The organism is Caulobacter sp. Root1472 (genome assembly GCF_001426985.1).
Lineage (GTDB): Bacteria > Pseudomonadota > Alphaproteobacteria > Caulobacterales > Caulobacteraceae > Caulobacter > Caulobacter rhizosphaerae.
Genome location: NZ_LMFX01000015.1, coordinates 108,117 through 156,742, shown reverse-complemented (window position 1 = coordinate 156,742; position 48,626 = coordinate 108,117). Strand labels below are relative to the sequence as shown.

The following is a 48,626-nucleotide window of genomic DNA, read 5'->3' as shown; positions in this document are numbered from 1 at the left end:
TAACTTCTTCCACGGACGCCTCCTTTGCAGTGGTGTTCTCAACACCTCCACTTTGGCACATCGATGCCGTCGGGGGGCGTCCACCCCATCGCTCAGGGTGGTGGGCGGACATTCGTATCCTACGGCCCGCAGTTCCGGTCCTTCGCCGCCCAGCGCTTGCGTTCCTCCTCCAGCGCCCTCTGCCAGCGCGCCCGCAGCACGCCCGGCCGCTGGCCGTGGCGTTCGTCGAGGAACTCGGCGCCCTCAATGCGATCGGTGCGGAAGTTGCGGAAGTCGTTGCGCAGCTCGCACCAGGCGATCAGCAGGCGCACGGTCTCTAGATAGCCCACGGTCACCGGCCAGACGACGCGCTGGCTGACCGCGCCCTTCTCGTCGCGATAATCCAGGCGGATCTTGCGGCCAGCGTGGATCCAGGCCCGGGTCTGGGCGATATCGATGCCGTCGGGCAGGGCCTTCCAGTTCATGCCGGTCCCCGTGGCGGGGGTCAGCACATAGGGGCGCAGTTGTTCGGGGACGGCGGCGGCGATCTTGGCGATCAGGTCGTTGGCGGCGGTGGCGAGCACCGGGTCGCCGCGGCCGGCGACCCACTGGGCCCCCAGCACGGCGGCCTCGATCTCGTCGGGTGTCAGCATCAGGGGCGGCATGTCGTATCCGGCCTCCAGCACATAGCCGACGCCCGCCTCGCCGCGGATGGGCGCCCTCTGGCCGATCAAGGCGGCGATATCGCGATAAACGCTGCGTTTGGAGGTCTCCAGTTCGGCCGCCATGGCGTCGGCCGTCACCGGCTGGCGGCTGCGGCGGAGGATCTGGATGATCTGGAAAAGGCGTTCGGCGCGTCTCATGAGGCCACTCTGCTCGACCGATGCTGACAGCATGCTGGCAGCAGGATGGCGGTAGCGTCCGATTGTCGCAACACGAAGTCTGGACGGACGTCGAAGGCGGCTCAGCAGGGAGAGACCACCATGATCACGCTTTACGCCGCCGGACCCGCCTTCGGCCTCCCCGAAGGCAGCCCCTATGTGACCAAGACCGAGATCCACCTGAAGATGGCGGGCCTCTGGTACCAGAAGGTTCCGGCCCACCCGGAGACCTCGCCCAAGGGCCAGCTGCCGTGGATCGACGACGACGGCGTCAAGGTGGCCGACTCCACCTTCATCCGCGCCTATATTGAGCGCAGCTACGGCGTCGACCTGGACGCCGGCCTCAGCAAGGCCCAGCGCGGCCAGGCGTGGGCGATCGAGCGGATGGTCGAGAACCACCTGGGCTGGGCCAGCTGCCATTTCCGGTTCTTCGACGACGACAACTTCGCCAAGGGCCCGGCCCGCTGGTTCGACGGCATGCCGGGCGAGGCGAAGGCCAAGGCGATCGACGGCCTGCTGGACACCGTCCAGGCCAGCCTCAAGTCGATCGGCATCGGCCGCCACTCGCCCGACGAGATCCTGGAGTTGGGGGCGTGGTCGCTGACGGCGCTGTCGGAGATGCTGGGCGACAAGTCGTTCATGATGGGCCACCGGCCCACCAGCGTCGACGCCATCACCTTCGCCATGCTGGCCCAGATCCTGACGCCGTTCTTCGAGTCGCCCCTGCGTCGCCGCGCCGAAGGCCTGCCCAACCTGGTCGGCTACGCCGAGCGGATGATGGCGGGATACTATCCGGAGTTCGCGCCGGAAGTGCGCGCGGCGGCCTAGCCTGGCTGCTGCCGGGGACACGCGCTCCAGGCAAGGCCAACGATCATCCGGTCGAAGTCTTCGTGCGCGCGTGTCCCCGGCGGTGCGCCTATGCTCAGTGTTTCTTCTTCTGGGCGTCGTTGGCCTCGAAGTCGTCCTTGCGGTCGGCGTCGTGAGCGTGGTGGACGTCCGTTTCGCCGCCGCCGCCGGAGACCTTGCTGTGGCGGCTGTAGCGATCGGGATCGTCCGGATCCTTGACGGTCGGGTCGGGGCGCGGCTGCTTGGCGTTTTCGTGACTCGAGCCGGGACCACCCCAGCGGTCGGCGGCGGGATTCTTGTCAGGCATGGTCAGCGGTCCTGTTGATAGCCGGGATGGGTGGTGTTCTGGCGGATGTTTCCCTGACGGCCCTGCTCGGCGAGATTGACGTCGCCGTCGCCGGGTTCGTTGGACTGCAATCCGGTCTTTTCATCCCGGCGGCCGTTGGTGGCGCCTTCGATGGCCGGCTTCTGGCCCTTGAAGGCGCGTTGCTCGGACGGAATGGGCGGGGCTTTGGACATTGGCTTCCTCCATTGTCTGCCCTTTTCAAACCGCTCGGAAGAGCGGGTGTTCCCAGCGCCCAGCTTGCCGGGCGGCTCGAACATTTCGGCCTGGATCATCCACCGGCATCTTCGGAATCAGTGTTCCGGTGCTATCTAGGAGCGTGTTCGGGATAGGATACCCTCTTGTCAGATACAGAAGCGCCTCAAGCCTCCGCCGCCTCGGACCGCGCCAGCCAGACCCTGCATCGGGCCCTGGACATCCTGGAGGCCGTCGCCGAGGGGGCCCATAGCCTCAAGGCGTTCGAGGCGCGTGTCGGCCTGACCCGCAGCACCACCCACCGCCTGGCCTCGGCCCTGGTCGATCGCGGCCTGCTGTCGTCGGTGGGGCGCGACTACCGCCTGGGCGGGCGGCTGGTGCAACTGGGACACCAGGCCCGCGAGCGGCTGGGGTTGGCGGACGTCGCCAGGCCCGTGCTGGCCGCGCTTTCGGCCGAGACCCAGGACGCCACCAACCTGGGCACGATCACCGGCGACGACGTCCTCTATGTGGGCCAGGCGCCGGGCCGGCGCCGGCTGGAGGTCCGCCACCGCGTCGGCGACCGCAACCGCATCCGCGACACGGCCCTGGGCCGGGCCTTGCTGATCGACGCGCCGCCCGAGCGCTGGTCGCAGCTCTTCGCCGACGATCCGCAGTCGCCAGCGGCGGTGAGCTTCTTCCGTGAAATGGAGACGGCGCGCCAGGTCGGCCATGCGCTGCACCTGGACGACGGCCTCGACAGCATCCGCTGCATCGCCGCCCCGATCCGCGACGCCAGCGGCGCGATCGTCGCCGCCGTCAGCCTGTCCAGCGTACCGCAATACATGGACGAGGCGCGGATGGTCGAGCTGACGCCGCGGGTCAAGGCCGCCGCCCTGGAGATCGGCGCCGCCCTGGGCTTCAACCCCGCGCGCCTGAACCTCGGGCGTTAGTACCGCATCTCCAGCCCCACCCGGATCTCGCGGCCGGTATGGTGCTGGTAGTTGGCCAGGCCGCTGGTGTCGGAGAACTGGCGCTGGGCCGCGTTCAGCAGGTTTCCGCCGGCCGCCGTCAGCCACCAGCCCGGCGCCACCTGGTAGCGGGCTGACACGTCCAGGCTGGTATAGCCATTGACCCCATCGACATTGGCGCCCGTGGAGGCCGGTATGGCGGTCAGGTAGCGGCCGCGGTGGGACAGGGTCGCGCGCAGGTCCAGGCCGCCGCGGCGATAGGCGGTGGTGATCGTCCCCACCAAGCGGGGCGAGCCCAGGCTGTCATGGGCGACGAACGGCGCGCCGGCGAGATCCTGGAAGCGCATCCGCGAGCGGGTGTAGGTCAGGCCCGCGCGAACGCTCCAGCCGCGCAGGGCCGGAGCGGCCCGATCGAGCGGGGCCTGCAGCGCCAGCTCCACGCCGTCCAGGTGGCCGCCGCCGCGATCGGTCCGGGTCAGGAACTGCCAGATCGGCAGCTCCGGCGCGCAGCCGGGCAGCCGTCCGCAGGCCGTCGCCGCCACGCTGTCGGGCAGGCCGAACGGATTGTCGGCGAACACCGTGGGCGTGGTGGTGACGGTGAGAGCGTTGGACCGGATGGTCTTGTGGAAGACGGCGACCGATAGGATCGAGCTGGGCGCGAAATACCATTCGACGGCGGTGTCCAGGGTGTCGGCCCGGGTCGGGCGCAGGAATGGATCGCCGGCTGAGGCCGAGCGCAGGCCGCCTGTCGAGACCGTAACGCCGGGGCGCAGGCTGCGCAGGTCAGGCCGCGCCATCGCCCGCGCGGCGGCGAACCGCAGCAGCAGGTCGTCGCGTGGCTCGAGCGTCAGGTTGAATGACGGCAGCAGGTCGTCATAGGCCCGCCTGGCCGAGACAGGCGTCACCGAGCCGGGCGCGTCCATGTCGAGGGTGAACCCCTGGGACACCTGGCCGGTACGGGCGTAGCGCAGGCCCAGGTCGCCGCGCGGCGACCAGGGCCCGTGAACGGCGAAGGCGGCCTGCAGATAGGCGGAGCTGTCTTGCTCCTCCACGCCGTAGTTGAGACCCAGCAGCGGTTCGGGCCCTAGCGCCAGCGACCCGCAGGCGCTGGACGCGCAGGCGGCCTGGAAGCGGGCGAAGGCGCTGGCGACATCCGGCGCCAGCCAAGCGTCCGGCGTACCGGTCGCGGTCGCGAAGCGGTTCGACCAGACTTGCCGCAGGTAGGTCGACGGCGGGATCGCCGCGAGGGCGGCCGGGATGTCGGCGTTGAGGTTGGCGATCGTGCCGTTCGACCGCGACAGCGCCGTCGCTTCGGTGTTGTAGGCCTTGTGCTGCAGTCCGCCCCGCAGGGTCAGGCCGTCGTGAAGGGCCCATTCCAGATCGACGCCGACGGTCTTGAAGCTGTTGTCGACCCAGTTGGGCTCGGATCGCAGCTCGGCCAGGCTCCAATTCGCCGGCGTCGTCAGGTCGGCCGAGCCGAAGTCGATCAGCGGCCGTCGGTGGTCGCCAAAATCGTAGGCGAAACCTTGAACGTCGTACTGGTCCAGCTGGACGGTGGCCTGCAGCGGATTGCCGAAATCGGAGCGGCTGTAGCCCGCGAGGGCGTTCAGGATCAGCCGGTCCGACAGGCGGTGGCTGACCGACAGGGTGGTCTGGCGAAAGATGGTCTTCAGCCGGTCGAGCCGCGACTCGGCGCGAACGTCGACATTGTCGAACGCGCCGGCGATCAGCACCGGCAGGCCCGGGCGCGGGGTTATGATCGTGGCGTCCCGGACCTTGACGGCGGCGATCCCGCAGTCGGCATTCAGCGGCGTGCGGCAGGACCCCGCCGTGCGCAGCGTGAAGGTTTCCAGCAGGTCCTCCCGCCGTTCCGACGACAGCTCGGCATAAAGCACGTCCAGGTCGACCTGAGTGCGGCCGGACGGTCGCCACTGCAGGCTGCCGGTCAGGCCCAGCCGCTCCTGTTCGATCCGGAAGATTTCCAGCCGGGGGATGCGCGGGTGCAGGGCGGCGTTCAGCGCGGCCAGGTCCGGCGCGCCGGCCGCCGTGCTTCCAAAGCCCGGATAGACGGTGTCGCCGGCCTGCCACTGTCCGGCGTTGGCGCCGACGTCCTCGACCGCGCGCTTGCTATAGGCGGCCGAGACCAGGATTCCGAACCGGTCATCTCGACTGCGGCGGGAGACGATGGCTGAAAGGCGCGGAGCCGCCTTGTCGGCGCCGAAGTTGTAGGCGCCCTCGACGGTGAGCTGGACCCTGGAGCGTGGACCGTCGAGGGGCGAGCGGGTCTGCAGGTCGACGGTCGCGCCCAGCGAACCTTCGTCGACATCCGCCGACGGCGTCTTGCGCACCCGGATCTGGTTGAAGAGGTCGGCGGCGAAGACGTTGAAATCGAAGGCCCGGCCGCGATTGGTGCCGCCGCCGGCGTTCGTTCCGCCGAACGTGGCCAAGGTCTCCATGCCGTTGATGCGCACGCGAGTGAACTCGCTGCTCAGCCCGCGCACGCTGACCTGGCGACCCTCGCCGCCGTCGTTGGTGACCGCCACGCCGGGCAGCGACTGCATGGCGCCGCCCAGGTTTGGATCGGCCAGGCCGCGCAGATCGTCGCCCAGCAGGATGTCGCTGGTCTGGGCCGACAGGCGCTTTATGCGCAGGGCCTCGCTTCCCAGATCGCGCGCGACGACCAGAACCGTGCTCAGGGCGGCGGGTTCGCTGTCCTCCGGCGGCAGGAGGCGGCGGCGGGAAGGGGCGATCGCGGGCGGCGGAGGGGCGGGTCTGATGCTGATGACCCCGTCGGCGCTGACCGACAGGTCCAGGCCCGAGCCGCGCAGGAGGCGTCGCACCGCCTCGGCCGGCTCCAGGCGACCCCGTACGGCCGGCGCGGCGCGGCCCCGCACCAGGGCGGCCGGTGCGATGATGATCGTCCCGGTTTGTCGTGACAGCGCCAGCAGGGCTGTCGACAGCGGCTGGGCGGGAAGGTCGACGGACCGTGTCGCGGCCGCCCGGGCGGCGGTCGGCGCGACAGCCAGGGCCAGCATCGCGGCGACGCACGTCAGCCGGCGACCGCGCCCGGCGGCGCGGACCTCACGGGGCACGGGGCTCCGGCGCCCGTTTCGGATCGGCGGCGACCAGGATCCGGCCGCCGCGGCCGTCCGAGGTCAGGCGAACGGGCAGAACGCGCGGCAGTTCGGCGACGAAGCGCTCGACCTGGGCGACGTCGAAGGCGGCGGTGACCTTGAGCCGGCCCGTGGCGGGCGATCCGATCGCCAACGGCCGCTGGCTGTAGCGATTGAGGTCGGCCACCACCTCGGCCAGGGGCGCATCGTCATAGGCCAGGCGGCCTTGCCGCCAGCCGCCCGCCAAGTTCGCTTGGTCCAGCGCGCCCACGGCCAAAGTGGGACCATCGGCGACCACCGTCTGGCCGGCGCGCAGCGTGACCGCCCGGTCCTGGGCGTCCGGACGGTCCGAAACCTGGACCACGCCCTGCTCGACCTCGACCCGCACCGTGCGGCCGGCGCCGCGATGAACGTTGAAGCGCGTGCCGACCACGCGGACCAAGGCGTCGCCGGCCTGGACCGTGAACGGCTGTCCGCCCTGATGGGCGACGACGAAGAAGGCCTCGCCGCGGTCCAGGGACAAGGCCCGAGGTCGCCAGCGCGAGGCGGCGCGCAGGCGAGAGCCCGGGGCGAGGGTGACCTGGCTGCCATCGCCCAGCGCGACCTGACGGCTCTGGCCCGACGGCGTCTCGTAGGCCGGGCCGGGCAGGGCGACGACCAGGGCCAGGCAGGCGGCCAGCAGGCCGCCGGCGGCGACCAGGGCCGGGGCGCGCCACCGCGCCGCCGGGCGCCGGGCGGGTTCGATCGCGGTTGAGGTCGGCAGATGGCCCAGCATCATGACGACCGCCTCGGCCTGCTCATAGGCGCGGCGATGCTGCGGGTCGGCGTCCAGCCAGGCGCCGAACTGCCGCGAGCGCTCAGGCGGGAAGTCCTCGCCCACCACCGCCAGGGCCCAGGCGCGGGCGGTCTGGCCGATCGGCGAGTCAGGATCGACGGCTTCGTTCACGCGACAGTCCTCGATAATCGGCGGTTCCATGGATCAGGGCGCGCTGGCAGACGGCCAGCGCCTCCTCGACGGTCTTACGCACCAGAGATTGCGAGACGCCGAAGCGCTCGGCGATCGCCACGAAGCTCTGGCCCTCCAGCCGGTTGGCCAGCAGGTACTGGCGATGCCGGTCGGGCAGGCCCTGAACGACCTTCTCCAGCAGACCCATCTGTTGCTTGGCGATCAGGCTGCGCTCCAGGTCGGGCGTCTCCTCGCTGTCGATCGCCAGCAGCGGCGCCGAAGCGTCCAGGGTGCGGCTGACGCGCGCCTGGCTGCGGCGCTCGTCCAGCATCAGGTTGATCGCCACGCGGAACACGAAGGCCCGGGGGCTTTCGATCCGCTCGGCGCCTTGCAGTTCGCCCAGCTTGAAGAAGGCCTGCTGGGCGACGTCCTCGGGGTCGGGCGGTCCGGGTCCGAACCGCGCACGCAGGAAGGCGCACACGTCACGCCATTCGCGGGCGTAGGTCGCTGAATAGGACGGGCGGTCACGCCACCGATCCCTTCCGTCGCGATCCGCGCCGACGCTTGGCCTGACGATTCGAAGCTTGGGCGTCTTCGCCTCGAACACCGGTGCTCCCCAGTCACGTCGGTCTTTTTCTTGAGGGCGCGACGATGGGAGGGAACGAGCCGGCGATCAACCGAAAGCGAAAAAAATGGGGGCGAGCGAACTTTCTTGTGCGGATCGATCGGTCGAAAACGTCGTTTCCGGTTACGCAAATTGGCGGAGAAATATTCTCATATTTTCCCATGATACCGCTATCTTTTCCTCTTTTCTCGACGTTCTTGCCATGTCTATCCTTATGACACCGGTGACAAAAGGCCGGAAGGAGAAAGGCGGTCGCGAACCGCCCGGGACTGACTGGGGAGGAAAAGTCCATGACCACGTCCACGCATCCGCGCAACTGCGTCCTGCTGCGCAATTCGTCGCGCCTGGCGCTGACGGCCGCGCTCACAGCCACGTTTTCGATGGGTCTGGCGGTGGGGGCCGCCCACGCCCAGGACGCCGCCGTGGCGACGGTCAGTGGACCTGACGTCGTCGAGGAAGTCGTCGTCACCGGCTATCGCGCCTCGCTGCGCAGCGCCATGGAGACCAAGAAGACCTCGGACGTCATGCTCGACGCCATCAACGCCGAGGACATCGCCGACTTCCCGGATTCGAACCTCGCCGAATCCCTGCAACGCCTGCCCGGCATCTCGATCGACCGCGACAACGGCGAGGGCCGCACGATCAGCGTCCGCGGCCTGAGCGGCGACTTCAGCCGGGTGCGGATCAACAACATGGAGGCGCTGTCCACAGGCGCCAACAACGACGCCGGCGCCAGCCCCAACCGCTCGCGGGCCTTCGACTTCAACGCGTTCGCCTCGGAGCTGTTCAGCTCGGTGCGGGTGCGCAAGTCGTCCTCGGCCGACGCCGACGAGGGCTCGCTGGGCGCCACGGTGGACCTGATCACCGGCAAGCCGTTCGACTACAAGAAGACGGCCTTCGCCGCCTCGGCCGAGGATTCCTATTACGAGAACGGCAAGACCCACAGCCCGCGCCTGACCGTCCTGGCGTCGGACCGCTGGTTCGACGGCAAGGTCGGCCTGCTGCTGTCGGGCGCCTACGCCAAGCGCAAGTCGGTGGACGACAACTATGGCCGGGGCGCCGGCTCGTCCGACTACACCTATCGCGGCTCGACCTGGACCGGCGACGAGCTGCCCGGTCGCGCCGGCTTCGCCGCGCCGACCGGCACGGTGTTCCGCGCCCTGATCCCCACCACGCTGACGGGCGCGGCGCTCGACGCCTACAAGGCCAATCCGGCCAACTACTACAACCCGATGGCCAATCCGGCCGCCTATGCCGAGATGACGGGCTCCGACCCGGCCGCCTACGCCAAGCTCTATCCGAACTGCGCCGCCACGGCCGCCCAGCCGGTGGCGTCCCTGACCCCGACCACCCCGGGCTGCAACGACTCGCTGATCCGCTTCCCGGCCCTGCCGACGCTGAACCAGAAGGACGTCGACACCGAGCGCCTGGGCCTGACCGGCGCGTTCCAGGTCCAGATCAGCGACCGCACGCGCCTGACCGTCGACGCGCTCTATTCGCGCTTCAAGAGCGTGACCACCAACTACGGCCTGTCGCCGGTCGGCCTGAACCGCAACAACACCAACGCCAGCTACGCCTACGGCGGCAACGTGCCCACGGCGACCGCCCGCAACGGCTCGACCCTGACCGAGGCCCAGCGTCGCGGGCTCTATCCCGGCAGCTGCACCTTCGCCGAGGAAACCGAGCTGAACCCCGGCCAGGATTGCGGGCAGTCGCTCAACGGGACCGCCCCGGTCAGCGGCTACACGTTCAGCTACAATCCAAACAACCTGGACCCGTACGAGTACTACACCAACCCGGCCTCGCCCGGTTACGCCGGGCCGGGCGCGAGCCTGCCGTTCCGCGGCGACCTGATCGGCCGTCCGTCGGTCAAGCTGCTCGACGCCGAGGTGGTGGGCCAGAACGCCGAATATCTGAAGCTGGGCAATGTCGACTGGCGTTCGGCCGCCGACCGCGGCGCCTACACCACCGACTTCCGCCAGGTGTCACTGGACCTGACCCACGAGTTCAGCGACCGCTTCAGAGGCCAGTTCAGCGCCGGCCTATCGGAGTCCACGAACAAGAACACGGGCACCCTGGTCGAGTTCAACTACATGGACGCCTCCGAGCCGTTCATCTTCGACGAGCGCGGCGCAACGGGCATGCCCAGGTTCGACGCCGGCTTCAACGCCGCCGATCCCAACAAGTGGGGGATCATCAAGGGCTTCTCGGCCATGCGCAACTACGAGCGCGAGACGGTCAACACCTACAAGGGCCTGAAGGCGGACTTCACCTACGAGGTGGACGACCACTGGACGATCCAGTTCGGCGGCACCGGCCGCCGGTTCAAGTTCACCACCAACCAGTTCGAGCGCAATAGCGACCTCCTGAACCCGACCGAGAAGGAGGCCGGTGTCAGCATCGCCTCGCTGGGCCAGGTCGTCGAGTTCGGCGATGGCCTGGAGGTTCCCAAGGGCACGACCACCAGCTTCTTCGCGCCCAGCCTGGAAGCCTTCGACAACGTCTTCGGCTTCACCTGCAACTGCATCAACAAGTACGGCGACTTCCGGATCACCCGGAAGCGCAACCGTTCGACGTCGTTTGGCGTGACCGAGGAGAACCTGGCCTACTACGCCCAGTTCAACTTCAACTACGACGTCCTGGACGGTCGCCGGCTGTCGGGCAACGTCGGAATCCGTCAGGCCCACACGGCCGTGGACTCCCAGGGCGAAACCACCGCCGGCCGCGCGATCTACGGCAAGAACAGCTATGACGATACGTTGCCGGCCGGCAATGTGACCTTCGAAGCCTTCCATAACGTCTACGTCCGGGCCGCGGCGGCCAAGGTCATGGCCCGGCCGCTGCTGGGCAACCTGTCGCCGGCGGTGACCGGCATCAGCATCCCCAGCGACGGATCCAGCACCGGCGCGACGCTGACCGTGGGCAATCCCAAGCTGTCGCCGTTCCGCGGCGAGGCCTACGACATCGCGGCCGAATGGTACTTCACGCCGGGCGGCCTGATCAGCCTGGGCTATTTCCGCAAGGACATCGCCTCTTACCCGCAGACGATCTTCTACGAAGCGCCGCTGTCGGCCTTCCTCGATCCGGCGGCGATCGAACAGCTGAAGGCGCAGTTCCCGGGCGCGACCGGCGGCGACGTCTTCCGCCGCGCCTATATCGACGCCGACAACCCGGTTCTCGCCCGCCAGGTCCGCGACGCGCCCGGCGGAGTCCTGCAGGGCTGGGAGTTCAACTACCAGCAGGACCTGACCTTCCTGCCCTGGTACTTCAAGAACCTGGGCGTCCAGTTCAACATGACCAAGCTGGACACCAAGCTGACCTATATTCTCGATCCGGGTTCGGTGAACGCCGCCACGGGCGCGGTCACCAAGGCCCCGGTCTATGGCCAGGGGCCGTGGCTGGGGGCGTCGCCGAAGGGGGTGAACTTCACGCTCTATTACGAGACCGACAAGTTCAACGCCCGGGTCTCCGTGGCCCATCGCAGCCGGTACTACACGACCTACCCCATCAGCGCGGGCAACTGCGATCCGGGCCTTCAGGCCAATGGCTCGGCCTGCGACAGCCCGCTGATCAACGAGTTCAGCGGCGCCAAGTCGACCACCAACGTGGATTTCTCGATGCGCTACCAGCCGCTCAAGCAGGTCAGCATCACCTTCGAGGCGCTGAACATCACCAACGAAATGGCCGAACGGTTCGCTTACGCCGATCCGGTCGTCCAGTCCTACGGCGGGACGGGTCCGAACTACCGGATCGGCGTCCGCTACAAGTACTGATCCGTTTCGGCCTGCGGTCGGCCGGCATGGGCCGGGCCGATCGCGGCCGGTCGCCAAGCCGCCTCCCGCGGTGACTTCGGCGGATGGCCGTCCTTCCCGGCCGTCCGCCACCTTTGTTCAGGACCGAGTCCGGAGACGACGGATGCGTTTCAAAGCCCTTCTGTTCGCCGGCTGCCTGGCGGCCGGCGCCCTGAGCGCCGCCGCGGGCGCCCGGGCCCAGACGCCGGTTCCCGATCCGGCGCCGCACTTCAACGCGATCAAGATCGTGCTGGTCGGCGACTCCACGACGGCCGTGCAGGGCGGCTGGGGGCCCAGCTTCTGCGCCAAGCACGTGACCTCGTTCGCCGCCTGCATCAACCTGGCCCGCGGCGGTCGCAGCAGCGGCAACTACCGGACGGAAGGGTCGTGGGCCCTGGCGCTGAGCGAGATCAAGTCGGGCGGGTTCAACGACACGTATGTGCTGGTCCAATTCGGTCACAACGACCAGCCCGGCAAGCCGGGCCGCTCGACCGATCTGGCCACCGAGTTTCCGGCCAATCTGAAAGCCTATGTCGACGAGATCCGCGCCGCCGGGGGCAAGCCGGTGCTGGTCACGCCCCTGACCCGCCGCCAGTTCAAGGACGGCAAGCTGATCGACGACCTGGCCCCTTGGGCCGAGGCGACCCGCAAGGTCGCCGCCGAGACCGGCGCGCCGTTGATCGACCTGCACGCCGACAGCGTCGCCGCCGTCCAGGCCATGGGCGCGGCCGAGGCGACGCGCTTCGCCCAGAAGCCGCCGTCGCCCGAGGTCCTGGCCGCGGCCTGCACGGGCACGACCATCGCCGCCAACGCCGGGGGCGCTTCCGCCGGTCCCGCCAATACCGGTCAGAACAACGCCGCCGTCGAGCCGATGGGCCAGGCCAAGCTGTCGTTCGACTACACCCACCTGGGCGAGACGGGCGCGGACTATTTCGCCAACATGGTCACGGCCGACCTCGCCAAGATCGTCCCCGCGCTGCGCCGGTTCCTGATCCCTTAGTTTTCGCGTCACAAGGACCTTGCCGTGCGATTGACCCGTAGAACCACCCTGGCCCTGGCGGCCGGCGCCGCGACTGGCGGCCTGGCGTCCAAGCCGGCTAACGCCGCACCGGCCTCGCCCCTGCGGCTCTGGTACCGCCAGCCGGCGCAGGAATGGGTGGAAGCCCTGCCGGTCGGGTCGGGGCGAATGGGCGCGATGGTGTTCGGCGGCGTGGCGGCCGAGCGGCTGCAATTGAACGAGGACACCCTATGGGCGGGCGGCCCCTACGACCCCGCCAATCCCGAGGCGCTGAAGGCTCTGCCGGAGATCCGGGCGCTGATTGACGCTGGCGACTACGCCAAGGCCACCGAGGTGGCCGACGCCCGCTTCATGGCCACGCCCAAGCGGCAGATGGCGTACCAGACCATCGGCGATCTGAAGCTGGCCTTTCCAGGTCTCGACGGCCAGGCGACTGACTATGTCCGCGATCTCGACCTGGACGGGGCGATCGCCACGACCCGCTTTACGGTTGGCGGAACCCGTTACACGCGTCAGGTCATCGGCAGCTATCCGGATCGGGTGATCGCCGTGCGGCTGAGCGCCGACAAGGGCCGGGCGATCTCGGTCGACCTGGCTTTCGACTGCCCGCTGAAGTCCAAGCCCGTCTCCAGGGTCGAAGGCGCCGACACCCTTGTGCTGGCCGGGGCCAACGAGAGCCAGCAGGGGATTCCCGCCCAACTAACGTTCGAGTGCCGCGTCCAGGTGATCAACAGGGGCGGGGCCCTGAGCGCCAGGGACGGGGCGCTGTCGGTCGCCGGCGCGGACGAGGTGCTGCTGCTGATTGCCGCCGCCACCAGCTACCGCCGCTTCGACGACGTCGGCGGCGATCCCGTCGCCATCAACCGCGCGGTGCTGGCCAAGGCCTCGGCCAAGCCGTGGGCGGCTTTGCTGGCGACCCACCAGGCCGATCATCGGGCCCTGTTCCGGCGTGTGGAGGCCGACTTCGGAACCACCACGGCGGCGCTGAAGCCGACCGACGAGCGGATCAAAGCCTCGCAGACCACCGACGACCCGGCCCTGTCGGCCCTGTACTACCAGTACGGCCGTTACCTGCTGATCGCCTGCTCCCGTCCCGGCGGCCAGGCCGCCAATCTGCAGGGCGTCTGGAACGACAAGACCTCGCCGCCCTGGGGCGGCAAGTACACGATCAATATCAATACCGAGATGAACTACTGGCCGGCCGAGCCGACAGGCCTGGCCGAGTGCGTCCAGCCGCTGATCGCCATGGTCCGCGACCTCTCCGTCACCGGCGCCCGGACGGCCAAGGTGATGTACGACGCCCGCGGCTGGGTCGTTCACCACAACACCGACCTGTGGCGGGCCAGCGGCCCGATCGACGGCGCCAAGTTTGGAGTTTGGCCAACGGGCGGGGCCTGGCTCTGCAAGCACCTGTGGGACCACTACGACTACAATCGCGACCGCGCCTATCTGGCCGAGGTCTATCCGCTGATGCGCGGCGCGGCGCTGTTCTTCCTCGACGCCCTGGTGGTCGATCCCAAGTCGGGCAAGCTGGTGACCAACCCGTCGATCTCGCCGGAGAACAGCCACGGCCATGGATCGTCCCTGGTCGCCGGGCCGACGATGGACCAGGCGATCATCCGCGACCTGTTCACGTCCTGCATAAAGGCCGCCGCCATCCTGGGGACCGACGCCGACTTCACCGCCGAGCTGACGGCCGCGCGGGAGAAGCTGGCCCCCTACAAGATCGGCAAGGACGGCCAGCTTCAGGAGTGGCAGGAGGACTGGGACGCCGATGCGGTCGACATCCACCACCGCCACGTCTCGCACCTGTACGGCGTCTTCCCCAGCGACCAGATCGCCATCGACACCACGCCGAAGCTGGCCGGCGCGGCCAAGGTGTCGCTGAACACCCGGGGCGACATCTCGACCGGCTGGGCGATCGCCTGGCGACTGAACCTGTGGTCGCGCCTGGGCGACGGCGACCGCGCTCACAGGATCCTGTCGCTGCTGCTGGGTCCCGAGCGGACCTATCCCAACATGTTCGACGCCCACCCGCCGTTCCAGATCGATGGCAATTTCGGCGGGACCTCGGGCATGACCGAGATGATCCTGCAGAGCCGCAACGATCAGATCCTGCTGCTGCCGGCCCTGCCGTCGGCCTGGCCGACCGGGCGTCTGACGGGCCTGCGGGCCCGGGGCGCGGTCGGCGTCGACGTGACCTGGGCGCGCGGCAAGCTGGAATCGGCGGTGCTGACCGCCGCCGCCGATGGTCGCCACCATGTCCGCTACGGCGTCTCGGCGATCGATCTCGACGTCAGGAAGGGCCAGCGCGTGCGCCTGACGGCCCGCGACGGCGTCCTGCGGAAAGCCTGAGCGTGAGCCGTCTGATCGCCTTCCTCTGCGGGCTGGCCGTGCTGGCGGTCGGCCTGGACGCCCGGGCTACGACGCTGCGGGTGGGCAAGGGCGGCGCCTATGCCAGCGTCCGGGCGGCCGTCAACGCCCTGCCGGCCGACGGCGGGACCCTGGAGCTGGCGCCCGGCGAATATCGCGAAAAGCTCGAGATCGCCAAGCCCAACGTCCGGCTGGTCGGCAAGGGCAGGCGACCGCAGGACGTGGTGCTGGTCTGGAGCGACGGGGCGATCACCGCCGGCGGCACGTTCAAGTCGGCCTCGCTCAACGTGTCGGGCGACGGCTTCCGGGCGCGCAACCTGACCATCCAGAACGACTATCACCTGAAAGACGCCCGCCCGTCCCAGGCCGTGGCCCTGGCCATCACCGCCGACCGCGCCGTGCTGGAGCGCGTACGCCTGCTGGGCGCCCAGGACACGCTCTATGCCGCCAGCAAGAAGGGCGCGCCCAGCCGGCAGTACTTCCGCGACTGCTACGTCGAGGGCCATGTCGACTTCATCTTCGGTGACGCCAAGGCGTTCTTCGACCGCTGCCACATCCACGGGATCGCCCACGAGACGGTGATGATCACGGCCCAGAGCAAGGCCAGGCCCGATCAGGACAGCGCCTACGTCTTCGACCGCTGCCGGATCACCGCCGACCCGAAGGTGGGAAGCCTCTATTTCGGCCGCGCCTGGCGACCCTATGCCGCCGTCGTCTTCCTGCGCACCCGCATCGACGCGGCCTTGCATCCGGAAGGCTGGCGCGAATGGACGCCGGGCAAAACCGACACCCTGGGCACGGCGACCTATGCCGAGTTCGCCTCGACGGGGCAGGGGGCCAGCCCGAAGACCCGCGAACCACGCAGCCGCCAACTGACCGCCGACGCGGCCAAGGCCTGGAGCCGCGACAAGTTCCTGGCCGGTCCGGACGGATGGCGGCCGTGAGCTTTCTGTTTCAAGTCCTGACCGAAATCCAAGCCCGATGAGCCGGACGATGCCCCTCGACCGACGAAGCTTCCTGGCCGCCGGCGGCCTGGGCGTGGCGGCCGCCCTGGCGCCAGTTCCGGTCACCGCCGCCGAGGCCGATCCGCTGGCCATCGCCGACGAAGGCTGGAGTCTCTGGATCGACCAGGCCGCGGCCTGGAAGGACGACGCCATCCATCTGCCGGGCGGGTTCGACCTGGCCGCCCTGCCGGTCAATCCGCCGACCGGTGGCTGGGCCAGCCTGGGCTCGTCCGAGGCCCTGCGCGTGGACCTGCCGACCACGGTCGAGCAGCATTGCTGGGGCAAGTTCGGAACGCGGCCCTACGGCCCCGACGAGTACCGCTACGCCGAGGACGACGACGTGCCGCGCTACGGCGCCTACAAGGGCGTGTCGTGGTGGTCGAAGACCATCGACATTCCCACCGCCGCCAAGGGCAGGCGGGTGATGCTGAACATCCGCGGCGCGCGGCTGCGGGCCGAGGTGTTCCTGAACGAGCAGTTGGTCGGCTATTCGATCATGTCGGAGCTGCCGATCGTCTGCGACCTGACGACCGCGATGCGCCCCGGCCAGGCCAACCGCCTGGCGATCCGCATCACCAATCCGGGCGGCCGGTTCGACTGGCGCGACTCCACCACCATGATGTGGGGCAAGGCCAAGCTGTTCGCCTCGCATGGCTTCGGCGGGCTGGATCGCGGCCTGACCCTGAGCGTCCATCCGCTGGCGGCCCGTATCGACGACGCCTGGGCGCTGAACACGCCCGACCCGCGCCGCGTGATCGCCTTCATGGAGATCGCCCTTGAGCGGCCGCTGGCCGAGGACGGGCTGGACCGCTTGAAGGCCAAGGCCTCGGCGACGCTGGTCGACGACAAGACCGGCCAGCCCGTCGTCGCCGACATCAGGCTGGAAGCGCTGGAACGGCTGGACGACCATCGCCTGCGTGCGCGGTTCGCCGTCCACGCGCCCGGCGCCGCGCTGTGGGATCTCGACACCCCAAACCTGCATCGCCTGCGGCTGCGCTGGGCCGAGGCCCGCGACGCCGTCGACGCGCGCGAGGTCCGCTTCGGCTTCCGCTGGTTCGCCCCCGAGGGCCTGGGGACCGACGCCCTGCTGCGCCTGAACGGGCGGCGGGTGCGGCTGTATTCGGCGATTTCCTGGGGCTATTGGGGCTTCAATGGCCTGTGGCCGACCCCGGAACTGGCCCGGCGCGAGGTGAGCTCGGCCCGGACCCTGGGCCTCAACGCGCTGCACTTCCACCGCAACGTCGGCAAGCCCGAGGTGTTCGCGGCGATGGACGAGATGGGTCTGCTGCGGGTGATGGAGCCCGGCGGCGGCCGCCACGCCATCGGCAAGGATCTCAAGCCTGGCGAGACCCTGCCGCCCGCCGATGTGTTCAGCCGCGACTTCATGGTCGAGAAGTGCAAGGCCATGGCCCGGGCCTTCCGTTCGCATCCGTCGCTGGTGCAGTACACCCTGCAGAACGAGATCGGCGCCAACCTGGCCAATCCCGACGTCCAGGCGGTGCTGAAGGCGATCCACGACCTCGACCCCAGCCGCACGGTGATCCTCAACGACGGCTTCGTGGCGCGGGGCGCGGCCCAGGCCATGTACCTGCCCTATGACGATCACTATTACCGCTCGGACGCCGAGGAATGGGGCGGGTGGTGGGTCAACCACCAGGGGGCCGGCGACCAGTGGTACGACCGCTTCTACAAGGGCAAGGACGACTACATCCATCGCCAGACCGGCAAGCCGTTCATCGTCGAGTTCGGCGAGATGCAGGGCTGCGCCGTCGCCGACAACCATGCGGCCATGCTGGTCGAGATCCTGGCCAAGGGCGGCAAGAGCTATGACCTGGAGGATCATAGGGCGGTGGTCGCGGCCACCAACGGCTATCTCGAGCGCTGGGGATTCCAGAAGGCCTTTCCGACCAGCGAGGCCCTGTTCCTGTCGGTCGGTCGCAAGGCCTACGAGGCCTGGCGCGAGTATCTGGAGAACATCCGGATCGGCGACACCGTCGATGTCGCCGCGATCTCCGGCTGGGAGAGCACGGCGATCGAGAACCATTCGGGGATCGTCGATGTCCTGCGCGGCTTCAAGGCCGACCCGGCTCTGCTGAGCCAGAGCCTGCGGCCGGTGCTGGCCATCGCCAAGCCCCGGGGCCTGGCCTATGGCGCCGGCGACAGCGCGGAGCTGGACCTCTACCTGCTGAACGACACGGGCAAGGCGGTCACGGGCGAACTGGTCTTGAGCCTGGTCGGGCCGGACGGCGGCGTCGAGCCTCTGGGCCGCTGGCCGGTTCCGGACCAGTCGCCGGACCGCTTCAGCTATCTGGCGGCCGAGAGCGTCCGCAGCCCGCCGCTGCGCCGCGAGGGCTTGAACCGGATCCGCGTCGCCCTCGGCGACATCGTCTCGGATCGCGAGATCTGGGTGACGGGACCGGCGCCGAAGTCGGCCAGGACAGTGCGCCTCGGCGTCTCCGGAATCGCCCGCAGCCTGCGCGACCAGCTGGCGGCCGCGCCGAGCGTCGTCCTTGAGGACTTCAAGTCGGACGCCCGCTACGACGGGATCATCGCCTCCGGCCTGAAGAGCGACGAGATCGTCCGGCGGCTGGTCGGCGAACAGACCGGCCTGGAGGCCCAGCCCAAGAAGGGCGAAAAGCCTGTTGCCGTCCTGGGCGAGCTGCCGCCCGACGTCCTGGCGGCGGTCAAGGCGGGCGTTCCGCTGCTGGCCATGGTTCAGGAAGACGGTCTGGCCGAGGGCGTGGCCCGGCAGCTTTCGGGGCTGGGTCTCTTCGATTACGCCGGGCAGGTCGGCGGGCTGCGCGCGCCCTGGATGGGCAACTGGAACTATGTGCGCGCCCATTCCACCTTCGCCGGCCTGCCGGTCGACCGGGGCCTGAGCGTCCTGCACCAGGTCGAGGGCCAGCCGTCCAACGGCCTGATCGTCGATGGTGAGGGCCTCGAGGTGATCGCCGCCTACAGTCGTGACCACGACCGCAAGAACGGCGCGGCCAGCTTCGTCGCGCGCCGGGGCGGCATGCGGGTTTTGGTGCACCGGCTGCCGGACATGGCCGGTCCCCTGCAGCAGCGCTGGCTGGCCAACGCTGTCGACTGGCTGGCGCACGGATCTTGAGGGAGGCTGACGTGATGGGTGCAATCAGGATCGGGCGACGGGCGATGCTGCTGGGCGGCGCCCTGGCCCTTCCGGCCTTCGGGGCGGCCGCCGCGGCGCCCAAGCCCCGGATGTTCGAACGCCTGGGCTGGGCCGGCGGCACGCCCGGCGGCGACGGCGGCCAGGTCATTCGGGTCACCACCCTGGCCGGCGACGGGCCTGGATCTTTCCGCGAAGCGGTCAGGGCCAAGGGCCCGCGCACCGTCGTGTTCGACGTGGCCGGCGTCATCGACCTGGGTCGGCGCAGCATCAAGGTTGTCGAGCCCTTCCTGACCATTGCCGGCGAGACGGCGCGCTCGCCCGGCGTGACCCTGGTCCGGGGCGGCTTGGCCATCGAGACCCACGACGTCATCGTCCGCCACCTGCGGGTGCGGGCGGGTCGTGACGGCGCGGCCCCACGCAGCGGCTGGGAGGTCGACGGGATCACCTGCTGGAAGGCCCATGACGTGATCGTCGACCACTGCTCGATCAGCTGGGCCACCGACGAGAACCTGTCGGTCTCGGGACCGCGTTTCACCGGCGGCGAAGATCCCAAGGGCTGGCGGGAAGGGACCTCGCACCGGATCACCTTCAGCAACAACATCGTCGCCGAGGGCCTGTCCAACGCCAGCCACGTGAAGGGCGAGCACTCCAAGGGCAGCCTGATCCACGACAACGCCACGCAGGTGCTGATCGTCGGTAACCTCTACGCCCACAACCGCGAGCGCAACCAGCTGTTCAAGGGCGCGGTCGAGGCCGTGTCGGTCAATAACCTGGTCTACGACCCCGGCACACGGGCCATGCATTATGCGCTGAACGCCTCTGAATGGGTGGGCCACGATTGGCGGACCGGGCGCCTGGCCCTGGTCGGCAACGTGGTCAAGGGCGGGGCCTCGACCGATCCGAGGCTGCCGTTCCTGATCGTCGAGGGGCAGGGCGACCTGGACCTTTATGCGCGCGACAACCAGGCGACCTATGCCGACGGCCGTGAGATGCCGCCGACCCGCGTTCTGCCCACCGAGCCCCTGCCGAAGATCCGGCTGCTTGACAAGCCGCCGATCTGGCCCGAGGGCCTGAGGGTCATCGAGGCGCGACGCGTCGAGGCCAGGGTGCTGGCCAACGCTGGCGCGCGGCCGTGGGACCGCGACGCCGTCGACCGCCGCATCGTCCAGGACGTGCGCCGCGGGACCGGCCGGGTGATCGATGACGAAAACGAGGTCGGCGGCTATCCGCGATAGGGTTTTGCCCCCGACAGGCTCTGCGAAGCTTCCGGAAGGAAGACGGGCCTAGCGTTCGACCACTTGTCTTTTCGCCAAACCCTGGCTCTCGTCTCGCCCCGAGGCCAGGATCGCCAGCAGGCCGTCGATCGAATAGGGCTTGCGCACCAGCGGGAAGCCCTGGGCGCCCTGTTCGGCGATCACATGGCTGTAGCCGCTGGTCAGCACGATCTGCAGGCCGGGGCGCTGCTGCTGGATCAACTGGGCCAACTCCAGCCCGTTGATCCCGGGCATGACCACGTCGGTGAACACCAGGTCGAAGCCCTCGGCGTCGTTGTTCAGCGCCTTGAGCGCGGCCTGCCCGTCGCCCACCCAGGTGACCGCCTGGCCCAGCTCCTTGAGGAGACCGGCCGCGAACTTGCCGACGCCCTCGTTGTCCTCGACCAGCAGGACCCGGCGGCGCGGGATGTTCGAGACGTCCGCCAACTGGGCGGCGGAGGCCGGGACGGTCGTGACCTGTCCGGCGGCGCTGGGCAGGTAGAGGGTGAAGGTCGTGCCGACATCCAACTGGCTGGCGACGTCGATTTCGCCCCGTGACTGCTTGGCGAAGCCGTAGACCTGGCTGAGGCCCAGGCCCGTGCCCTTGTCCACCGGCTTGGTGGTGAAGAACGGCTCGAAGATTTTCTGGAGCGTCTCGGGCGACATGCCCGTGCCGTCGTCGGAGATGTCGACGGCGACGAAGGCCCCGTTGGCGGCGGCGTGGCCTCGGACGGCCGGGACGCCGCCGACGATCCTCGCGCCGATCCGGATCGTCCCGCCGCGCGGCATCGCGTCCCGGGCGTTGATGACCATGTTGAGGATCGCGGTGTCGAACTGGGTGGGGTCGGCCTCGACGAGGTGTTCGGTCTCGGGCAGGTCGTTCTGGATGGTCACCGACGAGCCGATCATGCTGCCGATGATCCGATGCAGGCCCCTCAGGCGGGTGCAGACGTCGAAGACCTCGGGCTGGAGCGGCTGGCGGCGGGCGAAGGCCAGAAGCTGCCCGGTCAAGGTCGCGGCCCGCTCGGCGGTCTCGGCGATCGCCTCCACATAACGCGTCCGCTTCTCCTCGGGCACGTTCGGCCGCCGCAGGAAGTCGGCCGAGGCGCGGATCACCGTCAGCAGGTTGTTGAAGTCGTGCGCGACACCACCGGTCAGCCGCCCGATCGCTTCCATCTTCTGGGCCTGGACCAGGGCTTCGCGCGAGCGCTCCAACTCCTCCTCGGCGCGGCGTTTTTCGCTAATGTCGCGGGTCACCTTCGCGAAACCCAGCAACTTGCCGGTCTCGTCGTGGATCGGATCGATCAGGACGCTGGCCCAGAACCGTTCGCCGTTCTTGCGGACGCGCTGGGCCTCGCCAGAGAACTTGCCCTCGCGGAGCGCCGTGGCCAGGGCCCTGGCCGGCGCGCCGGCCTCACGATCCTCCGGCGTATAGAACAGCGAAAAGTGTCGGCCGATGATCTCGTCGGCGGCGTAGCCCTTGATGGCCTCGGCGCCGGCGTTCCAGTTGGTGATGTTGCCCTCTGGATCGAGCATGTAGATGGCGTAGTCCTTGACGCCCTGCACCAGGAGCCGAAAGCGCTGCTCGCTTTCGTACAGCGCCCGGTCGGCCGCGCGCTGCTCGGAGACATCGCGGGTGATCTTGGCGTAGCCGATCACCTCGCCGTCTTCGATCACCGGATCGATCACCACGTGCGTCCAGAAGCGCGTGCCGTCCTTGCGCACGCGCCAGCCTTCGGATTCGAACCGGCCGTTGGTCGCCGCGGTATGCAAGGCCCGCTCCGGCAGTCCCGCCGCACGGTCCTCGTCGGTGTAGAAGGTCGAGAAATGCCGGCCGACGATCTCGTCGGCGGTATAGCCCTTGAACAGCTGGGCGCCGATGTTCCACGTCGCGACGCGCCCCTCGCTGTCGAGCAGATAGATCGCGTAGTCCTTGACCGCGCTGACCAACAGCTGGAAGCGGTCGGCCTGAGCCAGGTCGGTCAAACGACGGGAAAGCATGAAGTCAGGCATACCTGGAAGCGCTGGCGTTGGAAGTGGAACCCCGCGTCCGCCCATGAGGTTCCGTAGGGCGGCGATATCACGCGCCCGCCGACCATCGCGCGCTCCGGGATCACGCGCAACCTGAAGGGCGCGCGGGAGCCCAGGTCTGATCGCCGGGACTAGGGAATTCCCTAGCTGGCGGCTGCGGCCGTCCGCGCCGAAAGTCCCGGCGTCGCCGAGGTCGGCGGCCAGTCAGGGAGTTTCGCCATGCTCGACGCCACATCCTCGACCACGGTCCGCCAGGCCCCGCCTCCGCCGCCTCCGCCGCCCTCGCTCGAGCCCGCGAAGGACGCGGTCAACACCGTCCACAAGGCGATGGAAAGCGGCTTCTTCAATCCGATCACCAACGGCGACGTGAAGAACGCCGTCGGCGCCCTGAAGGGACTGGACGCGACCAACGCCAAGGCGGCGATCAGCGAACTGGCCAAGGACGGCGGGCTGGACAAGCTGGCCTCCGAGATCAACGACGGCAAGAGCTTTGGCCTGGGCGGCCTGTCGGCCGACGAGAAGCGCGACTTCTTCACCGAGATGGCCAAGGACCTGGGCGGGACCGAGCTGAAGTCGCTGTCCGACGCCTTCGCCAAGGCGGGCGGCGACTATCATGGCAAGGCCGACGTCGAGGCCCTGGGCAAGGCCATCGCCACCCACGCCACCCCCGACGCCAAGCTGGATTACGTCAAGGCCCAGGCCGGCTCGACCCTGGACCACGCCGCCGACACCACCAGCCCGTTCACCCTGGGCGGCTCGATCCGCGTGACCAGCCACGGCGACGCCGAGGCCGCCGCGGTCGGCCAGGTGCTGGCCAGCCTCAAGGGCAATCCCGCCGTCGCCGAGCAGGCGTTCAAGGCTCTCAGCCCCGACCAGCTGCGCGGCGTGCTGTCGGCGTCCATTCATCGCGAAGAGATCGACACCACGACCGTTTCGATGGGCGGCGCGGCGCACAGCAACAGCACCTCGCTGGACACTTCCACCTACAAGGCGATCCTGGAAGCGGGCGCTCAATCGACCGACGCCGATTTCAAGGCCAAGCTGTTCGCCGAAGGCTCGGCGGTGCTGAAGGATGTCCCGCAGCAGAACCTGCTGCTGGGCGTCAGCGTCATGGACCGCGACGCGGCGACGCGGACCATGGCCGAGGGCCTGACCACGGTGCTCAAGAGCGACGTATCGGGCGTGATGCGCGAGCTGTCGCTCAACATCGAGACTCGCGACGGCACGGCCTTCGCCACCTACGCCAAGCAGATGCTCAACGACAAGCAGACCGAGCCCCTGGCCGACATGATGCAGCAGCTGCAGGTGGGCGGGACCAAGAACGAGAATCCGATCAACCGGTTCGAGGCGACCGAGAAGGTCACCCTGCCCAATGGCGACAAGGTCGATCGCTACGAGAACGCCACGGCCTTGGGCCACTATGTCGGCGGGGTGCAGGCGGCCGCCGCCTCGATCACCACCGACCGCAAGGAACAGGCCGAACTGCTGACCGCCGTTCTCAAGAGCGGCCTGACGATCGTCGACAAGGCGGGCTGGGGCGGCAAGGGCGTCGGGGCGGCCGCGGCGGTGGCCAAGGAATGGGTGAGCATCGGCACCAACGCCGCGCTCAAGGCGATCCAGGACGATCCCTCGGCCGCCGGCAAGGCGCTGGACCTGATGGCCGTTCCGACCAACTCCAAAACAGGCGAGGAGGCGGTGGGCAGCAATTCCAAGAGCGCCTACAACACCGCCCTGGACACCGTTGTGCGTCAGGCCAAGCCCTGACGCCGGCGCACCGCCGACGTCGAGGCCTGATGACGCGACCGACGACCCCCTTTGCCGCGTCCTTGCTGGGCGCGGCTCTCGCCACGACCCTTGGCCTGGCCGCGTGCGGCCAGGCGCCGGCTGCGCGAACCCCCGCGCCGCCGGCGCAGTTCGTCGACGCCCGCACCTTGCCTCTGAGCCAGGCCTCGGCCGGCGACTATGATCGCGTGCTCGAAACGGGGCTGGCCGCCGAGCCGCAGATCTGGCGCGCCCCGAACGTCAGCACCAAGGTCTATCGTGCGCCCGTCGGGCTGGGGCGCGAGGCGATCGCCGCCTATTACCGGAAGGCCGCGGCCGAAGGCGGCTGGCTTCCCGATCCTTCATCGACGCCGCCGGCGCGCGCCCTGGCCGGGCAGTACTGGTCGTTCGGCTACAAGGCCGGGCCCCGTCGGTTCATGGTCGCCGGAGTCGAGCCAGGTCCCGCCCTCGCCGTTCCGCCGGCGGGCCTGCCGGTCGTGGTGCGCACCAACGCGGACTAGATAGCGCCGCGATCAGGCGAACCTTTCTTCAGGCATGAAAAATCCCGGACCCGCGCGAGCGGATCCGGGATCCAACGCGGTCTCGGCGAGGGTTCAGAACCGGGCCGCGTTCACCAGCGGCAGGGCCGCGAAGGGCTTCGCCGCCACGGTCGCGGCGACGTCGATGTCGCCCTTGACCAGATTGCCCAGCAGCCAGCCGGTCAGCATCAGACCGAGGGTGGAATTGAAGGCTTCCAGAGCCTCGCGCAGGCCCTCGGCGCCCGGCTTGGTTAGGTTGAAGTCGGCTTGGCCGACGGCGGCGCCGGTGATCGAGCTGGTCCAGCCGCTGCCGGCGCCGTCGTTCTCCTTGATCACCAGGCCGTCGTCATGGGCCGCGTCGAGCGCATGGCCGCTACCGCCCAGCGAGACCTTCAGGTCGCCCTTGGTCTGCTCGCTGACCCCGTCGATCACCAAGGCCTGGTCGCCGCGCGTGACCACGATCTGCTCGGCGTAGGTCATGTTGTTCCACTTGGAGGTTTCGGTGTTGATCGTGATCTTCGTGCCGTTCTCGAGCACGAAGGTGGTCGTGCCCCAGAAGTCTCCGACCTGCTTGCCATTGTAGCTGACGTGGGGATCGCCCCAGATGCGCGTGGCGTTGCCGTCGGCGTCGCGGATGACGACCTCCGAGCTGGCCTCGTTGATCGACAGGGTGTTGCCGTCGCCCAGGTCGATCTCGGCCTTGCCGCTTTCGGGCATGGCGGCGGTGAACTTCGGCTGGCTGGGCGCGGCCTGGAAGGCCCCGCCGGCCATCAGGCCGAGCGTGAACTGCATGGCCCCGAACGTCCGCAGTCCCTGGCCCATCGCGGCCCCGATCTCCGTCAGCAAGCTGGCGTTCACGGCGCTCGCCAAGGCCGTGTTGATGCTGGTCATCCTTCAACCCCTGTCCAATCGTGCCGGCCGCGTCCTGCGGCCTCGATCGACAGTTGGCGCCGGACGCGACGGGGCCGCTAGCTGGGGCGTACCCCATCAGGGTATTCCCTAGTGACGGTTAGTGCGCCTGTCCCGACATCGCCCGCAGCACCTGCAGGATGGTCGAGGGCCGCGCGCCGATCTCGTTCAGCAGCAACTGGACCAGGCCGGTCAGCATGGCCAGCACCACCGCCGTGGCGATCCACGACTTAATGGCCAGGCCGAGCGAGAAGACGTTCAGCTGCGGGGCGTAGCGGTTGATCAGCCCCAGGCCGCCGTCGACCAGGTAGAGGATGGCCAGGGCGGGCGTGGCCAGCATCACCGCCAGCACCATCAAACGCGAGAACTCGCCCTCGAATAGCGACAGACTGCGCAAGGACAACACGGGCGTCAGGCTGCCGATCGGCCAGACCGCATAGCTGTCCAGGACCGTGCCGACCAGCAGCAGCAGCCCGCCGGAAAACATGAAGACGAAATTGGCCAGCCGCGCCAGGAACTCGCCGTTCAGCGAGGTCTGGTGGCCGCTCAGGGGATCGACGACCTGGGCGATGGTCGCCCCGACCTTGGCGTCGATGATTTGGCCCGCCGCCTCGAAGGCCCACAGCATGGTGCCGAAGAAGAAGCCGATGACCACCCCGATCAGCGCCTCCTTGCCGAAGATCAGGATCCACTGGACGGTCGGCAGGTCGCTGTGGGCGATCTGCGGCTGCAGGGTGATGACGATCACCCCGAAGGCCAGGAAGATCGAGTTGCGCACGAGCGCCGGCACGGTCTCCGGCGACAGCAGGGGCAGGAGCATGAAGGCCGCGGCGATCCGCGTCGCCCCCACGGCCAGCACCAGGGTATTGGCGAAGATCGCGCCCAGCCAGTCCGGCGCCGTCTCCGGCATCAGCGGCGGACCATGGCCGGGAACTCGGTGAACACCCGGTCGCCGAACCGGTAGAGCGTGCCGCCCAGCAGGCTGGCCGTCAGGAAGATCGTCAGCACGATGGCGAAGAACTTGGCGGCGTACTGCAGGGTCTGCTCCTGCAACTGGGTGGCCGACTGGATGATGGCCACGGCCACCCCGACCACCGAGGCGGCGACGATCGGCGGGGCTGACAGCATCAGCACCATCCACAGCGCCTGGTTCACCAGCTCGATGGCCTGGGCGTTCATCATCGGAGGCTCCTCACGTGTAGGACAGGACCAGGCCGTGGGCGAGTTTCACCCAGCCGTCGATCAGCACGAACAGCAGCAGCTTGAAGGGCAGGGACACCGTCGTAGGCGACAGCATCATCATGCCCATGGCCAGCAGGATGTTGGAGACCACCAGGTCGATGATCAGGAAGGGCAGGAAGATCAGGAAGCCGATCTGGAAGGCGGCCGCCAACTCCGAGACGGTGAAGGCCGGCACCACCACGATGAAGTCGCGCTGGGTCATGGCGCGGGCCTTGTCCGGGCCGTTGATGCGCTGGGCGGTCTTCAGGAAGAAGGCTCGCTCGCGCGGCGTCGAATGCTTCATCAGGAAGGCGCGCAGCGGCTCCTTGGCCTTGTCGGCGTAGGTGAACAGCGCCTGGGTGTCGCTGCTGACGGCGGCGACGGGTTTGACGTCCTGGTTGGCGGCGGCCATCTGCTGGCCGACCGGGTACATCACGTACAGGGTCAGGATCAGGGCCAGGCCATTGAGCACGATGTTGGGCGGCACCTGCTGCAGGCCCAGGGCGTTGCGCAGCAGGCTGAGGGTGACGACGATCTTGGTGAACGAGGTGACCATCACCGCCACGAACGGCGCAAGGGCCAGCAGGATGACGGTGATCAGGGCCGAGCCGGGGGTGAACGACGACAGGTCCATCCGGGGTCAGGCTCCCTTCGCCAACTGTTCGATCAGCACGCCGTAGGCCTCGCCCACGGCCACCAGTTTTCCGGTGGCGATAGGGTGGTCGCCGGCCAGCAGCACGGCCGTGGCGTCACGGGCCGAGCCGCCCAGAACCACGGTCGAGCCGGGGCGCAGGCCGGTCAGCTCCGACAGGGGCAGGCTGGCCTCGCCCAGCATCACCCGGAGGCTCACGGGCAGGTCGGCGGGCGCGACGGGGGAGGTGTCGGGAACGGCGGCCTCGGCCGGTTGGACGAGGGCGTCCAGGGGTGGCGCGGTCATGGCGCTCTCCTCCAGGGCGATGACGGTGAAGCGGCGGTCGGCCGGGTCGAAGCGTCCGATCAGTCGGCGGTCGGGCAGGGTCAGGCGGGCGTCGCCCGCTCGACGAGGGCCCCAGCCGGCCAGCACGATGTCACCGGCCCTCAAGGCGGCGACACGGGCGGCGGAGACGACGGCGGCGTCCAGAACCAGTGTCCCGGCGATCGGCACGGCCAGGTGGGCGCCGTCGCTGGAAAGGTCGATCGCCGGGGCCGGCCAAGTGGCGGGCGCGTCGGCGGGGATGTGCAGGACCACGCGGCTCGTCGCCGTCTCGGCCTCCCGCGCGACGTCCAGGGCGATGGCGATTCCCGCCTCCGAAGGCCGTCTGGAGATGTCGGTGGGGTCGAGACTAAGGCCCGTCACCGTCTCGATGGCCGCCAGCACCGGCTCCAGGCGATCCAGGGCCACCAGCAGGGCGGCGTCGTCCGCTGGCGCGAAGGGAGCGCCGTCCAGGACCAGGATCGCCAGGCGCGGCGCCTCGGCTTCCGATCCGAACACGATCCACGGACCCGGCGGCGGCTCGACCAGGCTTGCGCCGACACGCAGGCCGGGGACGGGGAGGGCGGACATCACCGCCAGGGCCCGGTTGCGGGCGGCGACCTGCGCGGAGTCGAAGCGCTCCAGATCAAGAACCATCGGTTCGGCGTCGAGCACGTCGGTCATGCGTCGCTGTCCGTCGTGCCGGTGATGGCCATGCGGACCAGCTCGGTCAGGCTGGCCGCCTCCATCTTGGCCATGATCCGCGAGCGGTGCAGCTCGACGGTCTTGGGGCTGATGCCCAGCTCGTAGGCGATGATCTTGTTGACCCGCCCGGCGACGACCAGGGCCATCACCTCGCGCTCGCGTTCGGTCAGGCTGGCCAGCCGGCGGGCGTAGAGGTCCTGGCCCGGCGTGGTCGCGGGGCGCAGACGGGCGAAGGCCAGGCCGAGGGCCTCCTCCAGCGCCGCCTCCTGGAAGGGCTTCTCCAGGAAGGTGATCGCGCCCTTCTTCATCGCCTCCACCGCCAGCGGCACGTCGGCATGGCCGGTCATGAAGATCACCGGCCGCTCGCAGCCGCGCGCCTTGACCGCGTCCAGCAGCTCCAGCCCGGACATGGTCGGCATCCGCACGTCGAACAGCAGGCAGGCGTCGGGCGGCGGGTCGCCGGCGTCGAGGAAGGCCTGCGGGTCGTCATAGGTCGTCACCGCATAGCCCAGGCTTTCCAGCCACCAGGCGGCCGACTGGCGGAACTCGCCGTGGTCGTCGACCAGGCAGACCGCGCCGAGGCTGCGGGGCGTCTCCGGACGCGAACCGGCGGCGTCTTGGACGGAAGTCATGGTTCATCCTCCTGGCGCGCCGTCGGCAGCGCGATGTGGAACACGCTTCCCCCCGATCCCTGACCTTCGCGGGTGTGCCAGAGGCGACCGCGATGCAGCTCGATGATCGAGCGGCAGATCCCCAGCCCCACGCCCATGCCGCCGGGCTTGGTCGAGAAGAACGGCGAGAACATCCGGCCGGCCGCCTCTTCCGAAACGCCGGGGCCGGTGTCGGCCACGGTCAGCTCGACCATCCGCGTCGAGCCCTCCAGGCGACGGCCGGCAATGGCCAGGCGGCGGGGCTGGGGCTCGCTTCGCATGGCGTCCAGGCCGTTGCGGGCCAGGTTGACCAGCACCTGCTGGATCATCACCGCGTCGCCCAGCACCGGCGGCAGGTCGTCGTCGAACACCGTCTGGGCCGAGACGCGGTCGCGGGCGATTTCCCAATCCAGCAGGTCAAGGGTGGCCCGGGCCAGGCGCGGCAGGTCCAGGGGCTCGACCTGCGGCTGGCGCTGCTCGACGAACGAGCGCATGCGCTGGATCACGCCGGAGGCGTACAACGCCTGGTCGGCGGCCTTGTCCAGGGCCTCGACGCCGTCGGCCACGGTCAGGGCGTCGCGCGACAGCCGCGCCTTCAGCCCGCGCACGATGTTGGCGATCGAGCCGATCGGCTGGTTCAGCTCGTGGGCGATCATGGTCGCCATCTCGCCGACCGACATCACCCGCGAGGTCAACAGCAGGCGCTCGCGATCGGCCAGCCGCCGCGCCTCGGCCTCCTGGCGCTCGGCGGCGTCGGAGAGCTTCAGGTAAAGCCGCCCATCGGCGCTGCGGCCCGGGCGGACCTCCAGCACCGCTTCGCCGCCCTCCAGCGGAAGGGAGCCGGTCTCGCCGCGCTCGGCCGCCGCCAACGCGGCGTCCAGGGCGGGCGGCGCGATGTCGCCGGGCGAGGCCCCCGGCATCAGCCGGGCGAAGGCGTCGGTGCGCCAGACCAGGCGCGGCGGCGCGCCCTCGAACGCCCCGACCGCGAGGTCCAGGGCGGCGAAGGCGGCCTCGGCCGGATCCAGGTCCGGCGCATGCAGACGCAGCGCCCTCATGACCGGCCCCCTGCGACAGGCGGTCTCACTAGGGAAAACCCGAATGGCGTCGGCGCGTTCTCAGCCGTATCCAGGGTGCGAAGGAGTCCGCCATGTCCACCATCCGCATCGACGCCAACGCCGTCTCCGGCGTCTGGGCCCGGGGCCTGGACAGCGCCTCGCCGTCCGTCGCCGGCCGTCAGGGCCAGGCGTTCGGCGATTTCTCGGCCTTCTCGCGGCAGGAAGGCGCCCTGAGCCTGTCCTCCGCCCATCGTGATCTCGACAGTGCGGCCCGCGCGGTCAGCGATCGGCTCACCGACACCCGCGACAACGGCTTCGGCTGAGGCTAGCGTCCCGGCGTCATGGCCGAACGCATCCTCAAGGCCGAGCCGGACTGGTTCGGCGCCGCCCAGGCCCTGGTCGAGGGCCTGCAAGGGCAACCCACCCTCGACGGCCGGGTCGACGTGCTGGAGCGCGTGTGCCTGGACCTGGGCGAGGCGCTGTATCCCGGATTCGCCAAGCTGCTGGCCGCCGTCGACCATTTCGGCGACCACGAGGTCAAGGTCCTGGTCGCCGACGCCCTGGCCCAGGCCCTGATGACCGCGCGCCTGCCCTCGACCCGCCTGCCGGCCTGGGGCGCGGGCGGCTTTGCGGGATTGGGGCTGGGCGGCCCGCTGCGCACCAACAGCCGCAATGTCGGGCCCCTGGAATTCCTCTGCGTATGGCTGGTGCGCGACGTCAGCGACGAGGCCCTGGGCGGCGAGGCCTTCGAGACGGCCGCGACCTATCTGGTCGACCTGATCTCGGCCTCGCCCCGCGCCGCGGCGCTCTATGTTGACAAGCTGCGCACCGACGCCAGCGACCCGACCGAGGGACTGCACAACGCCCAGACCCGCCGCCTGATCGAGACCCTGGCCGAACGCTGGGCCGCCGGCGACGCCCCCGCCGAAGTGGCGCGCGCCGTGGCCCGGGCGGCCGAGGCCGACCAGGGTGTCGCGCGCTGGGGTTTTCCGCTCCGCTGAGCCCATCAGCGCACCTTCGGGATCAGGCGCTCGAAGTCGCCATCGTCCGCCTCGACCTGCAGGTCGGCCAGGGTCAGGCCTCGCACCTCCAGGCGCTTGCGCAGGGCCTCCAGCGCCTTGGTCACCTCGGGCGTGGCGTTGGGATGGGCGGCGAGGGTCAGCGACAGCGACCCGTCCGCGCCGCGCGCCAGGCCCAGGCCCGTCAGCGGCGAGCCGCGATCGGCCAAGCCCATGGCCACGCCCTTCGACGCATTGCCCCCGGCCGCCAGCCAGGCCTTCTCCATGGCCGCGGCGAAAGCCTCGATCTCCGCGCTCGTGGCCCCGGCCGGGAGCTGGATGACGACAGGCTCCGCCGCGCCATGGGCCGCCGCGCCGGGCGTGCCGACCCCGTCGACGGGGGCCTTGTCGGTCGTGGCCGCATCGGCGCCCTTGAAGTCGTGGGCTGGACCGAACAGGGCGGCCAGGTCGGCGCCGTCCTCGGTGCGATCCTCGTCCTCGCGTTCCGCGCGGTACGGCTGACGGGCCAGCGGCGCATGACGCTCGGCCGCCTGTTGCAAGGCGGCGTGAAACTCGCCGTCGCGCCAGGGCGTGGCGGGCTCGCTGGTCGGTCGCGGTTGGGGCGTGGTCGGGCGCTCGGCGGTCGAGACGTCGCGGGTGGTGGTCATCGCGTGGCCCTCCGGGCGGGCAGTTCCTCGATCTCCTGCTGCTGGCGCTCGTCGCGCCGGGCCAGCAGCGCCGAGCGGGCGCGGTCGCGCTGGCCGCTCATCGCCTCGAACCGGCCCTGGGCGCGCACCAGCACGCGCAGGGCGGCGTCCAGGGTCTCTTGCGTCCTATGGACGGCGACGCTTTCGTGTTCGCGCAGATCCAGGTCGCGTGCCCGGGCCTCGACCACCATCTCGCGGCGGGCCAGGGCGGTCTCGACCATGGCGGCGGAGCCGGACAGGCCTTCAGCGAACCAGGCGTCCAGGCGGGCCAGGGCCGCGTCGTGGGCGGCGATGGCGCGGTCGCGGACGGCCAGGGCCGCCTCGGCGGTCGCCAGGGCGTCACGGGCCGCGACCGCTTCCAGGCGCGCGACCTCGACCCGCCGCTCACGCAGCCGGACGACGGGAGTCAGGATGTCCAGCTGACGGCGCGGGTTCATGCGACGGTCTCGGCCAGGGTCGCCAGGGCGTCGGCCAGGGCGATGCGCTCGTGCGGGCTCTGGCGCAGCAGCGCCTCGATCGCCGGCCGCCTGGCGATGGCGACATCGGCCAGCGGATCGCCGCCGGCCTTGTACTCGCCGATCTGCAGCAGGAACTCGATGTCGGCGTACTTGGCCATCCAGCCGCGCACACTGGCGGCCTGGGCCTGGTGCTCGGCCGAGGCCACGCGCGGGAAGACCCGGCTGAGGCTGGCGGCGATGTCGATCGCCGGATAGTGGCCGGCCTGGCCCAGCTTGCGCGACAGGTAGATGTGGCCGTCCAGGATCGACCGGACCTCCTCGCCGACCGGGTCGCCGCCGTCCTCATCCTCGACCAGCACGGTGTAGAAGGCGGTGATCGCGCCGCCCTCGGCCGCGCCCGCCCGTTCGAACAGGCGCGGCAGTTCGGCGAAGACCGACGGCGGGAAGCCCCGGCGCACCGCCGGCTCGCCCACCGACAGGCCGATCTCGCGCAGAGCGCGGGCGAAGCGGGTGACGCTGTCCATCTGCAGCATGACCTTCAGGCCCCGAGCCCGGAAGCCCTCGGCGATGGCGGTGGCCACATGGGCGGCGCGCACCCGCTCCATGGCGGGTCGATCGGAGGTCGAGACGATCACCACCGAGCGCGCCAGACCCTCGGGACCCAGGCAGTCGTCAAGGAACTCGCGCACCTCCCGCCCGCGTTCGCCGATCAGGGCGATGACGTTGACGTCAGCCTGGGCGTGACGGGCGAACATGCCCAGCAGGGTCGACTTGCCGCCGCCGGCCATGGCGAACACCCCGACCCTTTGCCCCTCGCCGGTGGTCAGCATCGTGTCGACGCTGCGCACGCCGGTGGCGAACACGCTGTCGATCGGCGAGCGCGCCAGGGGATTGGGCGCCTCGCCATAGACCGCCTGCGGACGCAGCGGGCCGGCGATCGGGCCCAGGCCGTCCAGCGGCTCGCCATGGGCGTCCAGCACTCGGCCCAGCAGGCCGTCGCCGACCCCGATCTCGCTGCGGCGCGAGCCGGCCAGCACCTCGGCGTCGATCGACAGGCCCTCCAGTCGAGTCAGGGGCGTCAGGATGGCCGCGCCGTCCTGGAACCCGACCACCTGGGCCTTCACGCGGCCGCCGCTGGCGCGGTCGACGATCTCGCACTCCTGGCCGATGCGGGCGTTCAGGCCCGTGGCGCGGATCGTGGTGCCGAAAGCCTGGACCACCCGGCCGCGTCGCTCGACGGTGCGGGCGTGGCGCAGGGCGTCGCGCAGGATGGCGTCGGGCGCGTTCATGCGGCGGCCTCGTCGCGGGCGGCGAACACCGACTCCAGCGCCTTCAACTGGACTTCGAGCCCGGCGTGGGTGCGGCCCGACGGGGTGTCGAGCACGCAGTCTCCGGCCGCCAGGTCGGGGTGGCCGTGCACCTCGATCCGCGCCCCGATCGGCCACAGGCGACGGCTTACGGCGCCGACCGCCTCGGGGGCGACGCGGACGCCGATCGGCTCTTCCGGCAGCAGGTCGCGCGCGGCCTGCTCGGCCAGGGCGGCCAACACGTCCTCGGGCGCGAGGCCGGCGGCGATGCGACGGACGATATCCAGGGCCAGGGCGGCGGACGAGGCGCGCAGGCGAGCCCGTTCGGCCTGCAAGGCGTTGTGCACGCCGGCCAGGGTCTCGGCGGTCTCGCGAGCGGCCTTGGCGGCGCCCTCGGTGCGACCGTGGGCGAAACCCTCGGCGACCGCGGCGTCGCGGGCGGCTTGGCGGTGGTCTTCCAGACTGGCGACGATCTCGGCGGCCTGGGTCAGACGGGCGACGTCTTCGCGGCGCAGGATCGGATCGTCGGTCAGCAGGGCCGCGGAGGGGGCGGAGGCGAGCAGCAGATAGCTCATGCGGCGGCCTCCATGGCGCCGGCCTCGAGCGCCAGCAGGCTTCCGCGCGCCGCATGCAGGGCGGCCTGGCCGACGGCGGCCGGCAACGGCCAGGGCTGGGCGTCCAGCAGGTGGGCCAGGCGGACCGACAGGGCTGGGCGGTCCGCGAGTTCGGAGAGCAGCACCGCCGCGCCCAGGTCCCGCAGGCCGGCGTCGCTGGCCAGGGCCGTGTCGCAGGGCGAGGGCGGGATCAGGCCGGCCGGCGTGGCCAGCACCGCGTCCAGCGTCGCCTCGCCCAGTCGGCGCGCGAGGCGGGCCAGCACGCGGCCGTCGATCGTGCGGCGCAGAGCCGGGGCGCAAGCCATGGCGCCGGCCAGGTGGACGAACAGGTCGCGGCGCTCGGTTGGCCAGGACGCCCAGTCGGGCAGGGCGGCGATGTCGGCGAAATCCACGGCGGGGGCGCAGCCGCGCCCCGCGCGCTCGGCCAGCCGGCGCGACAGGCGCCGCGCCCGGGCGCCCAGGTCGACCGCGAGGCCGGCCGGCGCGCCGGCGGCGTCGAGCACGCGCGCCCGGGCGACGATCCGGGCTCGGGCGTCCGCGCCGCTCATGCCGCCGGCCTCTCGGTCTCGACCGCGCGCAGGCGGGGCCGGGGCTTCTTCTTCGGACGGCGGGTCAGTAGGTAGGCGGCCACCCCGCCCACGGCCAGCACCACGGCGATGGCGGGCACGGTCAGGGACTTGACGGCCGAGGGCTGGGCCTGGGTCATCACCGGCCGGGCCGGGAACATCACCACCGTCACCTTGTCGTAGGGCAGGCCCTCGATCGAATTGGTGACCAGCGCCTTGATCGACCCCACCTGCCCCGACAGATCGACGTCAGGATTGTGGCGGATGAACACCGAGGCCGAGGACGGTTTCTGGGTCTCGGCCAGCGGATCGGCCTCGGGCACGGCGATGTGGACCCGGGCCTGGACCACGCCATCGATCGACGAGATGGTCTGGCTCAGCTCCTGGCTGAGGCCGTACATCAGCCGGGCCCGCTGCTCCATCGGCGAGGAGACGAAGCCCTCCTTCTTGAAGACGTCGCCCAGGCTCTCGAACTTGTCGCGGGGATAGCCCTGGTCGTGCAGCACGGCCACGGCGGACGAGAACTGCTCGGGTCGGGTCTTCAGGGTCCAGACCTTGCCGTCCTTGGTGCTCTTGGCGGCCGAGACGCCGGCGTTCTGCAGCACGGCGACCATCTCGTTGGCCTCGCGTTCGGAGAGGTCGCCGTAGAGCTCCTTCTCGGCGCAGGCCGAGAGGAGCAGGGATGTGGCGGCCAGGACGGCCAGGAGGCTCCTGCGCATGTTCGCCTCCTAGGCTTGCTGCCGGAACAGCTGCTGCAGGCCATCGGACGTGCGGTTGGCGATGTTCGAGGTCAGCTGGCAGTTGAACATGAACTCGTGGCACTGGACGGTCAGGCCGATCATCTCGCCGGGCGTGATCGCCGCGCCCTTGGCCTCGGCCGCCTTGGCGTGGGCCGCCAGGTTCGAGGCCTGGCCGTTGACGAATTCCAGCTGGTTGAAGATGCCCTTCATGGCCGGGGCCAGGGCTTCGGGGCCGCCAAGCCCCGACGGGGCTTGGGCCCCGGCCACGTGCAGGGCGTTCTGGAACTGGACCGCGTCGGTCATGGTCGCGCCGTAGCCGACCTGGGTGACCTGGGCTTCCTGCGGGGCGACCAGGGCCGCCGCCGAAACGGGATCGAAGGACATGACGTCTCTTTCGACTGGAGGACCGCTAGTTCTTGCGGGCCATGGTTTCGAGGGCCCGGCCGACGCTGTCGACCGAGGTGGATTCAGAATTGGCCATGAAGTTCATGCGCAGGCTCTCGGCCGTGAGCATGGCCATGACCGAGGGCTTGTCCTCGCCGCCAGGGCCGATCTGGTCGGCCAGTTCGGTGATCTTGACCGCCTGGGCGTCAAGCGTCTGACCCCAGGCGTGGGCCATGGCCTCGAACCAGGTGCCGGGACGGTTCTTGTTGTTCGTGCCCTGGAGCGTGGAGGCCAGGGAGAGGTTGCCAAACCCCTGGATTTCGTCGGCCATGGTTGTTCTCCTTCTCGGGTTGATTTCAGAACATCAGCTTGGTCTGGGCGCCGCCCTTCTCGACGGTGACCGCCTGGCTTTCGACGGCGACGATGCGGTCGCCCGTCGGCAGCATGGATCCGGCGAAGTAGCGGGCCCCGTCGGCGGTCGCGACGTAGCCGGCGTCGCCGCCGACCACCGACACCACCCGTTTGCCGGGACCTTCGTCGAACACCTTGCCGAAGCGGTCGCCGCCGCCGTCGACGCGCGAGATGTCCAGGCCGCGCAGGCCGCGGACGTCGGCCAGCGCCACCTTCTCCACCTTGGCGACCTCTTCGGCGGCGCCGGTGACCTGCACCTGCACCCGCGCCAAGCCGTTGGGCCGGGCGGTGGCGGCAAGGCCGTTGGCCATGAACACGTCCTCGACGTTCTGGGCCAGGGACTCGCTGGTCTGCACCTCGATACGGGCCGGCACCTCGCGGGCGTCGACGATCTGGCGCAGCCGGTCCTTGTCGGCCTCGCGGTTCAGCACCCCGGCGATCACCAGCTTGTCGCCTTCGCCCGGCTTGACCGCCAGGGCGCCGTAGCCTTCCTCGCGCAGCAGGGCATGGACCTGACTGGCGCTGGCGTGCGGGCCGCCCCAGATCGGGGCGTTGGCGGCGGCGTAGGTCACGCAGGCCAGGGCGGCGCCGAACACCAGGCCAGGCACCAGGTGCGGCGTGCCGCGCACGACAGCCACGGCGCGGTCGAACAGCCGGCGGGCGACCGTCTCGCCATAATCGTGGTCGACATCGGCGACCTCGTGGGCCGCGCTGGGCGGGGCGGTGGTCAGCAGCCGCTCGGCCTCGGCCCAGCGAGGACTGTCCTCCAGGCCGATGGCGACGGCGTTGTCGCCGATCAGCAGCGGCACGTAGAACGGCAGCACGGCCCGGGATGGCGCGGCCAGGACGTGGCCGAGCATCTCGGCGCGGCCTTCCAGGATCTCCAGGTCGGCGGCGTCCTCTCGCGCCGTCAGCCGCGCGCGGATCCCCTTGGCGCTGGGATCGCGCAGCACGATGTCGGCGTCGAAGCCGTGGCCAAGATCCACCGGCTCGCCATCGCCGAGCGGAGCTGAGGCGCCCCGCACGCGACCGGCCAGCACCTTGAGGACGAGGGTTTCCGAGGAGGTTTCGAGGGCTGTGTCGAACATGGCGCCTAACTCGGGTTGGGGATGGGTTGCATCGTGCCGCTGGCGGGCGGCGCCGGCGGTGGGGCGGGAGGCTGGGTCGCGCGACTGGTCCTGGCCGCGCGGGGCGGCTTCTTGCGGTCGACGGGCAGGGGCGGGGCCGAAGGCAGGGGAGCGTTCTCGAAGCCCGACGCCGGGGCGTCGTAGCGCAGGCCCGCCTGGGTGGTGGACCGCGCCGCGCCGATCGAGGCCAGGCGCGGCGTGATCAGGAACATCCGCTCGACGCGGCCGCTGCTGCGCGACTGCACCTTGAACAGGTTCCCCAGGCCCGGAATGCTGCCCAGCACCGGGATCTTGGTGGAGTCGTTGGTGTCGGACTGTACGGTCATGCCGCCCAGCAGAAGGCTCTGGCCTTCGACGATCAGGGCCTGGGTGTTCAAGGCCGAGCGCCTGACCACCGGGATGTTGTCGACGCTGGCGTTGGTCAGGGCCCCGTCCTCAATGCTGACCAGCATGCGGATCCGGGTCTGGTTGTTGTCGCGCGTGACGTGCGGCGTGACTCGCAGGGTGGTGCCGCTGCTGACGTTGAACAGGTCCACGTCGCGCTCGCCGGCCAGGCGGACATAGAAGTCGCGCGTGTTCTGGAACACCGCCTCGACGTTCGACAGGGTGACAATCTGCGGACGCGAGACCACCCGGGCCACGCCCTCGGTCTCCAGGGCGTTCAGCCGCGCCGAGAAGTAGTCGCCGTTGCCGATGATGGTCGAGGCCACCAGGCCGGCGGCCGACTTGGGCGAGGTATTGCCGCGGACCAGGTTGCTGTCTTCCAGGCCGGCCGGGGCGTTGGGGCCGCGGCCGAACTGGACGCCGCCGTTGCCGTCGTCGAACCGCCAGTTCACGCCCAGGTCGCGGGCCTTGGTGGTGTCGATGTCGATGATCGCCGCCTCGATCTCCAGAAGCTGCGGCTCGACGTCGAGGGCGCGGACCAGTTCCTCATAGGCCGACATCCGCTCGGCCACGTCGCGGACGATGACGGCGTTGAGGCGCGAATCCGCCTGGATCCGGACCGGGTTCTGCGGCGAGTAGACGCCGGTCTGCTCGTTGGCCAGGGGCATGCCCAGCGTGCCCTGGTCGTTGGCGTAGCCCGGGCCCGCCGGATTGGGCGTGCCCAGGGTGGCCAGGCCCTGGCCGCGCAGGCCCTGGACGGCGGCCGGGACCAGGTTCTCGCTGCGGGCGCTGGCCCCGGCGCGTTCGTTGGGATCGGAATTGACCAGCGACCGCACGATCGAGGCGACGCCGGGAATGGTCACCTGCTTGGAGCCCACCGTCAGGTTCACGTCGTCGGCCCAGCCGTAGCGCAGGTAGAACACCCGGTACTGCAGGGTCGGCGAAGCCGCCTCGGCCTGGACCCCGCCGCGGGCCAACTCGTCGATCTGCTGCAGGAAGCGCGGCGCGCCCGACGCCAGCAGCATGTCGCCGGTGGCGCGCAGGGTGTTGCGGCTGTCCAGCATGCCCAGTTGCCGGGCCGCCCGGTCCACCCGCCGCGACGCCGACGCCGAGATCGGGAAGCTGCGGCTGGATAGCTGCGAGGCGGTGTACACATAGGCCGCGCCGCCGTCGTAATAGGTCACCAGGTCGAAGGCCTTGGAGACGTCGGCGTCGATCTTGGCGGCCGGACCCTTGAAGACGCCGTTGATCGTGCCAGCCACCGAGGACGAGATCACCACCGGCACGCCGACCTGGCTGTAGAAGTTCTGCAGGAACTGGCTGATCGGCTGTTCGCGCGCCGTCAGGTCCACCGTGCGCGCGCCCAGGGGAACCTCACCGGCGACGGCGGCGAGCGGCGGCATCAGCAGGGCGGCGCCGAGGCCGGCGGCGAGCAAGGTCTTTCGCCAGGAACAGCGGGAAGCGGTGGCGTAGTCCGGTCGTAGGCGCATTCCGTCTCCAGGTTCAGGCCGCCGCCGGCGCGGTTTGGGGCGGTTCAGGATCGTTCGGCACGACGGTCAGCGGCTCGCGCGGGAAGGCGACGCGACCGGCGATCTCGAGCTTCAGGGTAGGCAGCAGTTCGTGGAACGACAGCACGCCCAGGTCGAAGCGGGGGGGCTCGATCAGCTTGCGCACATGCCGGCGCAGGTCGATGGCGGCCAGCAGGACCGGCGCCTGGGTGTCGTCCACCTTGGCCAGGATGGCGTCGGTGATCCGGCGCGACATCTCCGGATCCAGCGCCAGCTGCTGGGCGCCGCCGCCGGTGCGGATGGCCTCGCGCAGGTGCTGTTCCAGCGGCGGCTCCAGCACGACCGCACGCAGGGCGCCGTCGGGCGCGTAGCGGTGGCTGATCTGGCGGCGCAGGGCGACCCGCGCGAACTCGGTCAGGGCGAACGGATCCTTCTCGCGCTGGCCGGCGTCGGCCAGGGATTCCAGGATGTCGCGCAGGTTCCGCAGCGGGACCTCTTCCTCGGCCAGGCGGCGCAGGACCTCGGCGATGCGGGCCAGGGGCAGGGCGCGGGCGGCTTCCTTGACCACCTCGGGATAGTCGGCGCCGGCCCGGTTCAGCAGGGTGCTGGCCTCCTGGATGCCGACGAACAGGCCAGTGTTGCGGCGCAGGGCCTGACGTACGGCCTCCTGCAGGGCGGCCAGATCCGACGGGTCCGCCAGCTGGCCCGCGCCGATCGGAGCCTCGAAGGCCAGCAGCCGCCAGCGGGCCGGACCGGCGGGATCGCCGTAGTGGAACGAGGCGCGGGGCAGGGCGACGCCGAGCCGGACCTCGAAGCTCTCGAGCACCTCCTCCAGCGCCCGGGCCAGGACCGCGCCCTCGTGGCGGCGCACGCCGTCGCCGTCCAGTTCCAGCAGCAGGGGCACTATGGGCTGGGCGTCCAGGGTTCGCGTCTGGGCGGCGACCGGCGGGGCCTTAGTCTCGTCGGCCAGGATGCGGCCGGGCAGGAACCGCTTGGTCAGCCTGGATCGCAGGTCGACGTCCAGCAGGGCGCCGGTGACCAGGCCCACCCCGCCCAGCAGCAGGAACACCGGGGCCGGGAAGCCCGGAATCAAGGCCATCAGCCAGCAGATGCCGCCCGACACCAGGAACACGCGGGGCTTGGCCGCGAACTGCCGGCGCACGGCGTCGCCCAGATGGCTGTCGCTGTCCTCGTCGGTGGTGCGGGTGACGATCAGGCCGGCGGCCATGGCGCCCAGCAGGGCCGGGATCTGGGTGACCATGCCGTCGCCGATGGTCAGGATCGAGTACTTGTGGATCGCCGCGCCGAACTCCAGCCCCTGCTGGATCATGCCGATGGCCAGGCCGCCCAGCAGGTTGATCACCACGATGATGATGCTGGCGATGGCGTCGCCCTTCACGAACTTCATCGCCCCGTCGAGGCTGCCGTGCAGCTTGCTTTCCATCTCCAGGACGCGGCGGCGACGCTTGGCCTCGTCCTTGTCGATCATGCCCGAGCGCAGGTCGCTGTCGATCGACAGCTGCTTGCCGGGCATGGCGTCCAGGCTGAACCGGGCGGCCACCTCGGCGACCCGCTCGGCGCCCTTGGCGATGACGATGAACTGCACGACGGTGATGATCAGGAACACCACCAGCCCGACCACCAGGTTGCCGCCGGCCACCAGGGTGCCGAAGGTGTCGATGATGTGCCCGGCGTGGCCCTCGATCAGGATCATCCGCGTGGTGGCGATCGACAGGGCCAGCCGATACAGGGTGGTGATCAGCAGCAGGCTGGGAAAGACCGAGAACTCGACGATGGTCGAGATGTAGATCGCCACCAGCAGCAGCATCACGCCAAAGCAGATGTTGACGGCCACCAGGGTGTCCAGCGCCAGGGCCGGCAGGGGCAGGATCATCAACCCGACGATGGCCACGACGCCGGCGACCAGGAACAGGTCGCTGAACCGCGCGACCAGGCCCTGGTCGGGACGGCGCTGCAGGCGCTTGAGGTAGGATTCGACGCTCATCGCTTCGGCCCTTCGTCCCGCCTACTGGCTGCCGCGCGCCGAGACGAGGGTGCGGTAGTGGCCCATGACGCTGGTTACGTAGCCTTGGGTCTCGCGATAGGGCGGGGTCTTCAGGCCGTATTTGATGACCGCGCCCTCGCCGGCGTTATAGGCCGCCAGCACCAGCTCCAGATTGTTGCCGAAGCGGTGCTGCAGGTTCTTCAGATAGGCGGCGCCGGTGCGGATGTTGATCATCGGGTCGCTGAGCTCAACCAGCGGCTCGCGGACCCCGAAGCGCCGCGCGGTGGCGGGCATGATCTGCATCAAGCCGCGCGCGCCCCTGGGCGAGACCGCGGCGGCGTTGCCTCGCGATTCCACGTGCATGACGGCGCGCAGCAGGTCCGGGTCGATGTCGTAGTCGCGGGCCACCGCGGCGGTCTGGCTGGCGTAGAGCGCGGTTCCCGCCAGCCCTCGCGAGGCGACCACGGTCGGCATCGGCGCCATCCGGCCCGCAGAGATCACGGCCGTCGCTGTGATGGGCGCATCATAGAGCCTGAGCTGTTCGGATGCCGCCGTTGGTTGAGTTTCAACCCTGCAATCGGCCAGCGCCAAGGAAAACTTCTCGTTGAGCGCCTGGGTCGAGCTGAATTTCAGCCCGTCCGCGGTCTCGCATTCATAAGCAAGTGCTGGGCCTGATGAAATCAATATTAAACAGGCAATAGTCGGCGCTACGCAGAACTTGCGCATATATTGGTCCCCTCGTGTAGCGCCCCGTCTGTTCTCCCAACGAATTAAAGGTTAACTTTAGGCTGTCTGACCTGTCAACTGCGCATTCATGACAATTTTTAAGCGCGGTATACTGATATAATGGCCAGATAATCCAAGCTTAAGCTCTCCATCATCTATGGCTAAGGTTGTCATCTTTCTGCCCCATTTGGATATGAACTCGTTAAATTCATAGGCCGATCAACGGTCAAGGACCGGCGTTTCTTCATGAGCACACGCTATGGCTGAGAAGAATGACGGCGGTGACAAGACCGAAAAACCGACACCCAAGCGGCTGTCCGACGCCCGCAAGAAAGGCGATGTCCCCAAGAGCAAGGACGTCACCTCGACGGCGGTCCTGGGGGCTTGGCTGCTGCTGGGGCTGATGGTGGCCGGCGTCACGCTGGACCGGCTGGGCGGGCTGTTCGACGAGATCTTCGCCGTCATGGACCGCCCATTCGCCGAAGTTTGGCCGATCGCCAGGGCCGCCGCGGGAAAGGCTTTCGTGTCCATCACGGCGATGCTGCTGCTGCCCATCGCGATCTTCGGCATGCTGGCCGAGTTCGCCCAGGTCGGGCCGGTCTTCACGCTGGAAAAGATGAGCCCGAAGATGTCGCACATGAACCCCGGCGAGGGGTTCAAGCGGATGTTCAACACCGACAACCTGTTCGAGGTGGTCAAGTCGCTGGCCAAGACCTTGCTGCTGGTGGTGCTGACCTGGATCGTCGCCGCGGCCGCCTTCGACAAGCTGATGGCCGTCCCGACCGGCGAGGCCGACGGCGCGCTGGCCGCCTATGGCGGACTGACGTTCCAACTCCTGGCCGGCACGGTGGGGGTGTTCCTGTTCGTGTCGATGCTGGACTTCGCCTACCAGAAGTTCTCGTTCACCAAGAAGATGCGGATGAGCCGGCGCGACATCCGCCAGGAGATGAAGGATTCCGAGGGCGACCCGCACGTGAAGGCCCATCGCCGCCAACTGCACCAGGAGTGGGCGCAGCAGAACGCGGTGCAGGCGGCGCGCGACGCCTCGGTGCTGGTGGTCAACCCCACCCACATCGCCTGCGCCCTGGCCTACGATCCGGCCGAACACGCCGTGCCGGTGCTGCTGGGCAAGGGCGAGGGGCTGATCGCCCAGGCCATGCGCGAGGCGGCCGAGGCCGGCGGCGTGCCGATCATCCGCAATGTCGAGCTGGCGAGAGCCCTGCGCGACAAGGTCGCCGTCGACGACATCATCCCGCAGGACCTGTTCGCCGCCGTCGCCGAGGTCATCCTCTGGGCCCGCCGCCTGCGCGAGGAGGCGGCGACTGAACCTTCGCCCGGCGAGGCGCGTTCCGGCCCGGACGACGCCGCTTCGGGCCCCACCTTCCCGCCGCCGCCGGAGGGCGGCTTCCGGCCTGATCAGGAGCCTACGTGAACCTCGCCAGCGCGCTGCTCGAACTGCTGACCGTCGCCGTCGCCCTGGCCATCGTGCTGGGCCTGGCGTTCTTCTCCCTCAAGCTGCTCAAGCGCCTGCAGGCCGGCGCGCCCAGCGACGACCAGATCCGCTACCTGCGCGCCTTGCCGGTGGGCCAGCGCGAGCGTCTGACCCTGGTGGCCTATCGCGACGAGGTGTTCCTGCTGGGGGTCACGGCCGGTCAGATCACCGTCCTGGACCGGCGGACCCGCACGGCCGAGGAACTGGCGGCCGAAGCGACCGCCGCCGAGCTGGCCCGTCGGCGCGCGGCCCAACCCTCCATGGCGATGCGCCAGCTGATAGGGAAAACCCTAGCTAGGGAACGCCCCGACTTCTGACGGACGGCGCGGAATGGTTGTCTTCTATCGCCAGGTCACGGCGATGAGCGCCAGGCAGACCCAAGGCGCCAGATTCACATCGCGGAGTCCCAATCATGTCCGGTATCTTCAGCGGCGGCGGTCTCAACGTCGGCAGCCTGTTCAGCACCGTCGCCCTCGCGGCCCTGACGGGCGGCACCTCGCTGGCCTTCCAGTCGATCTTCCAGCAGATCATCAGCTCGGTCGCCAGTCAGGTGATCCAGCAGGTCGGCCAGCAACTGGGCCTGCCGCAAGGCGTGATCGACATGGCGCAAGGCGTGTTCCAGGCCGCCAGCGGCAATCCGGGCGGCGCGGCCCAGAGCCTGACGGAGGCCGTGCAGAACGCGGGCGACGCCTTCAACCTGAACCCGCAGCAGCAGGGTGACCTGCAGCGCACCGCCGAGGACGTGGCCCAAAGCTGGACCCGTTCGATCCTCGACCAGGTCCGCGACGGCGGCGAAGCCAAGTCGACCAAGGGCGACAGCTTCCTGGTCGCCCTGGCCAAGGCCCTGGGCAAGGTCATGGACAACAAGATGGGTCAGATGAAGGCCAAGACCGATCAGCTGGGCGGTCTGGACTCCAAGGACTCGAAGTATGGCCAGCTGACCGCCGAGATCCAGGCTTTGGGCCAGGAAATGAACATGGTCAGCCAGGCGCTGAACAACTCGATCAAGTCCATCGGCGAAGCCGGCTCTGCCCTGGCCCGCAAGGGTTAAGCTTAAGCTTCACAGTACAGAAAGACAGGCGGTCCTTGGACTGCCTGTCGTTTTGTTGTCAATATTGCACGTCAGGGTTGGAAAAAACTGGAGAAAAGCCGGATGAAACGCTGCCTTGTTCCCGCCCTCAGCGCCATTGTGCTGGCCGTGGGCCTTCCCGCCGCGGCACAGGATTTCCCCAGTATCGGCAGCCAGTACATCGACTTCGGCTCGTCCATGATGGCCGTCGGCCAGATGAACAACGTGCTGGGCAACACCGCGCGCGGCGGCGGGACCAGCACGCGTCGCGGCTCCGCCAGCGCCGCCGCCGGGCTGTCGGCGTCGCGGCAGGCCGTGTCGGTCAACACCCGCTACCGCGCCTCGCCGGCGGTCACCACCCGGGTCAAGGGCCAGTTCGCCGACTTCGTAGCCAAGACCGACCCCGCCAACGGCCCTCGCCTGCGCCAAGCGGTCCAGCAGAATGACCTGCTGGGCGCCTGGGAAAAGCACGTCTCGGTCGATGGCCTGCGCCGCGGCGACGTGGCCGACGCGATGGCCGCCTACTGGGTGCAGAACTGGCAGATCGCCAACAACGTGCCCTTCACCGACCGCACCCAGGTCCAGGCTGTCCGGGGCCAGGTCTATAGAGCGCTCGGCTCCAACCCGCAGTTCGCGCGTCTCGATGACAACGCCAAGCAGGAGATGGCGGAGGTTTTCATGTACAATTTCGTCGCCCAGGGCTCGGCCTTTTCGGACGCCACGGCCAAGGGCGACAAGAGCCTGAGCCGGCGGCTTTCAGACGCGGCGGTGGCGCGATTCCGTAGCGAGATGAACATCGACCTGCGCCAGTTGAAGCTGACCCCGGCCGGCTTCGCGCGCTGAAGCGCCCGCTGGGGAAAACCTCAATAGCCGCGCCGAGCCGTTCGGCGCAGGGTGGGACCAGGAGGCCACCGCCATGAACGTCCAAGACCTGTCCGGCCCAGGCCGCGCAGCCGCCGCCCCGGTTCGCGACACCCGTCTCGACGACGCCGTTGACCGTTTCCAGCAAGGCGGCCAACTGGATCGCGCGGCCTTCGCCGAGGCTGGTCCCGCGCAGACGGCCGCCGCGCTGCGGACCCTGCCGCCCGCCCAGCGCGGCGCGCTCGAGGGGGCGCTGCTCGCTGAAGGCCTGGGCGGCCTGCTGGAGGGCGTCGGGGGGGCGGTCGACGACACCGTCGGGGTGGTCGAGGACACGGCGGACACCGTCGCCGATCCCGCGATCGAGACCCGTTCGGAGAAGACCAACGGCAATTTCCAGGCCGCCATCCATGATCAGTGGTGGACCGAAATGCGCAGCCAGGCCCAGATGGATCGCACCCTGGCCTTCCACGACAAGCTGGACCGACCCGCCGCGGCCCTGGCGAATCTGACCCGCACCGACGCGACCTCGCCCGCGACGGAGGCCAAGGCTTGAGTCCATCAGGCTGGTCGTCCCGGCCTTCGCGCACGTGGACGAGCCTGGCCGCCAGGAATTCGCCGAAACCTTGATGTTGAACTTTCTGGTCCAGCAGGCGGCCTATGTCGACGCCGTGGAGCGAGACGACCGGGTGATGCAACAGCGGCTCGGGGATGCGGCGGTCGCGCGGTTCCGTAACGAAATGGGTGTCGACCTGCGAAGGCTGCGCTTGACGAACCAAGGCTTCGTCAAGGCTAGCTAGCCCCGCCGCGCAGGTCCTGGGTCGCGCCGTCGATGATCCGCACGAACTGCTCCACGGCGTCGGCGCGCGCGGCGCCGGGGGCGGGCTCGCGCTGCAGGCCGGCGGCGATGGCCCGCATCAGCGGCTCGACCAGGGCCGCCGGCGTCATGTGCGGCCTGTCGATCGCCTGGGCGCGCAACTCGCGGGCGAAGTCGGCCAGCACGCGCTCGATCCGGCCCGCGTCGACGGGCGAGGTGGCCGACAGACGCCCGGCCACGGTCTGGCCGCTCTGGGCGGCCAGGGTGCGCAGGTCGCCGCCGACCTGGGCCATGCTGCTCTGTCCGTGTTCGGACCAGGTTTGGGCCAGGGCGCCGGCGCGATCTCCGCCGCGCAGGGGATCGACCAGAGCCGCGCCGGCGATGGTGGCCATCGCCTCCAGCGCCAGCCGCGCCACCCCGGCCCGCGCGGCCGTCGTCGACGGTGAGGCGGTGGAGAACTCGGCGCTGGCGGTGCGTTCGACCGGACGGATCATGACTTCACCGCCTCCACCTTGGTGACCCGCACGGCCGGTTTGAGCGCGTCCCAGCCGACCACGGCGCCGATGGCCTGCAGGCTGTTGCGCCCGTCCGCCAGCTCCTCGTTCTCGCCGTCGAAGGTCAGGAGCGCGGTCGGGCGGCCGCCCTGCCGCATGGCGAAGCGCGCCCAGGGATAACCCTCGACGATCTCCAGCCGGGCGTCCGGATAGGCGGCGCGGAGATCGGCGATCGAGGCGCCCGGCCGCAGGGCGGCGGCGCCTTTGGGGGCGGCGCCGGCGCGGGCGTAGCGGCCCGAAAGGTCGGCGCCGACGCCGCAACCCTGGAAGTCGGTGCTGACGATCGCGCCTTGCGGACCAAGGTGGACCTTCACGCCGGCGGGGCGCGCGGCCAGGTCCTGGGCGCTGACCGACAGGTCGGTCCCTTCGAACGGCACGACCCTGGCCTCGATCGTCTGGCCGTCCAGCGGCCCCTGGGCTTCGATCTCGCAGTCGGCCGCTGCTGCGGCGCCGTCCGCTGCGCTGGCGCCGCCCTTGAGGCTGACGCGCCATTCGTCGTCGGCCGGAGCGAGGGTCAAGGTCGCCCGCCGATCGCCCTGCATGGCGTAGGTTCCAGCGGGCGAAGCCTTGGCGTTCGACGCTTGCCGGGGAGCGGATCCGGCGGCGGCGTCAGGCGGGGGGGAAGCGACCGCCGCCGCCGGGCGCTCGCAACCGGCCAGGGCCAGGGCAAGGACAAGCAGGGGAAACAGGCGACGGGGCATGACGCGACAACGCGGCGAGGTCCCAGGGGTTCTCACGCGATGCTCATCGATCGAGCATGGCCAGGGCGTCGCGTCGCTCGTCGCCGAACCGGGCGGCGACCGAGGCCTGGACCTGGGCTGAAGAGCTGGTGAAATAGGCCAGGCCGCCGCTGGCGTCGCGCTTGCCGCGCTCGTCATAGATCGCGTTGATCAGCGCCCGGTCATAGGCCTGGCCATCCGACGGCGAGACCCCCTGCGCCTCGACCCTGGCCATCGCCTTGACGATGGCGTTGGTCTCCGGCCCATGCTGCACCGAGGTCGACCAGGCCACGTCCTTCAGGGCCGCCGAGCGGGTCGCAAGATCCAGCCCCGTGGCCGCCTGCACATGCGCGACCTGGACGTCGTAATGGGTGCGCTGGATGTAGGCGTGCTGGGCGGCCTTGAACGCCTCGGGCTCGCGCGCCGCGATCGCCTTCCAGGTCGCCGTGAAGCTGGCCGAGCCCGGGCTGGCGGCGCCGAACTCCGCCGCCCACGCCCGGCCCTCGTTGGCCAGGAACTGCTGCGGCCGCCCCAGGTTTCCGGCCAACTGGTAGCTGCCGTAGGACACCCCGCCCGGGTCGCCGGCGCCCGACGACACCGTGCCGGGGCCGCGCCCGCCGGTCTCGTACCGCTCGGACAACGCGCCCAGCTGGACGTTGTCCCTGGACACGGGCTGGACGGGCGTGGCGCCGCCGGGCGCTGCGTGGCGGTCGACGTCCACCAGCACGTAGTTGAAGGTCTTCTGGTCGCCCAGCCCGTTCCAGAATGTACGGAAGTCGCCAGGCTTTAGGGTCTGGCAGCCGGCCGAGCCGGTGTTGCCGTTCCCGCCGGCATGGAACAGGAACGAGTTGTCGGTGCTCTGGCCCTTGCCCCGCGGGTCGCTGGCGTCGATCCGGCCGTCGTGGTTGG

General features: G+C 69.8%; 47 protein-coding genes (1 of these 47 only partly in view). 18 read left to right on the top strand and 29 right to left on the bottom strand.

Annotated features, from left to right (window positions below; genetic code table 11):
- Window positions 1-119 precede the first annotated feature (119 nt).
- Window positions 120-842, bottom strand: a complete 723-nt coding sequence (locus ASD47_RS12605) for a YafY family protein (RefSeq protein WP_056756754.1) — start codon at window positions 840-842, stop codon at window positions 120-122.
- A gap of 120 nt (window positions 843-962) precedes the next feature.
- Here ASD47_RS12605 and ASD47_RS12600 point away from each other — a divergent pair, with 120 nt between their 5' ends.
- Window positions 963-1,688: a glutathione S-transferase family protein gene (locus tag ASD47_RS12600; protein WP_056756749.1), complete on the top strand. Its 726-nt coding sequence runs from the start codon at window positions 963-965 to the stop codon at window positions 1,686-1,688.
- Window positions 1,689-1,782: 94 nt separating this feature from the next.
- Here ASD47_RS12600 and ASD47_RS12595 read toward each other — a convergent pair whose 3' ends face one another.
- On the bottom strand, window positions 1,783-2,013 hold the full coding sequence (locus tag ASD47_RS12595; protein WP_200945259.1) for a hypothetical protein: 231 nt from the start codon (window positions 2,011-2,013) through the stop codon (window positions 1,783-1,785).
- Between the two features lie 2 nt (window positions 2,014-2,015).
- Complete coding sequence (locus ASD47_RS12590) at window positions 2,016-2,324, bottom strand: hypothetical protein (RefSeq protein ID WP_230983675.1); 309 nt, start codon at window positions 2,322-2,324, stop codon at window positions 2,016-2,018.
- Window positions 2,325-2,390: 66 nt separating this feature from the next.
- On the opposite strand from ASD47_RS12590, the gene ASD47_RS12585 reads away from it, so the two are divergent.
- Window positions 2,391-3,176, top strand: a complete 786-nt coding sequence (locus tag ASD47_RS12585) for an IclR family transcriptional regulator (protein ID WP_056756746.1) — start codon at window positions 2,391-2,393, stop codon at window positions 3,174-3,176.
- On the opposite strand, the gene ASD47_RS12580 is transcribed toward ASD47_RS12585, so the two are convergent.
- Genes ASD47_RS12580 through ASD47_RS12570 form a run of 3 tightly spaced genes read right to left on the bottom strand, consistent with a single transcriptional unit; the run spans window position 3,173 to window position 7,860 of the window.
- On the bottom strand, window positions 3,173-6,286 hold the full coding sequence (locus tag ASD47_RS12580) for a TonB-dependent receptor (protein ID WP_056756745.1): 3,114 nt from the start codon (window positions 6,284-6,286) through the stop codon (window positions 3,173-3,175). The two genes, ASD47_RS12585 and ASD47_RS12580, sit on opposite strands and share 4 nt — an antisense overlap.
- Window positions 6,276-7,253 carry a FecR domain-containing protein gene (locus ASD47_RS12575; protein ID WP_056756743.1) on the bottom strand — a complete coding sequence of 326 codons (978 nt, stop codon included), beginning with the start codon at window positions 7,251-7,253 and terminating at the stop codon, window positions 6,276-6,278. The genes ASD47_RS12580 and ASD47_RS12575 overlap by 11 nt, the downstream gene beginning before the upstream one ends.
- The gene (locus tag ASD47_RS12570) at window positions 7,231-7,860 is read right to left on the bottom strand and encodes a sigma-70 family RNA polymerase sigma factor (RefSeq protein ID WP_056756742.1); all 630 of its coding nucleotides are present in this window, start codon (window positions 7,858-7,860) and stop codon (window positions 7,231-7,233) included. Before ASD47_RS12570 ends, ASD47_RS12575 begins: the two co-directional genes overlap by 23 nt.
- A 308-nt stretch (window positions 7,861-8,168) precedes the next feature.
- Here ASD47_RS12570 and ASD47_RS12565 point away from each other — a divergent pair, with 308 nt between their 5' ends.
- The 6 genes from ASD47_RS12565 (at window position 8,169) to ASD47_RS12540 (ending at window position 20,432) form a co-directional block, all read left to right on the top strand.
- Window positions 8,169-11,651: a TonB-dependent receptor domain-containing protein gene (locus ASD47_RS12565; RefSeq protein ID WP_056756738.1), complete on the top strand. Its 3,483-nt coding sequence runs from the start codon at window positions 8,169-8,171 to the stop codon at window positions 11,649-11,651.
- A gap of 142 nt (window positions 11,652-11,793) precedes the next feature.
- On the top strand, window positions 11,794-12,669 hold the full coding sequence (locus tag ASD47_RS12560; RefSeq protein ID WP_056756736.1) for a rhamnogalacturonan acetylesterase: 876 nt from the start codon (window positions 11,794-11,796) through the stop codon (window positions 12,667-12,669).
- A gap of 24 nt (window positions 12,670-12,693) precedes the next feature.
- The gene (locus ASD47_RS12555) at window positions 12,694-15,042 is read left to right on the top strand and encodes a glycoside hydrolase N-terminal domain-containing protein (protein WP_056756733.1); all 2,349 of its coding nucleotides are present in this window, start codon (window positions 12,694-12,696) and stop codon (window positions 15,040-15,042) included.
- A gap of 2 nt (window positions 15,043-15,044) precedes the next feature.
- Complete coding sequence (locus ASD47_RS12550) at window positions 15,045-16,004, top strand: pectinesterase family protein (protein WP_235525868.1); 960 nt, start codon at window positions 15,045-15,047, stop codon at window positions 16,002-16,004.
- 49 nt (window positions 16,005-16,053) lie between these two features.
- Window positions 16,054-19,176: a sugar-binding domain-containing protein gene (locus ASD47_RS12545; RefSeq protein ID WP_200945258.1), complete on the top strand. Its 3,123-nt coding sequence runs from the start codon at window positions 16,054-16,056 to the stop codon at window positions 19,174-19,176.
- A 14-nt stretch (window positions 19,177-19,190) separates the two neighbouring features.
- Window positions 19,191-20,432 (top strand): polysaccharide lyase family 1 protein, encoded by a 1,242-nt coding sequence (locus ASD47_RS12540; RefSeq protein WP_156402225.1) that lies wholly within the window; start codon window positions 19,191-19,193, stop codon window positions 20,430-20,432.
- A 48-nt stretch (window positions 20,433-20,480) separates the two neighbouring features.
- On the opposite strand, the gene ASD47_RS12535 is transcribed toward ASD47_RS12540, so the two are convergent.
- Window positions 20,481-22,451: a PAS domain-containing sensor histidine kinase gene (locus ASD47_RS12535; RefSeq protein ID WP_056756781.1), complete on the bottom strand. Its 1,971-nt coding sequence runs from the start codon at window positions 22,449-22,451 to the stop codon at window positions 20,481-20,483.
- Between the two features lie 249 nt (window positions 22,452-22,700).
- On the opposite strand from ASD47_RS12535, the gene ASD47_RS12530 reads away from it, so the two are divergent.
- Together ASD47_RS12530 and ASD47_RS12525 are read left to right on the top strand one after the other, a co-directional pair.
- The gene (locus ASD47_RS12530; RefSeq protein ID WP_056756724.1) at window positions 22,701-24,245 is read left to right on the top strand and encodes a hypothetical protein; all 1,545 of its coding nucleotides are present in this window, start codon (window positions 22,701-22,703) and stop codon (window positions 24,243-24,245) included.
- 29 nt (window positions 24,246-24,274) lie between these two features.
- Complete coding sequence (locus ASD47_RS12525) at window positions 24,275-24,763, top strand: hypothetical protein (RefSeq protein ID WP_056756715.1); 489 nt, start codon at window positions 24,275-24,277, stop codon at window positions 24,761-24,763.
- A 93-nt stretch (window positions 24,764-24,856) separates the two neighbouring features.
- Here the strand turns inward: ASD47_RS12525 and ASD47_RS12520 are convergent, their stop codons facing one another.
- From ASD47_RS12520 to ASD47_RS12490, 7 genes are all read right to left on the bottom strand, one after another.
- A complete protein-coding gene (locus tag ASD47_RS12520) occupies window positions 24,857-25,672 on the bottom strand; it encodes a DUF1521 domain-containing protein (protein WP_056756714.1) in 816 nt (271 codons plus the stop codon).
- 118 nt (window positions 25,673-25,790) lie between these two features.
- Window positions 25,791-26,600 (bottom strand): type III secretion system export apparatus subunit SctT, encoded by an 810-nt coding sequence (gene sctT / locus ASD47_RS12515; RefSeq protein ID WP_056756711.1) that lies wholly within the window; start codon window positions 26,598-26,600, stop codon window positions 25,791-25,793.
- A complete protein-coding gene (gene sctS, locus ASD47_RS12510) occupies window positions 26,600-26,872 on the bottom strand; it encodes a type III secretion system export apparatus subunit SctS (protein ID WP_056756707.1) in 273 nt (90 codons plus the stop codon). The genes sctT and sctS overlap by 1 nt, the downstream gene beginning before the upstream one ends.
- A 10-nt stretch (window positions 26,873-26,882) precedes the next feature.
- On the bottom strand, window positions 26,883-27,545 hold the full coding sequence (sctR, locus tag ASD47_RS12505) for a type III secretion system export apparatus subunit SctR (RefSeq protein ID WP_056756705.1): 663 nt from the start codon (window positions 27,543-27,545) through the stop codon (window positions 26,883-26,885).
- 6 nt (window positions 27,546-27,551) lie between these two features.
- Entirely contained in the window at window positions 27,552-28,547 is a 996-nt protein-coding gene (locus ASD47_RS12500) for a FliM/FliN family flagellar motor switch protein (protein ID WP_056756693.1), read from the bottom strand.
- Window positions 28,544-29,200 carry a response regulator transcription factor gene (locus tag ASD47_RS12495; RefSeq protein ID WP_056756691.1) on the bottom strand — a complete coding sequence of 219 codons (657 nt, stop codon included), beginning with the start codon at window positions 29,198-29,200 and terminating at the stop codon, window positions 28,544-28,546. The genes ASD47_RS12500 and ASD47_RS12495 overlap by 4 nt, the downstream gene beginning before the upstream one ends.
- Window positions 29,197-30,273, bottom strand: coding sequence for a sensor histidine kinase (locus tag ASD47_RS12490; RefSeq protein ID WP_056756690.1), 1,077 nt, complete (start codon window positions 30,271-30,273; stop codon window positions 29,197-29,199). The genes ASD47_RS12495 and ASD47_RS12490 overlap by 4 nt, the downstream gene beginning before the upstream one ends.
- Window positions 30,274-30,365: 92 nt before the next feature.
- Here ASD47_RS12490 and ASD47_RS12485 point away from each other — a divergent pair, with 92 nt between their 5' ends.
- Together ASD47_RS12485 and ASD47_RS12480 are read left to right on the top strand one after the other, a co-directional pair.
- Entirely contained in the window at window positions 30,366-30,596 is a 231-nt protein-coding gene (locus ASD47_RS12485) for a hypothetical protein (protein ID WP_056756688.1), read from the top strand.
- An 18-nt stretch (window positions 30,597-30,614) separates the two neighbouring features.
- A complete protein-coding gene (locus tag ASD47_RS12480; protein WP_056756684.1) occupies window positions 30,615-31,274 on the top strand; it encodes a hypothetical protein in 660 nt (219 codons plus the stop codon).
- A gap of 5 nt (window positions 31,275-31,279) precedes the next feature.
- On the opposite strand, the gene ASD47_RS12475 is transcribed toward ASD47_RS12480, so the two are convergent.
- Genes ASD47_RS12475 through ASD47_RS12420 form a run of 12 tightly spaced genes read right to left on the bottom strand, consistent with a single transcriptional unit; the run spans window position 31,280 to window position 41,956 of the window.
- The gene (locus tag ASD47_RS12475) at window positions 31,280-31,939 is read right to left on the bottom strand and encodes a hypothetical protein (protein ID WP_056756681.1); all 660 of its coding nucleotides are present in this window, start codon (window positions 31,937-31,939) and stop codon (window positions 31,280-31,282) included.
- A complete protein-coding gene (locus tag ASD47_RS12470; protein ID WP_056756679.1) occupies window positions 31,936-32,415 on the bottom strand; it encodes a hypothetical protein in 480 nt (159 codons plus the stop codon). The genes ASD47_RS12475 and ASD47_RS12470 overlap by 4 nt, the downstream gene beginning before the upstream one ends.
- Window positions 32,412-33,725 carry a FliI/YscN family ATPase gene (locus ASD47_RS12465; protein WP_056756675.1) on the bottom strand — a complete coding sequence of 438 codons (1,314 nt, stop codon included), beginning with the start codon at window positions 33,723-33,725 and terminating at the stop codon, window positions 32,412-32,414. The genes ASD47_RS12470 and ASD47_RS12465 overlap by 4 nt, the downstream gene beginning before the upstream one ends.
- Window positions 33,722-34,318: a FliH/SctL family protein gene (locus ASD47_RS12460; RefSeq protein WP_056756672.1), complete on the bottom strand. Its 597-nt coding sequence runs from the start codon at window positions 34,316-34,318 to the stop codon at window positions 33,722-33,724. Before ASD47_RS12460 ends, ASD47_RS12465 begins: the two co-directional genes overlap by 4 nt.
- Window positions 34,315-34,905 (bottom strand): hypothetical protein, encoded by a 591-nt coding sequence (locus tag ASD47_RS12455; protein ID WP_056756667.1) that lies wholly within the window; start codon window positions 34,903-34,905, stop codon window positions 34,315-34,317. The genes ASD47_RS12460 and ASD47_RS12455 overlap by 4 nt, the downstream gene beginning before the upstream one ends.
- Window positions 34,902-35,642 carry a type III secretion system inner membrane ring lipoprotein SctJ gene (gene sctJ / locus ASD47_RS12450; RefSeq protein ID WP_056756664.1) on the bottom strand — a complete coding sequence of 247 codons (741 nt, stop codon included), beginning with the start codon at window positions 35,640-35,642 and terminating at the stop codon, window positions 34,902-34,904. Before sctJ ends, ASD47_RS12455 begins: the two co-directional genes overlap by 4 nt.
- A 9-nt stretch (window positions 35,643-35,651) precedes the next feature.
- Window positions 35,652-36,047: a hypothetical protein gene (locus tag ASD47_RS12445; RefSeq protein WP_056756661.1), complete on the bottom strand. Its 396-nt coding sequence runs from the start codon at window positions 36,045-36,047 to the stop codon at window positions 35,652-35,654.
- A gap of 25 nt (window positions 36,048-36,072) precedes the next feature.
- On the bottom strand, window positions 36,073-36,378 hold the full coding sequence (locus ASD47_RS12440) for a hypothetical protein (protein ID WP_035071105.1): 306 nt from the start codon (window positions 36,376-36,378) through the stop codon (window positions 36,073-36,075).
- A 25-nt stretch (window positions 36,379-36,403) separates the two neighbouring features.
- Window positions 36,404-37,546 (bottom strand): hypothetical protein, encoded by a 1,143-nt coding sequence (locus tag ASD47_RS12435; protein WP_056756658.1) that lies wholly within the window; start codon window positions 37,544-37,546, stop codon window positions 36,404-36,406.
- Between the two features lie 5 nt (window positions 37,547-37,551).
- Window positions 37,552-39,459, bottom strand: a complete 1,908-nt coding sequence (gene sctC, locus ASD47_RS12430; RefSeq protein ID WP_056756654.1) for a type III secretion system outer membrane ring subunit SctC — start codon at window positions 39,457-39,459, stop codon at window positions 37,552-37,554.
- Between the two features lie 13 nt (window positions 39,460-39,472).
- Window positions 39,473-41,482 carry a flagellar biosynthesis protein FlhA gene (locus tag ASD47_RS12425; protein ID WP_056756650.1) on the bottom strand — a complete coding sequence of 670 codons (2,010 nt, stop codon included), beginning with the start codon at window positions 41,480-41,482 and terminating at the stop codon, window positions 39,473-39,475.
- A 21-nt stretch (window positions 41,483-41,503) separates the two neighbouring features.
- Window positions 41,504-41,956 (bottom strand): lytic transglycosylase domain-containing protein, encoded by a 453-nt coding sequence (locus ASD47_RS12420; protein ID WP_056756648.1) that lies wholly within the window; start codon window positions 41,954-41,956, stop codon window positions 41,504-41,506.
- A 511-nt stretch (window positions 41,957-42,467) separates the two neighbouring features.
- Between ASD47_RS12420 and sctU the strand changes: the two genes are divergently transcribed.
- The 6 genes from sctU to ASD47_RS12390 all read left to right on the top strand — a co-directional run bounded on the left by sctU (window position 42,468) and on the right by ASD47_RS12390 (window position 46,427).
- Entirely contained in the window at window positions 42,468-43,640 is a 1,173-nt protein-coding gene (gene sctU, locus ASD47_RS12415) for a type III secretion system export apparatus subunit SctU (protein ID WP_056756645.1), read from the top strand.
- Window positions 43,637-44,017 carry a flagellar biosynthetic protein FliO gene (fliO, locus tag ASD47_RS26130; protein ID WP_082564596.1) on the top strand — a complete coding sequence of 127 codons (381 nt, stop codon included), beginning with the start codon at window positions 43,637-43,639 and terminating at the stop codon, window positions 44,015-44,017. The genes sctU and fliO overlap by 4 nt, the downstream gene beginning before the upstream one ends.
- Window positions 44,018-44,112: 95 nt before the next feature.
- A complete protein-coding gene (locus tag ASD47_RS12405) occupies window positions 44,113-44,751 on the top strand; it encodes a hypothetical protein (RefSeq protein WP_056756643.1) in 639 nt (212 codons plus the stop codon).
- 102 nt (window positions 44,752-44,853) lie between these two features.
- The gene (locus ASD47_RS12400; RefSeq protein WP_056756640.1) at window positions 44,854-45,612 is read left to right on the top strand and encodes a DUF6683 family protein; all 759 of its coding nucleotides are present in this window, start codon (window positions 44,854-44,856) and stop codon (window positions 45,610-45,612) included.
- Between the two features lie 73 nt (window positions 45,613-45,685).
- Entirely contained in the window at window positions 45,686-46,183 is a 498-nt protein-coding gene (locus ASD47_RS12395; protein WP_056756636.1) for a hypothetical protein, read from the top strand.
- A 34-nt stretch (window positions 46,184-46,217) separates the two neighbouring features.
- On the top strand, window positions 46,218-46,427 hold the full coding sequence (locus tag ASD47_RS12390; protein WP_056756633.1) for a hypothetical protein: 210 nt from the start codon (window positions 46,218-46,220) through the stop codon (window positions 46,425-46,427).
- Here the strand turns inward: ASD47_RS12390 and ASD47_RS12385 are convergent.
- The 3 genes in view from ASD47_RS12385 to ASD47_RS12375 are tightly spaced (at most 43 nt apart) and all read right to left on the bottom strand, a layout consistent with a single transcriptional unit that may run on beyond the window.
- Complete coding sequence (locus ASD47_RS12385; RefSeq protein WP_056756630.1) at window positions 46,420-46,938, bottom strand: hypothetical protein; 519 nt, start codon at window positions 46,936-46,938, stop codon at window positions 46,420-46,422. The genes ASD47_RS12390 and ASD47_RS12385 overlap by 8 nt on opposite strands.
- Window positions 46,935-47,699 (bottom strand): hypothetical protein, encoded by a 765-nt coding sequence (locus ASD47_RS12380; protein ID WP_156402224.1) that lies wholly within the window; start codon window positions 47,697-47,699, stop codon window positions 46,935-46,937. Before ASD47_RS12380 ends, ASD47_RS12385 begins: the two co-directional genes overlap by 4 nt.
- 43 nt (window positions 47,700-47,742) lie before the next feature.
- Window positions 47,743-48,626 carry the 3' portion of a LysM domain-containing protein gene (locus ASD47_RS12375; protein ID WP_056756622.1) on the bottom strand. The gene runs 862 nt beyond the window's last position, so the window shows 884 of its 1,746 coding nt (coding positions 863-1,746); its start codon lies off the right edge, out of view — the gene reads right to left on this strand; it ends in the stop codon at window positions 47,743-47,745.

What these genes read in the sequence shown, in the direction of transcription:
- sctC (WP_056756654.1), bottom strand. Translation starts at nt 39,459, where the DNA reads ATGCGCCTACGACCGGACTACGCCACCGCTTCCCGCTGTTCCTGGCGA.
- ASD47_RS12480 (WP_056756684.1), top strand. Translation starts at nt 30,615, where the DNA reads ATGGCCGAACGCATCCTCAAGGCCGAGCCGGACTGGTTCGGCGCCGCC.
- ASD47_RS12405 (WP_056756643.1), top strand. Translation starts at nt 44,113, where the DNA reads ATGTCCGGTATCTTCAGCGGCGGCGGTCTCAACGTCGGCAGCCTGTTC.
- ASD47_RS12385 (WP_056756630.1), bottom strand. Translation starts at nt 46,938, where the DNA reads ATGATCCGTCCGGTCGAACGCACCGCCAGCGCCGAGTTCTCCACCGCC.
- ASD47_RS12565 (WP_056756738.1), top strand. Translation starts at nt 8,169, where the DNA reads ATGACCACGTCCACGCATCCGCGCAACTGCGTCCTGCTGCGCAATTCG.
- sctU (WP_056756645.1), top strand. Translation starts at nt 42,468, where the DNA reads ATGGCTGAGAAGAATGACGGCGGTGACAAGACCGAAAAACCGACACCC.
- ASD47_RS12605 (WP_056756754.1), bottom strand. Translation starts at nt 842, where the DNA reads ATGAGACGCGCCGAACGCCTTTTCCAGATCATCCAGATCCTCCGCCGC.
- ASD47_RS12455 (WP_056756667.1), bottom strand. Translation starts at nt 34,905, where the DNA reads ATGAGCGGCGCGGACGCCCGAGCCCGGATCGTCGCCCGGGCGCGCGTG.
- ASD47_RS12380 (WP_156402224.1), bottom strand. Translation starts at nt 47,699, where the DNA reads ATGCCCCGTCGCCTGTTTCCCCTGCTTGTCCTTGCCCTGGCCCTGGCC.
- ASD47_RS12465 (WP_056756675.1), bottom strand. Translation starts at nt 33,725, where the DNA reads ATGAACGCGCCCGACGCCATCCTGCGCGACGCCCTGCGCCACGCCCGC.
- sctS (WP_056756707.1), bottom strand. Translation starts at nt 26,872, where the DNA reads ATGATGAACGCCCAGGCCATCGAGCTGGTGAACCAGGCGCTGTGGATG.
- ASD47_RS12470 (WP_056756679.1), bottom strand. Translation starts at nt 32,415, where the DNA reads ATGAACCCGCGCCGTCAGCTGGACATCCTGACTCCCGTCGTCCGGCTG.
- ASD47_RS12520 (WP_056756714.1), bottom strand. Translation starts at nt 25,672, where the DNA reads ATGACCAGCATCAACACGGCCTTGGCGAGCGCCGTGAACGCCAGCTTG.
- ASD47_RS12490 (WP_056756690.1), bottom strand. Translation starts at nt 30,273, where the DNA reads ATGAGGGCGCTGCGTCTGCATGCGCCGGACCTGGATCCGGCCGAGGCC.
- ASD47_RS12525 (WP_056756715.1), top strand. Translation starts at nt 24,275, where the DNA reads ATGACGCGACCGACGACCCCCTTTGCCGCGTCCTTGCTGGGCGCGGCT.
- ASD47_RS12535 (WP_056756781.1), bottom strand. Translation starts at nt 22,451, where the DNA reads ATGCTTTCCCGTCGTTTGACCGACCTGGCTCAGGCCGACCGCTTCCAG.
- ASD47_RS12420 (WP_056756648.1), bottom strand. Translation starts at nt 41,956, where the DNA reads ATGCCGACCGTGGTCGCCTCGCGAGGGCTGGCGGGAACCGCGCTCTAC.
- ASD47_RS12440 (WP_035071105.1), bottom strand. Translation starts at nt 36,378, where the DNA reads ATGGCCGACGAAATCCAGGGGTTTGGCAACCTCTCCCTGGCCTCCACG.
- ASD47_RS12495 (WP_056756691.1), bottom strand. Translation starts at nt 29,200, where the DNA reads ATGACTTCCGTCCAAGACGCCGCCGGTTCGCGTCCGGAGACGCCCCGC.
- ASD47_RS12485 (WP_056756688.1), top strand. Translation starts at nt 30,366, where the DNA reads ATGTCCACCATCCGCATCGACGCCAACGCCGTCTCCGGCGTCTGGGCC.
- ASD47_RS12425 (WP_056756650.1), bottom strand. Translation starts at nt 41,482, where the DNA reads ATGAGCGTCGAATCCTACCTCAAGCGCCTGCAGCGCCGTCCCGACCAG.
- ASD47_RS12600 (WP_056756749.1), top strand. Translation starts at nt 963, where the DNA reads ATGATCACGCTTTACGCCGCCGGACCCGCCTTCGGCCTCCCCGAAGGC.
- ASD47_RS12445 (WP_056756661.1), bottom strand. Translation starts at nt 36,047, where the DNA reads ATGTCCTTCGATCCCGTTTCGGCGGCGGCCCTGGTCGCCCCGCAGGAA.
- ASD47_RS12460 (WP_056756672.1), bottom strand. Translation starts at nt 34,318, where the DNA reads ATGAGCTATCTGCTGCTCGCCTCCGCCCCCTCCGCGGCCCTGCTGACC.
- ASD47_RS12395 (WP_056756636.1), top strand. Translation starts at nt 45,686, where the DNA reads ATGAACGTCCAAGACCTGTCCGGCCCAGGCCGCGCAGCCGCCGCCCCG.
- ASD47_RS12545 (WP_200945258.1), top strand. Translation starts at nt 16,054, where the DNA reads ATGCCCCTCGACCGACGAAGCTTCCTGGCCGCCGGCGGCCTGGGCGTG.
- ASD47_RS12540 (WP_156402225.1), top strand. Translation starts at nt 19,191, where the DNA reads ATGGGTGCAATCAGGATCGGGCGACGGGCGATGCTGCTGGGCGGCGCC.
- ASD47_RS12400 (WP_056756640.1), top strand. Translation starts at nt 44,854, where the DNA reads ATGAAACGCTGCCTTGTTCCCGCCCTCAGCGCCATTGTGCTGGCCGTG.
- sctT (WP_056756711.1), bottom strand. Translation starts at nt 26,600, where the DNA reads ATGCCGGAGACGGCGCCGGACTGGCTGGGCGCGATCTTCGCCAATACC.
- ASD47_RS12475 (WP_056756681.1), bottom strand. Translation starts at nt 31,939, where the DNA reads ATGACCACCACCCGCGACGTCTCGACCGCCGAGCGCCCGACCACGCCC.
- ASD47_RS12530 (WP_056756724.1), top strand. Translation starts at nt 22,701, where the DNA reads ATGCTCGACGCCACATCCTCGACCACGGTCCGCCAGGCCCCGCCTCCG.
- sctR (WP_056756705.1), bottom strand. Translation starts at nt 27,545, where the DNA reads ATGGACCTGTCGTCGTTCACCCCCGGCTCGGCCCTGATCACCGTCATC.
- ASD47_RS12435 (WP_056756658.1), bottom strand. Translation starts at nt 37,546, where the DNA reads ATGTTCGACACAGCCCTCGAAACCTCCTCGGAAACCCTCGTCCTCAAG.
- ASD47_RS12560 (WP_056756736.1), top strand. Translation starts at nt 11,794, where the DNA reads ATGCGTTTCAAAGCCCTTCTGTTCGCCGGCTGCCTGGCGGCCGGCGCC.
- sctJ (WP_056756664.1), bottom strand. Translation starts at nt 35,642, where the DNA reads ATGCGCAGGAGCCTCCTGGCCGTCCTGGCCGCCACATCCCTGCTCCTC.
- ASD47_RS12595 (WP_200945259.1), bottom strand. Translation starts at nt 2,013, where the DNA reads ATGCCTGACAAGAATCCCGCCGCCGACCGCTGGGGTGGTCCCGGCTCG.
- ASD47_RS12590 (WP_230983675.1), bottom strand. Translation starts at nt 2,324, where the DNA reads ATGATCCAGGCCGAAATGTTCGAGCCGCCCGGCAAGCTGGGCGCTGGG.
- ASD47_RS12500 (WP_056756693.1), bottom strand. Translation starts at nt 28,547, where the DNA reads ATGACCGACGTGCTCGACGCCGAACCGATGGTTCTTGATCTGGAGCGC.